Below are 57,671 nucleotides of genomic sequence, written 5' to 3'. Positions count from 1 at the left end.
GCAGCGCCGGCGCGCTTCAATGGGGCCGCCGCCTTTCAGCGGCGGAGAGAGCATCTGATGGGCGTCCGCACCATGCTCGTCCTGGTGCTTCAATGGGGCCGCCGCCTTTCAGCGGCGGAGAGCGCGGTCCACCTTTCGAACTGCGTGCCGCCCATCCAGCTTCAATGGGGCCGCCGCCTTTCAGCGGCGGAGAGGACTGCGGGCGGCGGCCCCCTCGCGTCGACAGCCGGCTTCAATGGGGCCGCCGCCTTTCAGCGGCGGAGAGGCCGACCTGGCCAAGTTGGCGGAGAAGGGGGAGCAATGCTTCAATGGGGCCGCCGCCTTTCAGCGGCGGAGAGTGAACGCGCAGGGCCGACGCGCCTCGATCGTGGACGCGCTTCAATGGGGCCGCCGCCTTTCAGCGGCGGAGAGGTCTTGCTCTCCGGGATATACGGGCAGTCGAGGTAGCGCTTCAATGGGGCCGCCGCCTTTCAGCGGCGGAGAGAGCTGAAAGAGTGGAGCTTCGTCAGGGGGCCGAAATGGCTTCAATGGGGCCGCCGCCTTTCAGCGGCGGAGAGAGCAGCTTCTCGAGCTCTTCACATCGGCTCACGTGACCGGCTTCAATGGGGCCGCCGCCTTTCAGCGGCGGAGAGCGGCGAGCTCTTGTCGGATGAGCTTCGCCGTATCCTTGCTTCAATGGGGCCGCCGCCTTTCAGCGGCGGAGAGGGCGGGCGCTTGCCGTGGCCAGGGCGCGAGAACGCGGGCTTCAATGGGGCCGCCGCCTTTCAGCGGCGGAGAGGCGAGAGCGCAGGCGCCGAGCTCGAGCCTTCAGCGGGCTTCAATGGGGCCGCCGCCTTTCAGCGGCGGAGAGTCCCATGCCGACGGGACGGGCTACAGGTGGTGTTAGCTTCAATGGGGCCGCCGCCTTTCAGCGGCGGAGAGCAGGAGGTGAGCGCGTGCCGCGGGGTCGCCATCGCGGCTTCAATGGGGCCGCCGCCTTTCAGCGGCGGAGAGGTCTATCTGGGGCTCGCGGGCTCCTTGAATCTCTACTAGCTTCAATGGGGCCGCCGCCTTTCAGCGGCGGAGAGCATCCTCAGCTCGATCCGCTCGCATCCGCTCCCGTCGCTTCAATGGGGCCGCCGCCTTTCAGCGGCGGAGAGCGGCGACATCGAGAGCGGCCGGGACATCATCATCGTGCTTCAATGGGGCCGCCGCCTTTCAGCGGCGGAGAGAACGGAGACGCGCACGCTGCGCGGCGTCGTCGTGGCGCTTCAATGGGGCCGCCGCCTTTCAGCGGCGGAGAGTCGCCGGCGCCCCAACCGCCGATAGCGGCGCGTGGTGCTTCAATGGGGCCGCCGCCTTTCAGCGGCGGAGAGGAGCTGGAGGCGCTCTACCGCGAGGAGCGTCCGGCTGGGCTTCAATGGGGCCGCCGCCTTTCAGCGGCGGAGAGAAATGGTTCCTCGGATTCGGTCTCCTCGAGTGGAGGCTTCAATGGGGCCGCCGCCTTTCAGCGGCGGAGAGGGCTTGATCGACCTTGGCGTGAGGCAGCAAGGAGCCGGCTTCAATGGGGCCGCCGCCTTTCAGCGGCGAAGAGCACGAGCGCAGCACACGAGCGCAGGCTCGACGTCATCGGGCTTCAATGAGGCCGCCGCCTTTCAGCGGCGGAGAGCCGTGCTTCGGGTGGACCTCGATGCCGTGGCACGGAGCTCGCTTCAATGGGGCCGCCGCCTTTCAGCGGCGGAGAGTTCACGGAGCAGGAGCTTTCCGAGCTCGTCGGGGTCCCGCTTCAATGGGGCCGCCGCCTTTCAGCGGCGGAGAGGTCGACAACCCAACCATAGACGATACTGCCTAGGCAGTGCTTCAATGGGGCCGCCGCCTTTCAGCGGCGGAGAGGCTCGACTGCACGCGCCGGCTCGGCCGTCAACACCTGCTTCAATGGGGCCGCCGCCTTTCAGCGGCGGAGAGGATGATGGGCGGTACGTGATGACCGCAGGCGAGATCATGCTTCAATGGGGCCGCCGCCTTTCAGCGGCGGAGAGTGGAGGCAGACGGCTGGCTCGAGTGTGACGCCTGCTGGCTTCAATGGGGCCGCCGCCTTTCAGCGGCGGAGAGGTAGGGCGGCCGGAACGAGTCGCATTGACTGGTCACGCTTCAATGGGGCCGCCGCCTTTCAGCGGCGGAGAGCGCCTGGCGGTTGCTGATGAAGGCCGGGCGAGCGTTGCTTCAATGGGGCCGCCGCCTTTCAGCGGCGGAGAGACCCTTCGCCGCCCAGGACTTCCCAGAGGGCGTTCGGCTTCAATGGGGCCGCCGCCTTTCAGCGGCGGAGAGGGCGGCGCCCGAACGGGGAGTCATGCCTGATCAGCCGCTTCAATGGGGCCGCCGCCTTTCAGCGGCGGAGAGCACGGTCGCGGCCGCCCATGGCTCCTCGGTGGTGGGGTAGCTTCAATGGGGCCGCCGCCTTTCAGCGGCGGAGAGCCGCAGACGAGGCGCTACGGGGAGGTGCTGCTCGCTGCTTCAATGGGGCCGCCGCCTTTCAGCGGCGGAGAGAGACGGCGGCCGCGCGGGCCGAGAGGAGGGCGGCTTGCTTCAATGGGGCCGCCGCCTTTCAGCGGCGGAGAGCTCGTCCACGACTACCACGAGTACCAGCCTCGCTCCGAGCTTCAATGGGGCCGCCGCCTTTCAGCGGCGGAGAGCAGGACGCTGGTAGGCTTGGCGGGCGCCTCCTCGACTCGCTTCAATGGGGCCGCCGCCTTTCAGCGGCGGAGAGCCAGGAAGCCATGGCGCTGGTATCCTCTGGCGTCTACCGGCTTCAATGGGGCCGCCGCCTTTCAGCGGCGGAGAGCTCGTTGGCGCCACGGTAGCCGAGGCCGACGAGGCCGCTTCAATGGGGCCGCCGCCTTTCAGCGGCGGAGAGATCAGGCTTCCAAGGTCATCGGCTACAAGGCCCGTCTGCTTCAATGGGGCCGCCGCCTTTCAGCGGCGGAGAGTACGGCACGCGCGGCTACCCGGGCGACCAGTTCACCGGGCTTCAATGGGGCCGCCGCCTTTCAGCGGCGGAGAGCGACGTACGCCGTTTTGCAGAGCTCGGCGCACTCGATGCTTCAATGGGACCGCCGCCTTTCAGCGGCGGAGAGCTGCGGTGACAGCGCTCCGGGTCGACGCAAAAGCACGCTGGCTTCAATGGGGCCGCCGCCTTTCAGCGGCGGAGAGAACGCCTTGTTGCCGGGCACGGTCACGAACCTGCCGTAGCTTCAATGGGGCCGCCGCCTTTCAGCGGCGGAGAGGCCGCGGGCGACGACGACGCCAGGCCGAACCTCCCCGCGCTTCAATGGGGCCGCCGCCTTTCAGCGGCGGAGAGCTCCGGCTGGCGCTTCTGCCGGCGCCCGGCGTCGTAGCTTCAATGGGGCCGCCGCCTTTCAGCGGCGGAGAGACGCGACGGCGTCATCTGGCACGGACGTGTATCCCCAGCTTCAATGGGGCCGCCGCCTTTCAGCGGCGGAGAGCTCGTCGGCGAGCCCAGGGCGGTCCGGCGTGCCCTTGCTTCAATGGGGCCGCCGCCTTTCAGCGGCGGAGAGAGCTTGAGCGCCTCGGCGCCGGAGGCGAACTCACTGTCGCTTCAATGGGGCCGCCGCCTTTCAGCGGCGGAGAGCGCGTACGCCGCGGCATGGTCGGAGATCCGCTCCTGGCTTCAATGGGGCCGCCGCCTTTCAGCGGCGGAGAGAGACGCAGACCCGGCGCCTCGTGAAGCCGCAGCCTGCGCTTCAATGGGGCCGCCGCCTTTCAGCGGCGGAGAGAGGTCGTCGCCGGTGGATGTGACCATGATGCGCGGGACGCTTCAATGGGGCCGCCGCCTTTCAGCGGCGGAGAGCTGTGAAAGTTTCGTGGTCCCGGTGGTAGACTGGGACCATGCTTCAATGGGGCCGCCGCCTTTCAGCGGCGGAGAGCTGGCGCTGCATGGAGGAGCACGTGGACAACGACACGCTTCAATGGGGCCGCCGCCTTTCAGCGGCGGAGAGCTCGCTGGACGGACGTGCGAGGGAGGTGCTCATGGCTGCTTCAATGGGGCCGCCGCCTTTCAGCGGCGGAGAGAGCCAAGGAAGCGGCGCGACGCGGCGCGAACGTGCAGCTTCAATGGGGCCGCCGCCTTTCAGCGGCGGAGAGGTCGTATGCGACGGCCATGGCGGGACCTCAGTTGTGCTTCAATGGGGCCGCCGCCTTTCAGCGGCGGAGAGCCCGGCTTCGCCGCGCGGAGCTTCGAACGTAGTGAGCTTCAATGGGGCCGCCGCCTTTCAGCGGCGGAGAGGTCGTGCGCAGCGTTCGCGCGATGGCCGCCGAGATGCTTCAATGGGGCCGCCGCCTTTCAGCGGCGGAGAGCAGGCAATCTCAGCCTACTCCAGACCAGGGCCCAGTTCATGCTTCAATGGGGCCGCCGCCTTTCAGCGGCGGAGAGGCACCTTCGCCCCGCGCCACCGCGCGAAGGAAGCGGCGCTTCAATGGGGCCGCCGCCTTTCAGCGGCGGAGAGTGGTGCGGCGGGTGGCCGAGCGCTGGGAGGACGCTGCTTCAATGGGGCCGCCGCCTTTCAGCGGCGGAGAGGTCGCTTCGTGCAAGCCGTTGTCGACAGACGCTTCGAAGGGCTTCAATGGGGCCGCCGCCTTTCAGCGGCGGAGAGGCCATGTGGCGCGGCGGGATGCGCGCGCACGTCGCGCTTCAATGGGGCCGCCGCCTTTCAGCGGCGGAGAGGTGCGCGTGACCATCGAGCCCGACGCCGCGACGCCCGAGCTTCAATGGGGCCGCCGCCTTTCAGCGGCGGAGAGCGCCGCGCCAGCCGTAGATCGCCTGCCGGTCGTCGCGCTTCAATGGGGCCGCCGCCTTTCAGCGGCGGAGAGCGCCGCGCCAGCCGTAGATCGCCTGCCGGTCGTCGCGCTTCAATGGGGCCGCCGCCTTTCAGCGGCGGAGAGCTGCGAAGGGGCCGACGCTCGCGCGTTACGTGGTCTGGCTTCAATGGGGCCGCCGCCTTTCAGCGGCGGAGAGAGGCCTCCCAGGCTTACCTAACATTTCGCGTACTTGCAAGCCGGTTTGCGAGAGGTTCCCGTTCGCCCCCCTTCACCGGCTGCCCGGGGGCCCTCCGGAGGCACCTCTCCCTCTCGAAAACCATCATCATTTCAAACACCTACCGGCGTTGCGAGCGCCTCCCGGGATTTTCGCGTCACTCCACCGCTCGCAGCGGGCCCGTCGCCTCCCTTCTACCACACCCCCGCCTCGCCGTGCTCAGCCCTTCCGTCGTCGCGCGTAGCGGTGTCTCTCCAGCCCGGCCTCGTCCGCTCACCCACCGTCGGTGCGCGTCGCGACGCGGAGCTCCGATGGCTCGGGCCCTCGACGGTGCCCCGACCGCGCTCGACCCACCGCCGCCATCTTCCCCACCATCCGCCGCTGTCGCTCACCGTGATTCCCCCCGCCGGATCCGTTCCTCACGAAACCGCGCACGCGCACGGGACCGGCGCTCCTTCCTTCTCCTTTCTCCTGCAGCTGTCACGATACCGGGGGAACCCCCACTCCCCCACCGCCCCGCTATTGCCGCGCGCTCTCATTGATGCCGCAGTACATCGCACCGAGCATGGTGCTTGATGGTGAGGGGTTCCGACCAAAGAGGCTGGCCATCAAGGAGGGTGCTCGCTCCGCGTACGCAACCCGGGAGGACGACTCGGGAGCGCCGCGGTAGACGCATTACGTTCATCCCCTCAAAATTCTCATCGCAGCCCCCTCTGAGCACGGTTGCGTCGGCTCCGAGAAACCCTTCCCATGCGGGCGCCCCCCTTCCGTCCACCGCTCGAAAATTACCACACCTCGTCGCTCCCACGCCTGCCTCACGACGGGGTAGGCCGGCCGCTGGAGCGGAGCAGCGGCGTGGTGCCGGCCACAAAATAGGCGACGAGGAGACCTGATCTTGGCGGACAGCCTCCTCGTCGTGCTCCGGTTCTTGTGCCCAGGAATCGAAGCGGCCGCAGTGTTATCCAGAGCGCCATCGACATCAAGCGCTGGCAGCAGCAGCCGCCCTCGGTCGTCGAAGCTCGGCCTGCGCGCTGCCCCGTCTGCGGCGCTGCGAGCTGCCCGCTGGGCGGCGCCATTCGGCTCCAAGGCCACGGCAGGCGTGAGCGGCAGGTCTGGGGCCCCACCAGCCCGGACCAACCCCCCGAGGTGCTCTCGGTGACCGCCCGCCGCTACCGCTGCCTCGATTGCGGCGCTGTGCTGCTCGTCGTTCCTCGCGGAGTGCTCGGCCTTCGTGTGTACAGCGCCGCCGCGATCGGCTTCGCCCTCGCGCTCTGGGGCCTGGCGCTCGCGACGGCGGCCGAGGTCCGTCGACGCGTGGGCCCGGCGAAGATCCTCGGCAACTGCGCCGTCGCCGGCTGGGCCATGCTGCGCCGGTGGGCGCGCGACGCCGCGCAGCGACGTCTGTTTGCGGATGCCCCCGACCCAGGCCCGTCCGCCTCGCTCCGAAGGAGCGCGGCCGCCGTCGCGGCATCGCTCGCGGCAAGCGCGGATCCGACGACCCGGGCGCTGCCGCTCGAGCAGCGAGCCTTCTTCGGCGCCGCGCGAGCGGCGTGATGGTCTTTGCCCCCAAGGAGACCCTTTCGTACAGCCCACCTGAGAGGATCCCTGCCGAAAACGCCGTCGATCCCGGACAAGGACCGCGCGCCAGCAAGGCGCAGAAAGGACCTGTCCGAATGGCCCTCGGCCCCGCCGACCACGCCGAGACCGTCGCGCTTTATCGCGCCACGGTCATCGGCCCTCTCATGCACCGCGTGCTCACCCACGGCCAGCTCGCCGCCGAGCTGCGCACGCTCAGCGAGCAGCGGTTTCGACCGCCGGGTGCGCACAGCACGCGCACCTACTCGGTGCCCACGCTCGAGCGCTGGCTGTATGCGTATCGCTCCGCTGGCCTCGACGGTCTGCGCCCGCAGCCACGCAGCGATCGCGGCTTCGCGCAGGAGCTGTCGGAAGAGCTGCGCACGTTGCTGCTCGACATCCGGCGCGAGCATCCCGACGCCTCGGTGCCGCTCATCCTCAAGACGCTCGTCGACGAGGGGCGACTCGAAGTGGGTAAGGTCTCCGAGCCCACCGTACGGCGACTGTACGCCGCGCACGGCCTCCGCCGTCGCGCCGCGCGCGCCGAGGGCGAGTCGAAGACGCGGCTGCGCTGGCAAGCCGAGCGGCCCGGCGCGCTCTGGCACGGCGATGTCTGCCACGTGACCGGCTGCACCGTCGGCGGCAAAGCGATGCCGCTCCGCATCCACGGGCTGCTCGACGATGCCTCTCGTTACGTCGTGGCGCTCGAGGCGCACACAACCGAGAAGGAGATCGACATGCTCGCCGTGACCGTCGACGCCCTGCGGCGCCACGGCAAGCCCGACGCGCTCTATCTCGACAACGGCTCCACCTACCGCGGCGATGTGCTCAAAACCGCCTGCGCGCGGCTCGGCATCACGCTCCTGCACGCAAAGCCGTACGACCCAGAGGCGCGTGGCAAGATGGAGCGTTTCTGGCGCACGCTGCGCGAAGGGTGCCTCAACTACCTTGGTGCCGTGGCGTCGCTCGTCGACATCAACACGACCCTCCGCGCCTTCCTCGACAGGCGTTACCACCCGACGCCGCACGCGGGCCTGCTCGGCAAGACCCCGGCGAAGATCTATGCGGCTCGCCCCGTCGCAGCCGGCGTCGTCGACGAAAAGGCGCTGCGCGTTGCGCTCACCGAGCGTACCCGACGCCGCGTCTCGGGCGACAACATCGTCTCTGTCGACGGCGTCGCCTGGCAGCTCGATCAGGGCTACCTCGCTGGTCAGCTCGTCTCCGTCGCCCGGTGCTTCGTCGCGCCCGACGAGCCGCCTTGGGTCGAGCACGAGGGCAAGCGCTTGGTGCTGCATCCGGTCGACCCGCTGCGCAACGCGCGGCGCAAGCGGCTGCCGTGCGGCAGGCCTGCGGCGGACAAACCGACACGCCCCGTGGACTTCAATCCCGCGCGGACGCTCGGCCGCTCGATGGGCTCTGGCGCCGACACGAGCGAGCGCGGAGGTGAGCCGTGAGCGAGTCCTACGTCCGCTTCTTCACCCTCTCCGCCGCCCCCTTCTCCAAGGAGATCCAGGACGGCGACCTGTGGCTGCCGCCCTCCAAGGAGCAGCTCGTCGAGGAGGTGTGCGAGGCCGTGCACGAGCACGCTCAAGTGCTGCTGGTCGGCGAGCCCGGTGCCGGCAAGACGTGCGTGCTGCGGGCAGTGCGTCATCGCCTGCCGCAGGCAGGTTTCCGGCTGACCTACTGCCACAACGCCACGCTGGGCCGCCGCGACTTCTATCGCCAGCTCTGCCATGCGCTCGGCCTCAACCCCGCTGCGACCGCGGCGGCCGTCTTCTACGCTGTCAGCGCGCACATCGAGACCCTCGGCCGCGAGCGCATCCACCCGGTTTTCCTGCTGGACGAAGCGCACCTGCTCCACCAAGACACGCTCGATCATCTCCACATCTTGTTGAACTACGAATGGGACAGCCGCGCCCTGTTGTCGCTGATCCTGGTAGGGCTCTCTGACCTCCAAGACCGGCTGGAGCTGCGCAAAAACCGCTCGCTATATTCCCGCATCGAGCGGCGTCTGTCCATTGGTGCGATGGTCCCTGACGATACCGGAGAGTACGTGCGGCTCCGGATGAGCCGTGCCGGCGCCGATCGCGACGTCTTCACTGCGGACGCTCTGACGCTGCTCCACGAGGCGGCTGGCTCGAGCCTGCGCGAGATCGACCGCATGGCTACTGCCGCGCTGCGCGAGGCAGCGCGACGGAAGAAGAAACTCGTCGAGCGTGACGTGATGGCGCGCATCGTCGGCGACCTGGGGACGGACGGCAGCTGACGCTGACCGACACGACGGGCGCCCCCTCGACGCTGGCGAAGGGACACCTCGCCGGCGCCGACGGCCACGAACGATGATGGCCATTGCGAGCCGCCCTGCGGTGCGCGTCCGCGCGATGGCCATCGCTCTCCTTGACCGCAACCGCTCACGCCCGCGATGGTCATCCAGCGGCCTGCTCGGCGGACCATCAGCCAGCCTGAGCGTCAACACCCGCCGACGCCCGCGCGGCGCGTGCGTCCTGCGGGCCGGCGTGTTCTGGCGCCAGGACCGCGGTAACCGTGGCGCCAGCCGTCGGTCGCTGCGGCGGACAGGTCATCCGTCTCCCCGAGGCGGCCTGCGCGACCGAGCTCACCCGCGTTCCCAGACCGTCCCAGTCCCCCCGGGCGAGCGCGCTCGTACCCGCACCGCGGAGATGGGTGCCCCCCATCTTTTGTGGAGGCACGTCCACCGGGAGATGGATCCCACTCGTCTTTCCTGGAGGCACGTCCAGGCGAGAGATGGATCCCACTCGTCTTTTTCTGGAGGCACGTCCACCGCGGAGACGGTTCCACTCGTCTTTTTCTGGAGGCACGTCCACCGCGGAGACGGTTCCACTCGTCTTTTCCTGGAGGCACGTCCAGGCGGGAGATGGGTCCAACCATCTCCCGCCTGGACGTGCCGGATCACCCGGACGGGTTCACAGCGTGCCGACCGCCCCGGCCGGGGGTGCCGAGACGGCTTCAAGCTTCGCGGCAGGGCCGTTCGACGGGACCTCGCGCGGTCGTCGACCCTCTCGACGTGGGGCGCCAGCAGGAGCCATCGACGCAACGCCGCTCTCGCTCTGCCACGGCACGAAGCGCCGCCGGCAGCAGCGGCGTGTCAGGCGAGGACCGAAAGCTCCTCCGCGAGCTCGGCTTCCGCCGCGCCAGCTCCTCCAGGGCCGCCGCCCCCGGCGACGCCGACGACGAGGAGACCGACGACGACGACAGCGACAGCGACGTCGCCGAGTCGCAGGCCGAGGCCGGCGCGTTCCTCACCGGCGCCCCCGTCGCGAAGGCAAAGCGCAAGAGCGCAAGGCGCGCTGAACGGCGCGGCGCTGACCCACCGCGCACGCGGCCTCTCCGCTGTCGCGCGCCCTTCCCCCCTCCATCCATCGATTCGCGCGTGCCCGGACGCGGGGCACGTGATGCCCAGCGCCAGACGCGCAGCGCCGCGCGCGCAACGCGATTGGAACACGACATCGACGCAGCACACGTAAACCCGCTGCTCCTGCTCCCCCCCAATACGCGACGCATCTCTCCCTCGCTTCACAAAATCAGCATGCCCCACGCGAAAATTGGCTTGCTGACACGTCCGACGAATCCCATCCTCGCCCCGCACCAATGCGCAGCAGATTCGACGCCTTCGGCAAGAACGTCCTGCGCGACACCCTCGATGTCGTCGGCCCCACCGAGACCCAGGTCGAGGTCATCGCGGCTTCCCAGACGATGGATATCTGGTACGTGCCCGATCCCGCCCGCGCCGCGTTGCGCGCCGAGCTCGGCCTGCTCGGCGAGCTCGCGGCAGAGGCCTGCCAGTTCGAGCTCTTCCACGACACCCCCGGCCCCGCCGAGCTGCGCGGCTGCGTTCGCAAGCAGCTCCACTGGCACCACGAGCTCGAGCGCCGCGAGGGCGGCGCCGTCCCCTTCCCGCGGCTGCGCGTCCTCAGCAGCGGCCGGCCCGCCACCGTGCTCGACGCGTTCGGCTTCGCCCCGGTGCCGGGGTGCCCCGGCCTCTACCGGGCCGCGCCGGGATGGCGGGTCGACATCGTCGCCATCGCCGAGCTGCCGCGCACCCGCGGCACGCTGCTGCTGCGCCTGCTCGGCGCCCGCGCCGTGCTCCGCGACGCCATCCGGGAGGTCGCCGCCCTGCCCAAGGACGCCTGGGAGAGGAGCATCGCCCTGCCCTGGCTGGTACGCTTGCATTTCGAGACCCCGGCCGAGCCCGCGGCACGCACGGCAGAAGATGCGGAAGAGGAGGAGATCGTGACGGAAGTTCAGCAATGGTTCGAGCAGCTCCAGCAATCGATCCGCGACGAGGCGCGAAGGGAGGCGCTCCAGGAGGGGCTCAAGGAAGGGCTCAAGGAGGGGCAGATCCAGGCGCTGGCTACGCAGTTCGAGAAGAAGCTCGGGCGGACGCTGTCCGAGGCCGAACGCCCCGTGCTGGCCGAACGCTTCGACCGCCTCGGCCTCTCCCGCCTCGACGATGTCCGGCTGGAGCTCGCCGCGGATGCCCTCGCCGCATGGCTCGCGGACCCGGCGGCTCGTTGAAGACAGCTCGCCCCCGGCTCCCCTCCTCAGGACCTTCACCTCGACGATCCTCCCGCCAGCATGGCGGCACTCCCGGCCGACGGATCAGCCCGCATTTCCCGCACCCGTCGGGTCACCGCCTGCGAGCGCCGCAGGCCAGACGCCGCAGGCTCGACCGTCCCCCTCCCCCGCCAGCGCGGCGCCTCACACCACCACGGCCACCCGCTCCGACGGGACGTACGCCCTCCCGAGCGACGCGATGGCGCTCAGCCCGCGCCCGTTCGCCGGACCGATGTCGATGGCCTCCACCTCGCCGAGCAGCACCCGCGCGAGCAGCCGCGCCTGCACCTCAAGCACCCTGCGGTAGCTGATCCGGTATCCGAACACCGGGTGCGTCACCAGCTGGTCCATCCGCCGCTCGTAGGCCTGGAGGAACTTCTTGCGCCCCGCGGGCCTCAGCGCCACCGCGCCGCCGAAGCGCTGGAAATCGTCCGGCGCCACGACCCCGTTGTTGATCGCCGCCACGACCACCGAGTCCGCCACGATCGGCCGGAACTCCTCCATCAGATCCAGCGCCAGCGCCGGCCGACCGAAGCGCGGCTGGTGATAGAAGCCGAGCAGCGGATCCAGCCCGACCGTGCCCAGCGTCGTCGCGAGATCCTTCGCGAGCAGCGCGTAGGCCAGCGACAAGAGCGCGTTCACCGGATCGCGCGGCGGCCGCCGGTTCCTCCCCTCCAGGTCGAACTCGCCCCTCGCCTCGCCCGCGCCCTTCAACATGCCGGCGAACGCCCCGAAATACACCCGGGCCGCCGTCCCCTCGATCCCGAGCAGCGACGGCAACGACGGCGCCCCGGCGGCCTTCGTACGTCACGAAGCAGGGCGGCATCCCCCGCTCCAGCAGCGCCGCCATCGCCTGCGTCTCCACCGCCGCGTCGAGATCCTCCCCGGCGAGACGCCGCAAGAGGTAGGTCTCGTCGGGCAAGCAGATCCCCACGAGCGAGCAGCCGATCCACTTCGGGCTGTCCGACGGGCGGCGGTAGAATGGCACCCCCTCTGGATATCGGAGGACGCCTTCGCGTCAGACAGAGTCAAGCATACGAATTCATCAACCCATCCCAGCTCATCCGAGAATCCTGAATCGCTCGTCGCAATGCACGCCAGGAGCGACGGCGTCCACCCGCACGACGCCTTCCGACAGAGGCGCACCGCGAGCTCCGCTGGCCGTAGGAGCCTGGCGCTCATCGGTAGGCCGCGCCACGCCTCCCGTGCCACCACGCCCCTGTCGCCCCCAGCTCGACTCCCGCCACAGCGGCCCAGGACAACCATCGTTTCGGCTACCCAAGCCGAGCCCGGCTGGGCTCGTCGCTCCGTCAGGTAAGCTCGCGCGGGGTACGCAAAATTGCGGAGTAAGGTACCACCTGCTTCCCATTCGCCGTCCCCTCTGCGATGGTAGACACCTCCGCTCCAGCCGCGCGACGCCGGCGCCATGCCGCACGAGCTCGCCCCGCCGTGCGCCCGCCTGGAGCTTTTCGCGTTTTTCGCCGACATCCAGCACGTTCCGCCCACGGAGGACCGATGCGCTCTCTCGATCTCGACACCCTCGCGAACGCCGTCGCCGGCGGCGCCGCCGCCATCCGCACGATCACGCGCCTCGATCCTGCGGGCGGCCCCGGAGACAAGGTCTTTCCGCCGACCTACGTGAAGGAGCGCAACGCGACCACGAAGTACGCGACGGAGCAGCGGCGCATCGACGGGCGCGAGGTGAGTACAGTGCTCCTCGACTCGGTCGCTTCCCAGGCAAACCGCTTGGAGGAGGCGCTGCTCGATGGATTCCGGCGCGGGGAGCTCCCCTTCCCGATCGTGCAGGTCGACTTCTCGAACGAGGAGGGCCTCGCGGACCTCGAGCAGATCACGGCGCTCCAGGCCCCGCACCGCATCGCCGACGCGCTCCTCCGCGACAGCGTGCTGGGAGGCACCCCGTTCCGCCATACGACCGTCGGCAAAGAGGTGACCGACGCGCGCCCGACCCACGCGACGGCCATGTACAAGCACTGCCCGACAGCCCTGATCTTCGGCGTGTGGGACAGCACCGGCCCGAAGGGCGGACTCGGCGCGAAGTTCCAGCGCTGCCTGGTCTCCGAGATCGTCGGGATCGACGTCGCGCCCGGCGTCAAGACGGCGAGTCGCCTCGACCCCGCCGGCATCCAGACGAAGGCCGGACCGGTGTTCAAGCACAAGGACCCCAGTCAGGACTGGACGGTCGATCCGAAGGAGGCCGAGCTAGCCAAGGGCAAGCCCGTCGAGTTTTCCCGCAGCGGCGGCGGCGACGGCAAGAAGGGCTCTCCGTCCGCCATCAATCACGGCAACATCCCGCCGAGCATCGATGCAGCCGCGGGCGGCGTCACGATGAGCCACGCCGTGCAGACCACCGTGCTCTCGCTCGGCGCCCTCCGCCGCCTGCGCTTCCAGACCACCTGCTCGGGCGAGCGCCTCCCTGCCGAGCAGCGCGACACAGCCGAGGCTGCGGCGCGCACCGCCCTCGCCGCGCTGGCCCTCGCCGCCGTCGTCTACCAGCGCGACCAGGGTTACGACCTCCGCTCACGCTCGACCCTCGTCGCGAGAGAGCCCCTCGTCTTCGAGCTCGTGGGCCGGGACGGCGGCGAGCCGGAGCGCTTCTCGCTCTCCCGGAGCGAGGCCGCTGCCCTGCTCAAGGGCGCCGAGCAGAACGCGCGGCGGCTCGGCCTCGGCTGGGATCCGAAGCCCGTCACGCTCACGCCGGCGCCGAAGCTCGCCGGCCTCATCCGGAAGAGCCGCGAGCTGGCGGCGAGCGGCGAGGCCGAGGACGAGGGCTGATGCTCGCGATCGAGGTCGCCCTGCTGACCGGCCGCTACGTCGCGACCGCCGTCGACGACCGCGGTCGTGCCGAGTGGCCACCTCACCCGGCACGACTGTTCTCGGCCCTCGTCGCGGCGTACTTCGAGGCGCTCGACCGGCCCGACGAAGAGCGCGCCGCGCTGGAGTGGCTGGAGCAGCAAGGCCCGCCCGAGATCACCGCGCCCGAGGCCGCGGCGCGGGAGGTCGTGACGGTGTTCGTGCCCGTGAACGACACGAGCGTGGTCGGCTCGCTCGACGACGAGGCGCTCGCCGTGCGCGAGGCGCGCGCAGCGCTCGACGCCGCGCGGCCGAAGGGAGGCAAGCCGCTCGCCGCGGCCGAGAAGGCGCTCGCCAAGGCCGAAGCGCGCTTCAACGAGGCCGTGCGCAAGGCGATCGCCCCCGTCCCGACCGGCAAGGAGGGGAAGGACGGACCGGCCAAGGCGGCGTCGATCCTGCCCGAGCGAAGGACGCGCCAGCCGCGCACCTTCCCGTCGAGCGCGCCGGCCGAGATGGGGTCAGCAGCGCCGCATATCGTCTTCGCGTGGCCGAGCGCGGCGCCCTCGCCCGAGCTGCGCACGACGCTCGACGCGCTCGCCGCCCGTGTGACGCGGCTCGGACACTCCTCATCGCTCGTCAGCGTCCGCGTGCGCGACGATCGCCCCGAACCAACCTGGATCCCGGACGACGCCGGCCGGGGGCGTGCCGGGGACGAGGCGGTGCTCCGCGTCGTGGGCCCGGGCCAGCTCACGGCCCTCTGCACGGCCTTCGAGCTCCAGGCCGACACACCCGGACGGGTCCTGCCTGCGTCGTTCCAGCGCTACGTCAGGCCTCGCGCCGCCGGTGAGGCGAGCGCGCCGGCGCCACGCTTCAGCGACGAGTGGATCGTCCTGCGCCGGGTCGCCGGCCTGCGCCTCCCGTCGGTTCGTGGCCTCGACGTCGCCCGGACGGTGCGCAAGGCCATGATGGCAGCGCACGGCCCAGGCGCGCCCGAGATCCTCTCGGGGCACCACGCCTCGGGCGGACCGAGCGAGCGCCCCCACCTCGCCTACGTCCCGTTGCCGTTCGTCGGCAGCGAGCACGCCGACGGCGCGATCCTGGGCGTCGCGCTGATCCTGCCGCGGGACGCGACGCGCGACGAGCGGCTCGCCGTCTACCGCGCGCTGGATGCCTGGGAACAGCAAAGACGCGATGGCGACGAGGAGCCGCCGCGGCTCCCCGTCCACCTTGGGAGGGCGGGTGAGCTCATCCTCGAGCGGCTGGAAGAGCAGGCGTTCCAATCGACGCTGCGGCCAGCGACGTGGTGCGCCGAGGCCACATCGTGGGCCAGCGCCACGCCGGTCGCGCTCGACCGCAACCCGGGCGATCTCGGCGCGCGCGATCCGCAGAAGGAGGCCGCTGCCTACGCGGAGGCCGAGGCGACCGTCGCCATGGCGTGCGAGCGGATCGGCCTCCCGCGCCCGGCGCGCGTGACGGTCGCGCCGGCGGCGCCCCTCGCCGGCGCCGAAAAGGTCCGGCATTTTCCGCCGTTCCAGGCGGGCACACCTCCCCTGCAGCGGGTGCTTGTGCACGCGACCCTCTCGTTCGACGCGCCGGTGCGGGGGCCGATCCTGCTCGGCGCTGGGCGTTACTTCGGCCTCGGCCTCTTCCGGCCGCGAAGGGAAAATGGCTGAGCTCTCGCCCGACGACTTCGCCGCTTATTTCGAGGCGATCCACAGCGCGACGCCGGATCTGGGTGACCGCGTGACACCGTTTCCGTGGCAGGAGAGGCTGCTCGCCGAGGTCGCGCGCGATGGGGGCTGGCCGGCGCTGCTCGATCTGCCCACGGGCACGGGCAAGACGGCGGCGATCGACGTCGCGCTCTTCCACCTCGCGCTCGATGCCGCGTTGCCGCCAGCGCAGCGCAAGGCCCCCCGGCGCATCGTGATGGTCGTGGATCGGCGGACTGTCGTCGACCAGGCGTTCGAGCGCGCAACGAAGATCGCCGGAGCCCTGACCTCTGCACGGGACGGCATCCTTCGCACGGTGGCCGACCGGCTCCGCGGGCTCGCCGGCCTCCGTGAGAACGAGGCGCCGCTCGCGCTGGCGCAGCTCCGCGGCGGCATGCCACGCGACGACGCGTGGGCGCGAAGGCCCGATCAGCCGCTCGTGGCCGTCTCGACCGTGGATCAGGTCGGCTCGCGGCTGCTCTTCCGCGGCTACGGCGTGAGCGACGCCATGCGCCCGATCCACGCGGGGCTGCTCGGCAACGACGCGCTCTTGCTGCTCGACGAGGTGCACCTGTCGCAACCGTTCCGCGATACGCTGGTCGCGCTGCGCCGGTACCGCACGTGGGCGAGTCACCAGCTGCCTGACCGGTGGCAGGTCGTGGAGATGTCGGCCACGCCGGGCAGCACGTCGGCGGCATCAAACGGCCACCGCGTCTTCGGGCTGAACGATGACGATCACCGCGACGAGCGGCTCGCGAGGCGGCTCCGGGCGAAGAAGCCGGTCACGCTCGGCGAAGTGAAGGTGAGCGGCGGGGAGGACGCGAGGCGAGCGGCGATCGCCGAGGCATGCGCCGACCACGCGCTGCGCTTCGTCACGCCAGGGCGCGCCGTCGGTGTCATCGTCAACCGCGTCGCCACAGCGCGCGAGGCGGCCGCGGCCATTCGAAAGCGGGTCGGCGACAGCGCTGATATCTTCCTCGTCACGGGCCGCATGCGTCCGCTCGATCGGGACGACCTCGATGCCACGATTGGCCCGCTCGTCCGCTCGGGCCGAGTACGCGACACGACCGCGCGCCCGGTGGTCATCGTCGCAACGCAGTGCATCGAGGCGGGCGCCGACTTCGATCTCGATGCGATCGTGACAGAGTGCGCCTCGCTCGACGCGCTCCGGCAGCGCTTCGGCCGCGTGAACCGGATTGGCATCATCGAGGACGCGCTTGGCGTGGTCCTCATGCGCTCGGACGCGCTCGCCAAGGATCACGTCGACCCGATCTATGGCAAGGCGCTCACCGAGACATGGAAGTGGCTCGGGGAGTCGGCGCGCGATTTCGGCATCCAGTCGCTGGATACCGCGCTGCCCAAGGGCGAGAGGCTCACCGAGATGCACACGCAGAAAGGGCGGGCGCCGGTGATGCTCCCCGCGCACCTCGACGCGTGGGTGCAGACGAGGCCGAGCCCGGCGATCGATCCCGATGTCGCTCTCTGGCTCCACGGGATCGAGCAGGAGCAGGCGCCCGAGGTGCAGGTCGTCTGGCGCGCCGATGTGACGGAAGCCCTGCTCGCGCAGGCGGCAGGAGACGAAACGGCGCGCGAGGCTCTGTTGAAGCGTGTGGAGGCGTGTGCGCCGGTCGGGATCGAGGCGATTTCGGTACCGATTTATGCGGTTCGCGCGTGGCTCCAGGGCGGCGCGGCGCCCGACCTCGCCGATGTCGAAGGGCGCGCGCTGAGGGAGGAGCACCACGCAAAACCGCGGAGCGGGCGGCTCGCACTCCTCTGGAAGGGCGACGAGAGCCGGGTGGTCGAGCCCAGCGAGCTCCGCGCAGGCGGCACGCTCGTCGTCCCGAGCGCCTATGGAGGCCTCGCCGGAGGCACCTGGGATCCATCGTCCCAGGTGCCGGTCTCGGACCTGGGCGATCGCGCCCGATGGCAACAAACAGGACGCCCGACGCTTCGGCTGCACCCGGAGGTCATGCGCCGGCACACCGGCGTCACGGATCCTGCGTGGCCGGAGGCTCCCGTCCCGGTCGTGGACGAGAGGTCGGACGCCGAGGACCGGGCGGCCATGGATGCGTGGCTCTCGGAGATGAGCGCGGCGACGACCGCAGCACCATGGCTCGGTCAGGTGCTCAAGGCGCTCGCCGTGAAGGGCAAGAGGCGCCCCGCCCTCGTGCGGCTCGACGGCCTGGAGCTGGCGGGTGAGGACGGAGAACCGCAGGTCGAGGCGGGCTATTTCGCGCTCGTCGGTCGCTTCCGCGCGCGTGACGAGGGGGCGGGCGACGTGACGACGGAGGACGACGGCGCATCGTACACGGGCGTCGAGGTGACGCTTCGCGAGCACCTGGGAGGCGTCGCTTCCTGGGCCAGGCGGTTCGCCGAGCAGTGCGGGCTCCCGCCCGATGTCGCGCGCGCCGTCGAGCTGGCAGCACGCTGGCACGACGCCGGGAAGGTCGATCCGCGATTCCAGCGGATGCTCCACGGGGGCAGCGAGCTCCGGGCGGCGGTGGCGCCCGAGCCGCTCGCCAAGAGCGCGCTCGTCGCCGCGGATCGCGCCGCGCGGGCCCACGCATTCAAGCGGTCCGGCTATCCGACGGGAGCCCGTCACGAGCTCGCGTCCGTTGCGCTCCTTCAAGGCTGCGCACGGCTGTTCGATGGTGATGTCGATCGCGACCTGGTCCTGCACCTCACGGCCTCGCACCACGGCTGGTGTCGGCCGTTCGCGCCGGTCGTCGCCGATGACGAGCCCGTCGAGCTCACCCTGGACGTGGAGGGCGCGCCCGTGCGCGTCTCGAGTGATCACGGCCTGGCGCGGCTCGATTCGGGCATCGCCGAGCGGTTCTGGCGGCTCGTGCAGCGCTACGGCTGGTTCGGCCTGGCGTGGCTCGAAGCGATCCTGCGCCTCGCGGATCACCGGCGGAGCGAGGAAGAGCAGCGCGGCGAGGTCGGGGCGAGGGGCGAGAAATGACAGAGCTCTTGCTGACAGGGCTTGATGGCAAGAACCCGCTGTCATTCCTGGCCGCGCTCGGGGTGCTCAACGCGCTCGCCGACCGGACGAAGGACGGAACACCGGAGCCAAGGCTCGTCTGGCGCGCCGGCGGCACATACCAGCCGGCGATCGTGGGCGGTCCGGATCGCGGCGCGTTGCTCGATGTGCTGGTACAGGACCTGGAGAGCTTCCGAGGGGAGCCCGCGATCGAGCGGCTGCGTTATCGCAAGGACGGCGACGGGGCCGAGGCGCACGATCTCAAGCCCCCTCCGGGCTACTTCGCGCATTACCTCAACCGTCTGGTGAGCGACGATCTGCGGCGGAGCCTCGCCTTCGCTGCTGCATTCGCGACGGACGTGGCGGTGGACAACAACGGCAACACGAAGCCGACTGCGCTCCACTTCAGTGCCGGGAACCAAGCGTTCCTGGCCATGGTGAGCGCGCTCATCCAGGGCGTACACATTGATGATCTTGAAGAGGCGCTGTTCGGGCCGTGGCGCTACGAGCGGCCGCTCCCAGTGCTTCAATGGGATAACACCTCGACGCGCGACTACGCGCTTCGCGCGAGCGCCCCAGCGTCAGACAAGAAGCTCGGCGTGCCGGGTGCGGACTGGCTCGCTTTCCGGGGTCTGCCGTTCATCCGCGTGGTCCCCGTCGGCGACCGCATCGTGACGACCTGCTGCAACGGCGAGTGGAAGACGGGCGCCTTTCGATGGCCGATCTGGACCGTTCCGCTCCCGCGCTCGGTCATCGGCTCCGTCCTGACGTCGCCGGAGGTCTTCGAGGTCGATCCGCACGTCCTGCGCGCCCGCGGCATCGCCATCGTGTTCGAGTCCGCGATCCGCCGGAGCGATCAGGGCGGCTACGGGAGCTTCGCGCCGGCACGCATGGCACGTCCGGCGCGGGGGGACTGATCCGAGGATCTCTCCTTCATCCCCTCCCCACCCCGCCGTATCCTGCTCGCAGGAGGCTCCATGCCGACCGCGACGCGCCCCCAGAACGCCACGCTCACGGGCACGCTGCCGCTCGACCGCCCCACGGCGGAGCGGCCGCACCGGCTCTACGTGGCCACCTCGAACCACTGCAACCGCTCCTGCCCGTGGTGCTGCACCTGCTCGTCGCCCCGGGGGCAGACCTTCCTCGCCCTCGACCGCTACCGCGCGAGCTTCCCGGCCGAGGGCCCCTTCGAGGTGCAGCTCGAGGGCGGCGAGCCCACGATCCACCCGCACTTCGACGAGATGGTCCGCCTCGCCCGCGCCGAGCCCCGCTGCGCGCGCGTCGTCGTCGTGACCAACGGCGTCGAGATCCCGCGCGATCCGGCCGGCCTCGACGCCTGGCTCCAGCAGCTCGGCGAGCCCGCCACGATCAAGCTCTCGGTGAACCACCACCTCCTCGAGCACGACGGCGGCCTGCTCGCCCTCGCGCGCGCCCTGCGCGAGCGGCTCTCGGCGCTCGGCGGCGATCGCCAGCTCGTCCTGAACGTCCGGCTGCGCAAGACTGAGCCCGACGGCGACGCATGGGTCGTCGAGGCGGTGCGCGACGCGGGGCTCCTCGAGCTCGCCAACGTGTTCCACCTCCAGCGCTATGGCTTCGCGCAGAAGCGCGACGACTGGGACGAGCCTTTCCTCGTCGGGACCCACTTCACGATGCTCAACCCGGACGGCAGCGCCTTCGGCCCCGACCTCGTGGCGCGCTCCGACGCGATGAGGAGGCTGCCGTGAGCGCCCGCCCCTTCCGCGAGGAATGGCGCCGCCTGAAGAGCCGCGCCTTCGATCTCAAGGGCAACAGCACCGCCGGCGACACCGTGCGCTTCGACCTGTGGGGCCAGCCGATCGAGGTCTATCGCAACGCGAACTTCTCCATCTACAGCCGTCAGGCCTGCAACGCGAAATGCCACTTCTGCGTCGAGGAGCTCAGGCCCGCGTCGCGCGGGCGCAGCCTGTCGGTGCAGAAGACCGTCGAGGACGACGACGGGCGCTATTTCGACGCCATGGCGGCGTCCCTGGAAGCGCTCCGGCCGCTCGATCCGACGATCTCGGTGACCGGCGGGGAGCCGAGCCACGATCCGCGATTGCCCCGTATCCTCGCGCTCGGACAGGCCCACCGGGGCCGCAAGCGGACGCTCACCACGAACGGCTCGGGGCTGCTCCAGCAGCGCGAAGGAAAGCGGGTGATCGACTGGATCGTCGACACCGGCATCCAGCACCTCAACATCAGCCGCGCCCACCCCGATCACGAAAGGAACGCACGGCTGATGGTGATGAAGGACGGCCTCCGCGCCGACGAGCTGCGCAGCGTCGTGGCGGCGGCGACGGCGGGCGGCACCCGGGTGCGCCTCTCCTGCGTGCTCCTCGACGGGCAGATCGACGCGGTCGAGCCCATCGTCGATTACCTGCGCTTCGCCCGGTCGCTCGGCGTGGACAACGTGATCTTCCGGCAGCTGATGAAGACCGACCCGGCCGCCGTGGTCGAGAACCACGTCGTCAAATACAGCGATCGCGCCCGCGTCCGCCTCGAGCCGCTCCTCGACGCGCTGAGCGCCGACGCGCGGTTCTCGTTCGAGCGGCAGATCGTGGGTTATTACTACTATGTCGAGGTGTTCCGCTTCGAGGACATGGATGTCGTCTTCGAGGAGGCCGACCTCGCCCAGCTCGAGGAGACGAAGCGCTCGGGCCCGGGCATCGTCCACGAGCTCATCTTCCACCCCAATGCGAGGCTCGCCTCGACCTGGCAACCCTGGGACGGCGTCCTCGGCCCTCCCCCTTCGATGCGCGCCTCGCTGACCACGTCATGACACCGCTCATCGCTCCCCTTCCTTACATCGGCCGGAACCTTCTCTTCCTCGAGGAGGTCCTGGACGAGCTCGAAGAGCGCGGCGCCCCTCCCCCTCTCCTGTTCCGCGCGAGCGAGGCGGACAAGCTGGCTCGCCTCCTCGAGCACGGCACCGACCGCGCAGGATACCCGGGAGAGAGGGCCTGGACCGACGGCCCGGATCAAGGGCGGCCGATCCGGCACGAAGACGTGATCTTCGCGACGACCGAAGGCGAGATCCGGAGAGGGGAGCGGGAGCCCGAGCGGTCCACGTCGCTCAAGAAATTCGCCGTGATCGAGCGGCCTCTGTTCGTCGCGCACGACGCGTGCTGCTTCGCCAAGCTGTGCGACAGGCAGTACGAGTACCGCGATCCGGCGCAGAAGCGAGCGGCGCTGCTCGCGCTGTTCCCTGTGACCCGGATCGCCCCGATCCAGGGCTGGTTCTCCGAGGAGGACGGCCTCGCCTACCGGGCGCTCGTGCGCCCCCTCCGGGGCGGCGCGATGGTCGAGGTGGGCTCGTGGAAGGGGCTCTCCACGGCATACGTCGGGCGCCTCGCCGCGAAGCATGGAGTCGCGCTCCATTGCGTCGACACCTGGGCAGGATCGAGCGACAAGTACGCCGACAGGTACCGCGCCATGCTCGCCGCGGAGGACGTGCCCGGCGCGTTCAGGGCGAACATGGCGGCGCTCGGGATCCGGCCAGACGTGCTCCGGATGGCGTCCACGGACGCGGCGGCGCGCTTCGCCGACGCCAGCCTGGATCTCGTGTTCCTCGACGGATCGCACGACCGCGCGGCCGTGCTCGCCGATCTCGAGGCGTGGTGGCCCAGGCTCAAGCCGGGCGCCGTCCTGGCCGGCCATGACCACAACGAGGATCACCCGGGCGTCCTGGAGGCCGTCGCTCACTTCATGTCCCGCGCCGGGCGGGCGATCGAGCGCGGCGCAGGCTCGGTGTGGTGGGCGCGGCGGTAGGTGGGCTGGTGATGAACAAACCGCTCTTCGTGGCGACAGGGGCCTATTCGTGCGGCAAGACAACGACGCTCCGTCACCTCGCGTCCACGCGGGGCTACCGCGTGCACGGCGAGGCGCACCGGCGCGTGCTCGACGAGCTCGGCGCGCGCACCCACGGCCACGCGCCGGACGCGCCGTTTCACCCGATCGACGCGCCGGAGCACCTCTGTCCGATGTGCCGAAAGCGGGAGTTCGCCGCGCTCGTGCTGGAGGCCCAGAAGACGATCGAGGCGGCCGCGCGGGAAGGAGACTGGCTGGAGCGCGGGTACCTCGATCCCGTCGAGTACTACCTGCGCACGAGCGGAGAGGCGGAGTACCCCTGGCCGGAAGGTGAGCCCGCGTTCGAGCGTTATGCGCTGGTGTTCCTGTTCGCCGTGATGCCGGAGCTCCAGGAGCCGCGCTGGGGCAAGAGCAGAGAGGCGCGCGCGGCCGAGGCGGAGCGGATCAACCAGCGGCTCGGCGCGCTCTACCGCGCTGCGGGCTTCGAGGTGATCGACGTCGGCCCCGGCACGGTGGAGGAGCGAGCCGAGCTCCTGGCGAGCCGCGCGCGGCTCATCGAGCGTGCTATCCTGCGCGCGAGCCCATGGTAGCCGCCGCGCACATGCCGCTTCCGTCCTCGACCGCTCCTGCGGGGGAGCAGCGGTTCGTGATCCACGGCGTCCCCTGGCAGACCTACGTGAGGCTGCGGGACGAGCTCGACACCCCTGGCCTGCGGATGACCTTCTGCGAGGGAACGCTGGAGCTGATGAGCCCGTCAACCGAACACGAAGTGGCGAAGACGACCATCGCCCGCCTCATCGAGCTCTTCGCGCTGGAGCGGGACGTGCCTCTCTACGGCTACGGCTCGACAACGTTCCGGCGCGAGGCCAAGTCACGCGGCCTCGAGCCCGACGAGTGTTATTGCGTCGGCGGCACGCTGAAGGAATTCCCAGATATCGCGATCGAGGTGGTGTTGACGAGCGGCGGGCTCGACAAACTGCCTGTGTACAGCGGGCTCGGCGTCCGCGAGGTCTGGTTCTGGGAGCGCGACGCGTTCCACATCCATGCGTTGCGAGGCGAGCAGTACGAGCCGATCGCGGCCAGCGAGCTCATTCCGGATCTGGATCTCGCCGCGCTCGCGCGCTTCGTGCGCTGGCCGGATCAACACGAGGCGGTCAAGGCGTTCCGCAGCTGGCTGCGAAGCGGAGGCTGAGGCCGCCCCGCCGTCAGCCCACGGCCATGCCCGGCGCGCCAGGGTGCATGGCGCGGCGGCGCGGGGCCCTCACCCCTCCGCGAACTCCTGGGTGAGCCGCACGTCCTTGAGCTCCGCGCCGAGCAGCTCGATCGCGGCCGTGACGAGCGGGTGGTCGGCCACGGCGCGCTTGGCGGCCTCGATGCGGGCCTTGCGCTCGGCGGTCTCGACCTGGGCGAGCGACGGGCCGGCGCTGCCGCGGGAGATCGTCTCGAAGACAAGCTCGGCGGGGGCGCCGAAGTGGGCGCCGAGGACGCGGGCGAGCAGGTCGCGGGACGCCGGCTCGGTGGCCTGGCCGGACAGGAACGAGTTCGCCTCGTAGCCGAGCGCGACGCGGGTCGGCGTGAGCTCCAGCACCGCCGCGTGCTCGAGGACGGAGGCGAGCGCTGGCCGCTGCACCCTGACCGCGGCGATCACCGCGCGCCAGGTGGCGAGGTCCTCGGCGCTCATCGCAGGCGGCGGCGGCGCGCTCGACGCCGGCGCCGGGCTCTGCGCCGAGGGCGGCGCGCTCGACGCCGGCGCCGGGCCCTGCGCCGAGGGCGGCGCGCTCGACCTCGGCGCCGAGCCGGGCGCCACGAACTGCGGCGCGCTCTGCGGAACGGAGTACAGCGCGCCGCGCGGCGACGGTGGCGGAGCGCTGTCGGCGCGGTACGCGGGCGCGACCGCGCCGCTCGCGTACGGCGGCGCCTTCGCGAAGGCCGGCGCGGCGCCGCCGCTCGCGAAGCTGGTCGCGGCGCCGTGCACGCCCGGCGCGCCGTTCACGAAGGGGACGACGTTGGCAGCCGACGCGCCGCTCGCCGCGACACCGCCGGTCGCCGCCATGCCGCCGTGCGCTCTCGCCACCCCGCTCCCGCCCGGCGCGCCATAGACGGCCGCCGCGCCGTTCACCGCCGCGCCGTTCGCAGCCGCGCCAGTCGGTCTCCCAGCCCCGCCCGCGCCCGCCGCGCCGCTCGCGAAGGCGACGCCGTTCGCCGGTGCGCCGGCGGCGGCCGCGCCGTTCGCTCTCGCCACGCCGCTCGCCGCCGGCGCGCCAGGGAACGCCGCCGCGTCGTTCGCTCTCGCCGCGCCGGCAGCCGCCGCGCCGGAGGCGTGCGCGTCCTCGGGCGCAGCCTCGGCCGATGCCGCCCCGCGCCGGGGCGCAGCCGCTCCGCCGGACGGCGCGCCGGGCCGCTGCGGCCCGCGCTCCGGCGCGCCGCCGCCGCCTCCGCCACCCCCGCCGCCTCCGCCGTTCAGGCGCCGCTCGAGATCGCCGAGGCGGCGCAGCAGCTCGTCGATCGGCAGGAGCGGCGGCCTCCGGGCGAGCCGGACGAGCGCCATCTCGAACGAGGCGCGCGGCTGGCCGCTCCGGGCGATGTCGTCGAACGCGCGCGAGAAGCCCTGGTGCAGCCGCGTGAGATCGTCCGCGTCCGCCCGCGCCGCGAGCGCGCGCGTGTCGGCGACCTCCTCGTCCGCGAGATCCAGGAGCGGCGCCGGATCCTCGCAGACCTTGGCCACCACGAGATCGCGCAGGTGCGCGAGGAAATCGCGGGCCACGTGGGGCAGATCGTACCCCTCCTGCGCGAGCTCGCCGACGATGCGCACACACGCCGCAGGGTCGCCGTCCACGAGCGCCCCCGCCAGCCGGTGCAGCACCACGCGATCGGCGACGCCGAGCACCTTCGCCACCCCCTCGGCCGTGATGCGATCGCCGCTCGTCCCCACCCACGCGATCACCTGGTCGAGCAGGCTCATCGCGTCGCGCATGCTCCCCGCCGCCTCCCGCGCGAGCGCGCTGAGCGCCGGGTCGTCGGCGGGGATCTTCTCCTGATCGAGCACCCAGCGGAGCCGCGCCGCGATCGCCTGCGCCCCGATGAGCTTGAAGTCGTAGCGCTGGCACCGGCTCAGGATGGTGACCGGGACCTTGTGCACCTCCGTCGTCGCGAAGATGAACTTCACGTGCGGCGGCGGCTCCTCGAGCGTCTTCAAGAACGCGTTCCACGCCGCGTTCGAGAGCATGTGGACCTCGTCCACGATGAAGATCTTGAACCGGTCGCGCGCCGGCCGGTACGGCAGGCTCTCCTGGAGCTTGCGCACCTCGTCGACGCCGTTGTAGCTCGCGCCGTCGATCTCCTGGACGTCGACGTCCGCGCCGACCGTGATCTCGGCGCACGGCGCGCACGTCTGGCAGGGCGTCGCCGTCGGCCCGTGCACGCAGTTCAGCGCCTTCGCGAGGATGCGGGCGCTCGTCGTCTTGCCGACCCCGCGGACGCCCGTGAAGAGGAACGCGTGGGCGACGCGATCCCGCGCGATGGCGTTGGCGAGCGTCGTGGAGACGTGCTCCTGTCCGACGAGATCCTCGAAGGACTGCGGGCGCCATTTCCGCGCGAGGACGACGTAGCTCATACGCTGCTCGACTAGCACCTTCTCGCGGGCGCGTCGCCGCGGCTGTGGCCGGTACGGAAGTCGCCCTGCATTCCGGAGAGTTTGCCAGAATTGCCGCACAAAATGCACCCCGCCCCGCGCCAGGGGCGGAAGCGGCCGGAATCGGCCAGAATCGACCGGAACCGCGCCGCCGCACGCGCCAGGGAGCCCCTGGAGAGCGCGCCAACGAGCCCCGCGAAGAGACGGAGGAGCCCGCTCGCGGCGGGCGGCCCCGGAGGGCGATGCCCGTGGTGCCGCTCGCTGCGTCGAACGGCCGCGCGTCCCGCGCCCCACCTCGTCCTCGTCCTCGTCCCCTCCCCCGTCCCCCTCCCCTTCACGGTTGCGGCGCGGCGCGGTTCACGGCATAGACGCCGATCTGAATATGCAATTTCGCGGCGGAATGAACGAGCTGGTTCGCCAGGCGGCGCGCATGCAGCGCAAGATCGACCAGGTGAAGGGCGAGCTGAAGGACCGCGAGGTGAGCGCGACCGCCGCCGGCGACAAGGTCACCGTCGTTGTCTCCTGCGAGGGCAAGGTGCGCCGGATCGAGGTCGACCCCGCCTTCCTCGCGAGCGAGGGCCTGGAGATGGCGCTCGACGCCATCGTGGCCGCATCGAACTCGGCGCTCGAGGCGGCCGACAAGCTCGTCGAGACCGAGATCACCAAGGTGACCGGCGGCGTCAAGCTCCCCGGCATGCACACTTGACGGCGTTGCGTTCCCCGTCGTCGCTCCCCGGCTCCTCGAAGGTCCCGAACGGCGACCGGGGCGCGCCCGCGGCCGGCTTCCGGAGCGCGCCGGGCGGCCTGCCCGGCCGGCTGTCGCGGGTCGCCCAGCTGCTCGCCCGCCTGCCGGGCGTCGGCGAGAAGACGGCGCAGCGCTTCGCCCTCTACCTCGTGACCGCCGGCGAGGACACCGCGCGCGACCTGGGGGGCGAGCTCGTCGAGCTCTGCGATCACATCAGGCCGTGCATCCGGTGCGGCCACATCGCCGAGCTCGACGACGGCGGCCGGGCGCTCTGCGCCATCTGCCTGGATACGCGGCGCGACGGCGCGCTCCTGTGCGTCGTCGCGCGCGTCCAGGACCTCCTGGCGATCGAGCGGAGCGGGGCGATGCGCGGGCGGTACTTCGTGCTCGGCCGGCTCCTCTCGCCGCTCGAGGGGGTCGGCGCCGAGGAGCTGCCACTCGAGGCGCTCCGGGCGCGCGTGCGCGATCCCGAGCAGCCGGTGAGGGAGGTGCTGGTCGCCACCCCGCCCTCCGTCGACGGAGAGGCGACCGCGCTCCTGCTCGCGCGGGAGCTCGGCGCGATGGGGATCCAGGTCACGCGGATCGCCAGCGGCGTGCCGCACGGGGGAGATCTGGAGTTCGCCGACCAGGTGACGCTGGGGCGAGCCATCGAAGGCCGGAAGAGCTTCGGCTAGCAGGAAACGCGAGAATCGGCCCCAGCCAACGAAAACGAGGGCCGGGGCGGGCGGGCGTTCTTCACGCCGAAGCGCTCACGAGTTCAGAGGTCGACATGTCCAGAATCGCCATCACATCCGATCGGGCCCCGCGCGCCATCGGCCCCTACTCGCAGGCCGTCAAGGCCGGAGATCTCGTGTTCTGCAGCGGCCAGATCCCGATCGATCCAGCGACGGGCGAGCTCGTCGCCGGGGGGATCGAGGAGCAGACGGCCCGGGTGATCAAGAACCTGACCGAGGTGCTGTCCGCGGCCGGCGCGAGCTGGAGCGACGTGGTGAAGACCACGATCTACCTGACGGACCTCGCGGATTTCACCATCGTCAACCAGGTGTACGGAGCAGCCGTCGGCGGCGTGCTGCCCGCACGGGCGACGGTGCAGGTGGCGGCGCTGCCCAAGGGCGCCGCCGTCGAGATCGAAGCTGTTGCCCATCTTTCGCGATAATCGGGGAGCCGCGGCCGCGGTCCCCATCTCCACTATGTCCCCGGGAGCCTCGACATGAGCACAAAGAACGAGAGCGAGAGCACGGAGCGGACCGCCAGCGCAGTGTCCGAATCTGCGCGCGAGGGCGCCTCCGATGCAGAGAGCGGAGACAAGCCGCGCGCGCGGAGGGTCGTCCGCTCGGCGAGCACGTCCGTCGGCGCGAGCGGCGCGAGCGGCGTGAAGCGGACCGACGAGCCCGCCGAGGGCGCGCCGGCGCAGGCCGCAGGCGAGGCGCCGCGTCCCTCGTCGAAGGCCGCCGCAAAGGAACCGCAGGGCTCGCTGCTGGACGTCATCGCGCCCCGCAAGCGGCCGGCGCTCGCGGACGCGCCGCCGACGACCGAGGACGCCGCGCCGCCGCCGGCCGCCGCGCCGCGGGTGGTGCGCGACTACCGCGCGCCCAGGCCCGAGCGGCCCGCCGCGGCCTCCGGCGGGCCGAGGCCCGACCGCGGGCCCAGGCCCGATCGCGGCCCGCGCCCCGACCGTGGACCCAGGCCCGACCGCGGGCCGCGCCCCGACCGCGGGCCCAGGCCCGACCGTGGACCCAGGCCCGAGCAGGGCGCTGGTGCTGGAGCGGCGCAGGTAGCAGGCGCGGAGCAGGGCGCGAGGCCCGACCGCGGGCCGCGCCCCGACCGCCCCTGGTCCGACCGCGGACCCAGGCCCGGTGGGCCCAGGCCCGACCGTGGACCCAGGCCCGACCGCGGGCCGCGCCCCGAGCGCGGGCCGAGGCCCGACCGCGGCTTCTCGGCGCGGCCGGCAGGAGAAGGCGGGCGGCCGCAGGGCCCCGGGGGCGCCGAAGGACGAGCGCCCGCCGCGGCGAAGCAGCAGCAGAGCGACCGGATGGTGACCGTTGTCGGCCAGGGCGCGACAGCGACGGTCGTGACGGGCAAGAGCGCCCGGCAGCCGCAGGGCCCGGCCAAGCCGGCGCACCTCCTCTTCGCGCTGCCGGCCGCCAAGGCGAAGCCGGTCGCGACAGCGGACAAGCCGGCGCTCACGGCGCGCGAGGCGCTCGGCGCGCGCACCGCGAAGGCCCAGCAGGCCGCGGCCACGGCGAAGAGCAAGGCCGAGAGCGGCGCCCGCCCGGAAGGCAGCAGCCCGGGCGCCGGGGCGGCGAAGGTCGACTTCGACGCCGAGGTGCTCGCGGCGGGCTGGGATCGGGCGCTCGAGGCGCTGAAGGCGGCGGGCGACGCCGCGCCGGCGCTCGTCGACGCCTGGCTCGGCGCGTCCAACGCGGAGGCGATCGCGGCCGCCGCCGAGTCGGAGGACGCCTCCGGCGCGGCGCGCAAGGCGGCGCGGCGCGCGCTCAACGTGCTCAAGTCGCGCGGGGCGGCGATCCCGACGCGCCCGCGCGTTGTGCGGCTCGCGGAGGAGCGCGCCGAGGTGGTCGAGGCGACGCTCATCCCGCCCGACTCGAGCGGGACCGAGGCCATCGCGATCACGAGCCGCGACACGAGCGGCCGCTACCGGATCGCCGAGGTGATCGTGCGCGACTCGGTCGGCGTGCTGCACGCCGGCGCGGGGTGGCTCAGCGGCTCGCAGATCAAGGAGGGCCGCGTGCGCGCGTACGAGAACCTGGGCACGGCGCCCGTACCGGTCTCCCTGGAGTGGGCGCGCCACCGGATCGCGGCCGCGAAGCGGCAGAACGCGGTGTCGGGGCAGGTCGTGCCGCTCGGGTTCGAGGGGTGTCGCGATCTCATCGAGCCCGCGCCGGACGCCGAGCCGAGGCACCCGGTGGCGGACCTCGAAGAGAGCCTGACGGACGAGCAGGTGACCGCGCAGATCGCTGGCTCCGCCGCGCTGCACGACGAGCCCGAGTTCCGGCACTGGCTGCCCTCGCGGCCGGCGCTCGACGAGCTCCTGCAGAAGGTCGGCCAGCGGCTCGGGGCCGCCGGGATGCGCGATCCCGGGCTGGTGAACACGGCCCTGCGGGAGGAGATCGACCTCGCGACCGACCGCTTCTTCTCGCCCGAGGTGCGCGGGCAGCTCGCGACGCGGATGCGGAGCAGCGCCGTGTCGCTGCGGGCGCGCAGGGGCGACGCGGCGGCCACCACCGCCCTCGCCGTCGCGCGCGCCATCAAGGACGCCGGGCTGATCACCTCGCCGCCGCGGGAGATCCCCTTCCTGGCGGCCTTCTTCCAGAAGGCGCTCGGCGTGCTGGCGCAGCAGGGCGGCGGGCAGCTGCGGATCCCGGTCCCGGCCGGCGCCGTCCCGCCCGCGAGGGACGCCGCGGCGGGCGGCGAGGAGCCCGCCGAGGGCTCCAGCCCCGAGGCCCAGCCGTCCACCGGCGGCTGATCGGGAGCGCCGGCCTCGCCGGCGCGCCGGCGACGCGAAGCCGGTGACACAGAAGCCGAGAGGCGAGCCCGGGGCGACCCGGCGCTCGCCTCTCGGCTTTTGTCCTGGCGGAGCTACTTCACCGCGATGGTGATGTCGCCGTTCTCGGTGAACAGCTCGAGCAGGCCGCCGTCGCCGTCCCCCATCGTGTACGACGTCGCGCTGCCCTCGCCGGCGGTGGCCCACGTCGAGGGGATGCCCTGCTCCACGACGTCGCCGTGGAGCGTGTGCGCGGTCATCGTCCCGTCCACCCCGGCCGGCACCGAGAGCTCGATCGCGCCGTTGCCGGAGCTGATCGCGCCATCGGAGCTGCTCCACGCGTCGAGGTCGACGAAGACATGGCCGTTGTCGGTGGACACGTCGATCGCGCCGCGCGCGCCGACAACGTCGATGCTGCCGTTGTCGCTCACCACGGTGGTGCCGCGGGACGGGGCGCCGTCCAGGTTGATCTCGACGCCGCCGTTGTCCTGCTCGACGCGGAGCCCGCCGTCGAACGCGGCGGGCAGGATGACCTGGATGTCGGCGCCCAGCCCTCCCCACCCGCCCGAGACGCGCCGCGTCGAGATCACGACATCACCGTCGGTGATCGCGGCGAGCTTGAGGTCGTTCTCGATCTCCTCCACCGCGACCTCCCGCTCGTCCTTCTTGCGCATCGTGAACGGGGAGAAGGTGACCTCGACCTCGCTCACGCCCCCGGTGACGACCTCGACCTCCCCGTTCTCGCTCACGATGCGGACGCTCTGGGTCGGTAGGTACTCGACCCGAGCGCGCTCCTTGGTGCCCTCGTAACGCACGAGGGTCTCGGCGGTGATGGAGTTGTCGTCGATGCTCAGGGCACACCCGGCCGTCGCTGCAGCGGACACGGAGCACACCAGGAAGCAGGCGATTCGAAGCGAGCGATTCATCATGGATTCCTCTCGGGCAGAGTGTACGGCGGGCGAAGTGCGAGCCCCATCCGACCCGCGCAGGGAACGTGCCGGCCAGTTCCTTGGACGCGCGCTCCGAGCGACACGTCATGGATCGCAAGATTTCGACGCTGTCGAGCCGGGGCGCAGCGGGCTCAGGGCGTCTCCCACGGGAGGGGCATCGCACCAGCACCCACCCTCCTGCGGAAAGCCGCGTGCAGCGCTCGGGTCTTCGGGCCGGGGACACCCGCGCCGATCGTGTGGGCGTCCACGCGAACGACCGGGACAATCTCCCGGAGGCTCGAGGTGATGAACGCCTCCTCGGCGGCGAGGAGCCGGGCCATCGTGACCGGCTCGCAGCACACCGGCATGCCGAGCTCGCCCGCGACGTGCATCACGTGGGCCCGGGTGATGCCGACGAGGATCCCCGCCTCCTTGGGCGGCGTGATCAGCAGGTGCCCCGGGTCCTCCGCGCCCTCGTGCGACGCGGGCCGCCGCTCGACAAGGAAGACGTTGGACGTCGTGCCCTCCACGACATGACCTGACGGGTCGAGGATCAGCGCCTCGTGCGCCCCCGCGGCCCGCGCCTCGCGCAGGGCGAGCAGGCTCTCGAGGTAGTTCGAGACCTTGGCGCCGGGCGCCGCGTCGCCGGCCCGCTGGGTGCGGATCGTGACGACCGCGATCCCCGCGCGGTAGAGCCCGCCCGGCAGCGGCTTCAGCGGCTCGACGAGGATGACGCGGAGGGGCGCGCCCGCGAGCGAGGGATCGAGCCCGAGCGGACCGCTGCCGCGCGTCAGCATCACGCGGATGGTGCTCTCGAGCGGCGCGGCCGAGCCCGCGGCGGACGCCGAGCCCTGAGCGCCCGCCGTGGCCCCGGCGCTCCCGGCCGCCGTCGCTGCCCGGAGCAGCGCGACGACCTCGCGGCCGAGCTCGTCGCGCGGGATCGGCAGGGCGATCGCGATCCGCTCGGCCGAGCGCTCCAGGCGGGCGAGGTGCTCTTCCAGAGCGAACGGCTCGCCGCCGTAGGTGCGGATGGTCTCGAAGACGCTATCGCCGTAGAGGAAGCCGCGGTCGTAGACCGAGACCCTGGCCTCCTCCGGCCGGTGGATGACACCATCGATGCTGACTAGCCGCGTCACGCGGCGAGATTACGTCACTTCTTGAGCTGCGCCAGGAGCTCCTTCGCCGGGGCGAAGTCGCGCTCGTTGTCGAGCGCGCGCTCGAGCATCTGGATCGCCTTCTTGTCGTCGTTCTGACGGTGGCTGATCACGCCGAGGTAATAGAAGACCTCGCCCTTGCTGATCGGCGCGCCCTCGTCGAGCTTCTGGAGGAGCAGGGCGCGGAAGGTCTTCTGCGCGCGATCGATGTGCGCCGCCTTCGCCGCGTCGTCGCCCGACTCCGACAGATCGAGCGCCAGCACGCCGAGGTCGCGGAGGATGGCGATCGAGCCCGGGTCGATCTTGAAGGCGATGTCGAGCTCGGCGAGCGCCCGCTCCCGCTGCCCCTCGGCCAGGTAGGCCTTGGCGAGGCGGTGGTGGATCGCGGCGAGATCCTTCGAGCGGCGGCCGCCGTAGGACTCGACGATCTGCTGGAGCGCCTCGGCGGCCTTCTGGCCGCGGCCCGAGGCGCTGTACGCGTCGCACAGCGCGAGCAGGAGCTCGCGGTCGCCCGGCACGAGCTCGGTGGCCTTGACCAGGAGGTCCGCCGCGCGGCCGGGATCGTCCCGCTTCGCCAGGTGGATGCCGGCCGCCTTGCGGTAGAGCGCCACCTTCTCGGCCGGCTGCGCGGCCGCCTCGGCGTCGCCGGTGATGAGATCGGCGAGCTCGGTGAAGGCCTGCTGCTTCTCGTAGAGGGCGAGGAGCTGCTTCCTGATCTCCTGCGCCGACCCGTCCGCCGCGAGCCCCCGCTCGAGCACGCGCCGGACCGCCCCCTCGTCGCCGAGGGACCGGTGCAGATCCGCGAGCCGGAGCGCCGTGGCCACCGCCTCCGCGCCGAGGGCGTCCTCGAGGATCACCTCAAGCCGCTGCGCCGCCTCGGCCTTCTCCCCGCGCTGCTCGTGCAGGCGCGCCAGCGCGAGGAGCGCGCCGTGGTGGCGCGGCTCGCGCTCGAGGACCGCGCGGTAGGTCTCGATCGCCCGCGCCGTGTCGTTCAGCCGCGCCTCGTAGACCTCGCCGAGGCGGACGCTGTACGAGAGCTCCGCCGCGACGTCGCCGCGGTCCTTCGCGCGCTCGATCTGCGTGACGAACAGGTCCGACAGCTCCTGATCGCGGCCGGTCTTCTCGAGCAGCTGCGCGAGCAGGACCGTCGCCTTCTCGTTGTCGGGCTGCTCGTCGAGGACCGCGCGCAGGTGCTCGGTCGCCTCGCTCACCGCGTCGAGCCGCGAGAGGCAGATCTCCGCGCTCTCGAGGCGCAGCGCCGAGCGGGCCTCGGGCGACTCGGCCAGGTCGGTGAGCCGCTCGAGCAGCGCGAGCAGCTCCTTGTGCTTGCCGGCCTTCGCGTAGAGCTCGCGCAGCGCCGTCGCGGCGCGCTCGTCGCCCGGATCCGCCTCGAAGAGCGTCTCGTAGAGCTCGATCGCCGCCGCGTCGTCGCCGAGCCGCTCGCGCGCGACCGCCGCGGCGGCGTGCCGCGCGTCGCGGATGCGCTCGGCCTCGGCGTAGAGCTCGGACTGGCGCACGAGCAGCCGGAAGACCTCCTTGTGGTCGCCCGCCTCCTCCCGCACCTTCGTGAGCTCGGCGAGCGCCCAGGTGTCGCCCTCGTCCGCGGCGATCATCTCGCGCAGGATCGCCTCGACGAGCTCGCGGTCGCCCAGCGCGCGCTCCGCCAGCTCCTTCGCCTCGCGGCGCAGCTCGCCCGCGCTCCCCTCCATGCCGTCGAGGGCGGCGATCCGGCGCAGCGTGCCGATGAGGTCGCGCTCGCGCCCCGGCGCCCGCTGCAGCTCCTCGATCGACCGCAGGATGTGCTCGCTCGTGGGATCGTGCGTGAGCGCCGCCTCGTACGCCGCCTCGGCGGCCTTGGCGTCGCCCACCTTGTTCTTCTGCCACTCGGCGATGCGCATCCAGAGGTCGCGCGCCGTGTCGCCGTCGAGCTCGGTCCCGGCCCGCACCGCCTGCTCCAGGGCGGAGGCGGCGCTCGCCCAGCCGCCCGTCAGCGGGGCCAGGCGCTCGATCTCGCCGAGCACGTCCGGGTCCGACGGGTCGTCGGCGAGCGCCTTCTCGAGGGTCTCCAGCGCCGCCCTCGGGTCGTTCGAGCGCACCTCGAGCACCTTCGCCAGGTCGAGGCGCATGCGGATCCGCTCCGCGCCGCCCGGCGCGAAGCGGATGCGCTTCTCGTAGAGGCGCGCCAGCGCGGCGTTGTCGCCCCGCGTCCGGTAGACGCCCTCGAGCGCCTCGGCCGCCTCGTCGAAGAGCGCCGGGTCCTCGGTGAGCGCCTCGAGCGCGCCGCTCGCCCGCTCGTGATCGACCGCGCGATCGAGCGCCTGCCGCAGGGTGTTCAGGCCCTGGGGCTTGTCGCTGAACGACCCGATCTGGATCACCGCGAGCCGGTAGAAGAGATCCGCCTGATCGCGATCGCCGGGCGTGACCGCGACGCGGCGCTCGAGCACGTCCGCGAGCGCCCGCTCGTCGCCGAGGCGGCCGTAGAGCCGGTCGAGCGCCTCGAGGAGCTCGGGCGTGTCGCCGGCGTGCTCGACGGCCTTCGCGTAGGCCTGGGCGCTGCGCCGGTCGTCGCCGAGCTTCTCCTCGGCGATGCGGCCGATCCGCAGGAACAGGTCCTTCGCGATCGTCGCGTCGAACGTCGCCGCGGCCCGCTGCGCGAGCGCGTCGCAGTAGCGGCCGAAGCCGTCCGTGCGCTCCGCGAGCCGCTCGATCTCGCCGTGCAGCGACGCGTCGTCCGGCGCGTCCTCCAGCGCCCGGAGCAGCGCCTGCTCCGCCTCGAGCGGGCGCCCGAGCTGCACGTCCTGCACGAGGGCGATCGCCCGGAGGGTCGCGGCCCGGTCGGTCGGCTCGGTCTGCGCGCGCAGGCGCAGCTCGAGCGCGGCCGCGAGCTCCTCGTGGCGGCCGGCCGCGCGCAGGACGGGCTCGAGCACCTCGGCGGCGTCGAGCCGCAGCTCCTCCCGGCCCTCGCCGATGGCGCGGACCGCCTGGATCGCGTGGTCGTTCACCGCGTCCTCGTCGAGGACGAGCCGGTACTGCTCGATCGCGTCGCTCGGGCTCTCCAGCTCCCCCGCGTAGAGGTCGCCGATCGCCGTCCGCAGCTTGATGCGCGCGTCCCTGTCCGCGGCCGCGCTCGCCTGGAGCATCAGGTTCGACAGGAGCTCGTCCCACATCCGCTCGGCCCGGTAGAGCCGCTCCAGCGAGGACAGCACCGCCGGATCGCCCTGCTTCGCCTCGAGCGCCGCGTTGAGCGCCGCGATCGCGTCGCGCGGGCTCGAGAGATCCCGCTCGTAGCGCTCGGCGGCGCGCACGTTGAGGTCGTAGCGCAGCTCCTCCTCGTCGGGGCCCGCGAGCTCGACGCGCCGGCCGTAGAGCTCGACGAGGCGGCTCGCGGCGCCGCGCGGCTCGTGCAGCTCGATGAGGGCGTCGATCGTCATCGCGCTCTCGGGATCGAGCTCGAGCGCCCGCTCGTACGCCTGGATGGCGCCCTCGGTGTCCTCGAGCATCTCGAGCTTGGTCTCGGCGATGCGCCGGCAGATCGAGGCGTTCTCCTCGTCCGACGCCATCTCGCTCTTCTTCTCGAGGACGGAGATGAGCGTGTCCCAGTCGCTGAGCAGCACGGCCAGCGTGTCCATCTGCTCGAGCGGCTCGGCATCGCTCGGGTCGAGCGCGGACAGCCGCGCGTAGGCGCGGAGCGCCCGGCGCGGGTCGTCGATGCGCGTGTCGTAGACCTTGGCCAGCGACGAGAGCAGCTCGCGCTTCGTGAGCTCGTCCGACGTGGTGCTCACGCCCTGCTCGAGGCTCTCCGCGAGCTCCTCCCAGGCGCCGAGCTGCTCGGCGAGCCGCTCGAGCTCGCCGCGCGTCTCGCCGTCGTCCGGATCGAGCCCGAACGCCGCCCGGATCGCGTCGAAGGCGCGCAGCTCGTCGTTGCCGCGCGTCTCCCAGAGCTTCGCCGTCTCCCGGAGCACCGCGACCTTCTCGCGCGCGTCCGAGGCGAGGCCGAACCGCTCGTCGTTGAGCCGGACGAGCTGCCGCCAGTCGTCCGCCCCCTCGTAGAGCGGGCCGAGGATCTCGACGACCCGCGCCTTGTGCTCCGGATCCTGGATGAGCGCCTCGAGCGCCCGGATCGCCTCGGCGTGCGAGGGCACCTCGCCGACGATCGCCTCGAGCTGATCGATCGCGCCCGAGGTGTCCTCGAGCCGCGTGCGCAGGAGCTCCGCGAGCGCGAGCCGGTAGGGCGCCGCCCGCTCGCCGTTCGGGGCCGCCTCGGCCCGGCGCAGGTAGAGATCGGCGAGGTCGCGCGGCCGGTCGAGCTCGCGGTAGAGCTCCGTCAGCGCGTCGAGCGCCCGGGCGTCGTCCTCGTCGACGTCGAGCGCCGCGCGGTACGTCTCGATCGCGAGCGCGGGCTCGCGGAGCTCCGTCCGCTCCAGGCGCGCGATCGTGTGGAGTGCGTCGAGCCGGTCCTCGTCCTTCCGGTAGTCGAGCGCCGCGCGGTAGAGCTGGATGCGCTCGGCGTGGCGCCCTTCCTTGACGAGCAGCCCGTCGATCGCGTCGAACAGCTCGCGCGAGTCCGGCTCGAACTCGTGCGCGCGCCGGTACCACCGCAGCGCGTCGGCCACGTCGCCGAGCTGGGCGTAGAGCTCGCCGGTGCGCCGGCTGAGCTTCGCGCTCGACGCGTCGTCCGAGGTGAGCTCCCCGAGCTCCGCCGCGTAGATCTCCGCGAGCCGCCGCTCCGCGCTCGCCACCTTCGCGAGCCGCTCGAGCTCCGCCCAGACCCCCTCGTCGGTGAGGTCCTCGTGGAGGAGCTTCGCCACCGTCTCGAGCGCCGCGCGGTAATCCTCGAGCTGCTCCTCGTGCAGCGTCGCGAGCCGCTGCAGCAGATCGCGGCGCTCGACCGGGTCCTGGCTCGCGGCGAGGCGTGCGTCGAGCGCGATCTTCACCCGGTTCCAGTCCGCCCGGCGCAGGTACACCGGCTCGAGCATCTCGCCGGCGCGCGCCCTGTGCTCCGCCTCGGCCGAGCCCTCGAGGATCGCCTCGAGCAGCGAGACCGCGCCCTCGTGCGCCGGATCGATGAGCAGCGCCTCGGAGAGCTCGTCGAACGCGCGCTGCAGGTCCTCGGTGTGCCGGTGCGCGACGAGCGCGATCTTGACGTGCAGCTCGGCGAGGTCGCCGGCGCGCACGTCGAGCTGCCGCTCGTAGAGCCGGATGAGGTCCTGGAAGCGCCCCGCCTCGCGGTAGAGGCCGTCCAGCGCCGCGATCGCGTCCGGGTGGAGCGCGATGTCGAGGATCGTCTCGTAGGTCGCGATCGCGCCGGCCTGGTCCCCGAGCGGGCCCCGCTCGAGCTCGGCGATCCGGAAGAGCAGCCCCGTCTTCTCCTCGTCGGTCTCGGCGTTCTCGACCCGGAGCTTCAGGATCTCGAGCAGCCGCCCGGCGTCGCGCGCCTCGCCGTAGAGCTCCTCCAGCGCGATCATCGCGCGCCGGTCGTCCCCGCGGGCCTCGAGCGCCTTCTTGTACTGCTCGACCGCGAGCTCGCGGTCGTCGAGCTTGTGCCGCGCGAGCTCGCCGACCCGCAGCCGCACGTTCTGCTGCACGTCGCCGTCGAGGATGTCCGGCGCGATGCGCTGGAACAGCTCGCACACCTCGGACCAGCGCCCGGTGGCCTCGCCGAGCCGCTCGACCGTGGCGATCCAGGTCGTCACCTCGGGCTCACCCGCCGCCTCCCGCACGCCGCGGAGCGCGTAGCCGAACGCCCGCGACGTGTCGCCGAGCGGCCCCTCCGCGGTGCGGAGCGACTTCTGCAGGGTGGCGAGCCGCTCGCTCGGGAGATCCGAGGTCTCGACCTTGATCTCCAGGACCCGGAGCAGGCGCTCGGCGTCGCCGTCCGCCTCGTAGAGCGGCTCGAGCGTCTCGGCCGCGTCGCGCCGCGCGTCCTCCCGCTCGAGCATCGCCTCGAGCGCCGCGCGGCAGCGCGCGTTCGACGGGTCGAGCGAGAGCGCCTGGCGGTACGCCTCGAGCGCCCCCGTCGCGTCGGCCTGGTGCAGCCGCCGCACGTCGCCGAGCCGCGCCAAGAGGTCGAGCCGGGCGGGCGTCTCCACCGCGAGGGACAGGTCCACCTCCAGCGTCTCGGCGAGGTCGACCCAGCGCTCGTCGAGCTCGTAGAGCTCCTCGAGGGCCGCGAGCGTCGGGCGCTCGGGGCCGAACTCGTCGAGCACAGCGCGCCACGCGTTGATCGCCTCGGGCACGTCGGCGAGCTTCTGCGCGAGCGTCTCGGCCGCCTTCGTCATCGCGCGCCGCCGCTCCTCCGGCTCCGTCGTCGACTGCTCCCGCGCCCGGAGCACGGAGACGAGCTCCCGCCACTGCGACGTCCGCTCGTAGAGCCGCTCGAGCGCCGCGAGCGCCGCCACGTCGGCGCCGTCGTCGCCGAGCCGCGCCTGCCAGGCCTCGATCGCCTTGGCCGGGTCGTCCAGCACCGTCTCGTGCAGCGTCCCGATGCGCTCGTAGAGCGAGCGCCGCGTCTCGACGTTCTCCTCGAGGCGCACCTCGATCGCGAGCACGCCCGCGAGCGCCTGGTGCTGCTCCTTCGCCGCGTAGATGCGGCCGAGCGCCTGCGCCGCCGGGATCACCAGCGTCGGATCGGTCGGATCGATGGCGAGCACGCGCCGGTAGACCTTCTCGGCCCGGTCCGCGTCGCCGAGGAGGTCCTCGCAGATCCTCGCGACTTCCATCAGGATTTCGCCGCGGATGGTCGCCGTCCCGCACGCGTCGGCGGCCGCCGTGAGCACCTCGGCGACCTGCTCGTGCTCGCCGAGGCGCCGGCCGATCTCGATGAGCCGCTCGCGCGCCGCGAGGTCCTCCGGCTCGAGCGGCAGGAGCTCCGACAGGCTGGCGAACGCGCCCGCGTCGTCCCTGAGCCGCTCGTCCTGGAGCACGCTGACCCGGCGGAGCAGCTCGCGCCGCTCCGACTCGGTCTCGGCGCCCTGGCGCCGGATCTCGAGGACCCGCACGAGCTGCCGGATCTCGTCCCGCGCCTCGTACACCGCCTCGAGCACGCGCGCCGCCCGGAGCCGGAGCGCCCCGATGTCGAGCAGCCGCTCGACGAGCTCGCGCGCCTTCGGGTCGTTCTGGCGGATCCGCAGCACGTCCTCGAGGTGCCCGAGCGACCCCTCGGGCTCGTGCAGCCGGTCGAGGTAGATGCTGCCGAGCGACAGCTTGATCTCGACGCTCTCGGCCTCGGTCGCCGTCTTCAGGCGCTGCTCGAGGAGCGCCGCGAGGTCGCGGAAGCGGCCCTCGCGCTCGTAGAGCTTCTCCAGCGAGTCGAGCGCCGCCGTGTAGAACGGATCGAGCTCGAGGATGCGCTCGTAGTAGCCGATCGCCTTGGCGGCGTCGCCGATGATCTCCTCGGCGATGAGCGCCACCTCGTTGAGCAGCTCGATGCGCTCGCTCTGGTCCGTCGTGCCCTTCGCGGCGCGGTCGTAGAGCTCCTCGAGCTCGCCCCACCGCTCGGCCGCCGTCAGGATCTGCTTCAGCCGCTCGAACGCGCGGTGGTTGTTCGGGTCGAGGCTCAGCACCCGCTCCAGGTAGGGCTTCGCGCCCTCCGGGTCGCCGAGCTGCTCGTCGTGGAGGCTCGCCGCGCGCTCGCAGAGCTCGACCTCCACGGAGCTGCCGAGCACCTTGTCGCCCTCGGTGCGGCCCGCGACGAGGTGCACGCGGTACGCCTCCGCGAGGTCGGTCGGGCGGCCGGCGCGCCGCGACAGCTCGGCGGCGCGATCCCAGAGCTCGATGTCGTCCGAGAACTCGTGCAGCGCCCGGAGGAGCGCGTCGAACGCCGTCCCGGCCGCGTGCAGCTTCGCCTCCTCGACGCTCGCGAGCGTGAGGTAGAGCTCCCGCCGCCGCGCCGGATCCCGCTCCGACTCGAGGATGACCCGGAGCGCCATGGCCTCGCGCCGGTGGTTGCCCGTCTCGGCGTACTCGACGGCGAGCACCTTGGCCGCGCGCACGCGCGTCTCCGGGCGCTCGACGAGCCGCGAGAGGACGGTGATCGCGTCCGGGTCGTGCGCCGTCAGATCGAGCGCGCGCACCGCCGCCTCGAACGCGTCCGCCGGCCGATCCAGCCGGTCCAGGTAGAGCGTCGCGAGCTCGATCTCGCGGCGCGCCCGCTCGTCGCCCTCGCTGACGTCGCGGTGCGTGGCCACGATCACGGACGCCGCCTCGTACTCGCCCGCGGCGTTCAGGAGGCGCGAGAGCACCCGCAGCGCGTTGATGCGCCCGGGCGTCAGCGCGATGACCTTGCGCAGGAGCTCGATCGCCTTCGCGGGGTCGCCGAAGACCTCCTCCTCGAGCGTCGCCCACTCCTCGAGGATCTCGGCGCGATCCTCGCCCCCGACCTGGCTCGCCCTGAGCTCGAACAGCCACCGCAGATCGGCCTGCCGCTCGTTCGCCCGGAGGAGCGCGTCGAGCGCCCGCACCGTGTCGTCGTCGGACGGGTCATCCTCGACGAGGCCGCGGTAGACGGTCACCGCCTCGTCGAGCTTGCCCATCTCGCGCGCGTACACCTCGGCGAGCTTCAGCCGCAGCGTGCGCTGCACGTCGGTCTCGAGGTCCTCCGCCGTCCGCAGCCGGCCCTCGACCGCCTCGACGAACGGCCCCCACGAGCCCGCCGCCCGCGACCAGGCCTCGAGCAGGTCGAGCCCCTCGTCGTCCGGCTGAAGCTCGTAGGCGCGGCGCGCGTAGCCGAGCGCGCTCGGCTTGTCCGAGAGCGGCCCGCCCGTCACCGCCGCGAGCTTGCGCAGCATGCCGACCTGCGCCTCGGCGTCGTCCGTCGCGTCGAGGAGGATCTCGTAGAGCGCCGGCAGCCGGGCCCACTTCTCCTCCTCCTCGTAGATCGGCACGAGCGCGGCCGCGGCGCGCGCGTCCTTCGGCGAGACGCTGAGCACGCGCTCGTACGAGCGCGCCGCGCGCTCGGGCGCCTTGAGCTGCTCCTCGAAGATCCGGGCCGCGCGGAAGGAGATGTCGAGCTTCGTTGCCGGGTCGGTCGCCTTGTCCGCCGCGCCCGAGAGGAAGTCGACGAGGCCCTCCCAGTCGTTCTGCGAGGCGTAGAGCTCCTCGAGCCCGTCCCAGTCGCCCGCGGTGAAGTACGCGTCGCGCAGGACGCGGAGCGCGCGCGCGTGCCCCGGCGAGAGCGTGAGCACGCGCCGCCACGTCCGCGCCGCCTGGGCCGGATCCTTGAGGCGCTCGGCGTACACGGCCCCGAGCTTCTGCAGCGAGACGAGCCGCGCCGCGTCGTCGGCCGCGAGGTCGACGCGGCGCTCGAGCACCTCGGCGACCGTGGCGAAGTCCTTCTCGCGCTCGGCCTGCTTCTCCAGCGCGTCGAGCACCCCGGGGGCGCTCGGGTCGAGCTCGAGGATCCGCTTCTGCAGCGCGATCGCGTCCGCGCCGCGGTCGAGCCGCTCGGCGGCGAGCTTGGCCATCTCGCCGAGGAGCTCGATCTTCGCGGCGCCCTCGGCGCCCTCGAGCTTGCGCTCGTAGAGCGAGAAGAGCTGCGGCCAGGCGCGCCGCTTCAGGTACAGCTCGCGGAGCTTCTGCTGCGCCTCCTCGTCGATCGGCTCGACCGTGAGCAGCGCCTCGTACGCCGCGATGGCGTTCTGGACGTTGGAGAACTGGTCGAACCAGCGCCGCGCGACCGCGCGGTAGAGCCCCGCCTTCTCGGCGGGGCTCTCGGTCAGCTCGGCGAGGCGCTGCTGGTACGAGAGCAGGTCGCGCCAGCGCCCGAGCGACTCGTAGATGCGGGTCAGCTCCCGCACGGCGTCGACGTCCTTGTCGTCGAGCTGGACGATCTGGGTGAGGACCGTGACGAGGGCCGCGTCGTTCTTGGCGCGATCGCGGTAGATCCCGGCGATCTCGCGGAGCACCGCGACCCTGCCCGCGACGTCGTCGGCGGGCGTGCGCTCCAGGTCCTGCCGGTGGAGCTCGACGAGGGCGTTGTACCCCTCGGTCTGCAGGTAGAGGCGCTTCAGGGCGTCGCGCGCCTGGCGGTTCTCCGGGTCGGTCCGGAGCACGGACTTGTACTGCTCGATCGCCTTGGCGGCGTTCTCCTGCGACTCGGCGAGCCGCGCGAGCTCCGTGGCGATGGCGCGCCTCTCGGGGCCGTCGGGCACGGCGCGCTGCGCGTCCGTGAGGATCGTCGTGAGCCGCGGCTTGTCGCCGCGCTGCTCGAGCACCTCGCGGTAGAAGTTGAGCATCCCGGCGTGCGCCGGGTCGGCGCGGCGCACGCGGTCGAAATAGGGCTCGGCCGCCTGGGGCTGGCCGCGCATGCGCCAGTGGACCATGGCGATCTGCACGAGCATGCCGAGCTCCTCGCCGGGCTTCACGCCGCCGCTGCGGAGCTGGTCCTCGTAGAGGGCGACGAGGCGATCCCAGTCGCCCGCGGCGGAGTAGGCCTCGGTCAGGAACGAGAGCGCCTCGGGCTGGCCGGGCGAGAGGTCGAGCAGCTCCTCGTACGCCGCGACCGCGCGGGCCGGGTCGCTCAGGCGGGCCTTGACGGTGCGCGCCGCGCGGACGGCCGCCGCGATGCGGTCCTCCTTGAGCTGGGCCTCGCCCTTGACGAGCGACAGGACGCGGACGACGGCGTCCCAGTCCCCCGCGGAGGAGAAGGCGATCTCGGCGAGGTTGGCCGCGCGGAGGTTCTTCGGGTCGAGCAGCAGGGCGAGCTCGATGAGCTCGGCCACCCTGGCGCCGAGCTCGGCGCGGCCGTAGCGGTAGCCGATGTCGGCCGCGCTCGTGTAGAGCGCGCTCTTGAAGGCGCCGTCGGTCGCGCCCTCGGCCTCGGCCACGTACCGGTCCACGAGGTCGCGCCACCGCTCGCGCTTCGAGGCGTCGGTCTCGAGCGCCTCGGCCGCGGCGTCGTCGTCGGGGCGCAGCTCGAGCAGCCGCTTGTACGCGGCCGCCGCGCGATCGACGTCGATGAGCTCCTCGTGGTAGACGCGGGCGAGCTCGGCCTGCATCGCGGGCTCGACGGCGCTGCCTGCGGCGAGGGCGATCTCCAGCTCGAGGAGGCGGGCCACGGCCTGCCATTCCTTCCGCTGCTCGTGCCGCCCGCGCGCCGCGCCGAGCAGGCGCTCGACGTCCCCGGGGCCCGCGCCGTTGTTCGGAGCAGTCACGGCCTCCGCGAGCTCGTTCCAGGCTGCCTCGTTCTCGGGCTCATCCTGCAGACGCCCAAGGGCCATCCGAATCGTCTCAACGCTCATCGTCTCTCCGCGGACCTCGCGAATTCGGTCCGGTCCGTTCACGGGCCGGGCGAAGATAGCCGGGCGGACGACACGGTTTCAAGGTTCCTCGCCCCTGCGGGCCTGGAAGGTCGGCCGGAGCTTTCGCGCGCTTCTGCTCCTGTGGCGCGGGGACGTCCGAGCGGGCGGCCCGTCGGGCCGTCAGGCCGCGGCGAGGGCGGTTCACCGCGCTCGCGGCTTCGGCTATCAACCGCGGGCATGGAAGCTACGACGATCAAGCGCTTCGGGGTGATCGGCGCGGGCCAGATGGGGCGAGGCATCGCCCAGGTCGCCGCGGCCGCGGGCCTCGAGGTGGTCCTGTGCGACGTCTCGAGGGCGCTGGCGGAGTCGGGCAAGGCCCAGATCGCCGCCATTCTCGCGAAGCAGGTGGAGAAGGGCAAGCTGGCCGCGGAGGCGCGGGAGGCGCTCCTCGACCGCGTCGCGGTGGCCGACGGGATGGCGGGCCTCGGCGGGGTCGACCTGGCCGTGGAGGCGGTGACCGAGAGCTTCGACGTGAAGAGCGGGATCTTCAAGCTCGCCGACGCGGCGCTGCCGAAGGGGGCGATCCTGGCGTCGAACACGTCGTCGATCTCGATCACGCGGCTGGCGGCGGTGACCGGGCGGCCTGAGCTGGTCATCGGGATGCACTTCATGAACCCGGTGCCGCTGATGAAGCTCGTCGAGCTCGTCCGTGGGGTCCAGACGTCGGACGCGACGTACGAGGCCGTCCGGGCGCTCTCGGTTGGGCTCGGCAAGACGGTGATCACCTCGAAGGACCAGCCCGGGTTCATCGTGAACCGGATGCTGATCCCCTTCCTCAACGAGGCGTGCTTCGCGCTCCAGGAGGGGCTGTCCACGCCGGAGGACATCGACGCGGGGGCGCGGCTCGGGCTGAACCACCCGATGGGGCCGCTCGAGCTCGCGGACCTGATCGGGCTCGACACGGTGCTGTCGATCGCGGAGGTGCTGCACCGGGAGTTCGGGGACTCGAAGTACCGGGCGGCCACGTTGCTCAGGAACCTGGTGGCTGCGGGGTGGTACGGGAAGAAGAGCGGGCGGGGGTTCTACGTGTACGACGAGAAGGGGCAGAAGAGCGGGCGGGCGGTGTAGAGGAGGCTTCTACGGAGCCAGGGAGGGAGGGGGCGCCGCGCGGGGGGCCGGCGGGGGCCCCTCCCACGAACTCGCGCCTTTTGGGGGGCAATGGCCGGCTGAACGGCGGGAGCGGTCCGGGAGGGCGTCGCACGGAGCGGGCCGGCGCTCGGATTCGTGGGGCCCTACCCCGCCGGCCCCCCGCGCGGCACCCCCTCCCTCCCTGGCTCTCTCCAGGGGGGAGGATGACGGGGGAGCGACGGCGGGATACGCGCGAGGCGAACACGGGTGTGCGGGTCGGAGGACGGGCGGTCTGCCCGACTCACTGCGATCGCACGCGGGCTCGTGGCAGGGCCGTCATGTCGCGCGCATCCGCAGTCAAGCGGTGAGTTCGGATCATCGAGCGACGGGCCGTGTCCCGGAACAGGCGCGTGACATGCTCTGGAAATCGCTCGGTTGGAAATCGCTCGCTCGTCGGCTCGGCAACGGCCTCGACACGGCGGGATCGGACGGACACGGAATGACGCCCTCCCTGGCCCGCGGCAGGCGCTTCCCCCCGGCCCGGGGCGCTGCTAACCACGATCCATGACCGCTCAAGAACAGCAGCCGGGGGCCCGCGGGACGCTCCAGTTCGTCGCCGTCGAGCGCGAGGGTCACGTCGCCACCGTGACCATCCAGCGGCCCGACAAACTCAACGCGCTGAACCCCGCCGTGCTCGGCGAGCTCACCGCGGCCTTCCGCGACCTCCTCGCGCCCGCCGACGGCAACGAGGTCCGCGCGGCGGTGCTGACCGGCGCCGGCAAGGCGTTCGTCGCCGGCGCCGACATCGCCGAGATGGCGGCCATGAACAGCATCGCCGCGAAGCGGTTCGCCGACGCAGGCCACCGGCTCGCAGAGCTCATCGAGACTGCCCCCTTCCCCGTGATCGCCGCCGTCAACGGCTTCGCGCTGGGCGGCGGCTGCGAGCTCGCCCTCGCATGCGACTTCATCTACGCCGCCGAAGGCGCCAAGCTCGGCCAGCCCGAGGTGAACCTGGGCGTCATCCCAGGGTTCGGCGGGACCCAGCGGCTGCTGCGACGGGTCGGGCCAGGACGCGCGCGCGAGCTCGTCTATTCAGGAGACATGATCACCGCCCAGCAGGCGCTCTCGATCGGGCTCGTCAACGCCGTCTTCCCAGCAGCCGATCTGCTCGCGCGCGCCCGCGAGACCGCCCTCAAGATCGCCTCGCGCGGACCGCTCGCCGTCGCCGCCGCCAAGCGCGTCCTCCTGCGCGGCGAGAGCCTCGACCTCGCCGCCGCCAACGAGCTGGAAGCCCAGGCATTCGCCGCGCTCTTCGGCAGCGAAGATCAACAGCTCGGAATGAAAGCGTTCCTGGCGAAATCGCAGGCAACGTTCACGGGCAAGTAAAGGCTCGCGAGGCGCGAGGCGCGTACCACGCGCTCGACGGCAAAAAAATACCGCGCATCACGCTGGAGGGGGGGCCCAGAATGACCGCGGCAGGGAAACCGCGCCGGAGTCTTGAACGTCCGCCACGGTGCAGAAGAAAGACCGCATGCGCTCCGGGCTGGGGGGTCCGCGCCGGCGCGCATGCGGTAGTCAGATTGTGGCATCCGCAAGCGCGTTGTCGATAACAAAGTGCAACGCGTGCACGCCGAGCGAGCAGAACGCTCCACGCGCGAAGGCGGCCAGGCGGGCGCGCGACCCACACACACCCGATCTGCGGGAATTCACGTTCGAGCCGGGCATACCCATCCACCAGAGACAGCGCCCAGCGCTGCGTTCGTCTCGCATTCCGAGGCGAGCGAACACGAAATCCCTGCTCTCTTCAATAAGAGAGGCCACGAGGCAGCAGGCCGTGCACCGGACACCTGCTCCCGAGTAAAGAGCCAGGACGAACAAAGCACACTGCGGAAGGAACGCGCCGGCGCCGATATTCAAGCGCACGAGAGCCCCTCGTACAGACCCAGACCGAGACGGGGGCTGCGCCCGCGCGGCGACAAAGTAAACAGGTTTTATCTAAGGGGGACATAATTCAAGACGTGTCGATCGACGACCCTTCGCGTGATGCGTCTGGGTCAATTTCTCGGCCTCGGCCATCACACATGACAGGGCCTCGATCGCTCGTCGGCGCGCATGCCCGCTCGATCGGGGGCGCCGACGGGCGCGCGGCGCCCCTCGGCAGCGATGGCCTCGTGCGCCTCGGCAGCGCCCCCGAGGGCGGGCGCCCCCGAGGGCGGGGTGCCCACCAGCGCAGGCGTCACCGCCGCGCCGACGCCGCGCCCGCCGAGCACCTCGTCCGCGATCGGGGCGCGACGTCCTTGACGCCGGGCACGAAACGGGATTACCGAGCACCGGCCTGACAATCCATTCCTCGGGTGCCCTCCGGGGCATAACAGGGAAGCCGGTGCAAAACCGGCGCGGTCCCGCCACCGTGAGTGGGGAGCTGCCTCCGAAGACCACTGGGCCCCATTGGAAGAGGCCTGGGAAGGTGGACGCAGCGCTGGGAGCTCGATCAGCTCCCTGAACCCATGAGCCGGGAGACCTACCCGAGCCTCCCACGAGGTGCAGCTTGCGCACGTCTTCGTGGCGTTCGGGTGCGGACTTCACCCGGAGCGCCAAAATCGGTCTTCACGGCCGCGCGTTGTCGATCGCCATCGTGTTCATGGGGACGCTCCTCGCGCCCCGCCCCGCGGCCGCGATGCACCTCGCGGAGGGCGTCCTGCCGCTCGGCTGGTGCGCCGTCTGGAACGCGCTCGCCCTGCCCTTCGTCGCGATCGCCCTCCACCTGCTCCGGCGCCGCACCCAGCAGGACGTCTTCTACAAGCCGTTCGTCGGCCTCGTCGCGGCCGCCGTCTTCGCGATCTCGTGCATGCCCGTGCCGGTGCCGACCGCCGGGACCTGCTCCCACCCGTGCGGCACGGGGCTCGCGGCGGTGCTCATCGGCCCCTGGATGACCGTGCTCGTCACCGTGGTGGCGCTCCTTATCCAGGCCCTCTTCCTCGCGCACGGCGGCCTCACCACGCTCGGCGCCGACGTCGCGTCGATGGGCATCGCGGGCGCCTTCACGGGATATTTCGCCTTCCACCTCGCGCGGCGCTGCGGCGCGAACCTCTGGGTCGCGGGGTTCCTGGCGGGCGTGACCTCGGACTGGGCAACCTACGCCACCACGGCGCTCGCGCTCGCGCTCGGGCTCTCGGGTGATGGGTCGGTGACGTCCATGTTCACGGGCGTCGCCCTCGCCTTCGTCCCCACCCAGCTCCCGCTCGGCCTGCTCGAGGGCGTCATGACCGCGGGGGCGCTCGCCTTCCTGCGCGCCCGGCGGCCCGACATCCTGGACCGGCTCCAAGTCGTCCGGCTCGCCCCGGGGGCGTCGTGACGCGGCGGCTCGGACAGCGCCCGGCCCCAGCGCCGCTCGGGCGGCGCGCGCGCGTCGCGTGCGAGCGCGCGCTCCAGCTCGCCGCCTCCCTCTGGCTCGCCGCCTGCGGCAACGCGTCCTGGGACGGCGTCGACGAGGCCGTTGTGCGCCGCGTCGCGGAGGACGCAGGACGCCACGACACGGGGCCGCTGTTCGCGGGCCTCGAGGGCGACCTCCTGCTGTTCGCGTTCCTCTGGGCCGGGCTCCTCGCCGGCTTCGCCCTCGGCTATTTCTCGCGCGTGCTCTTCGTCGAGCGCGCGGGCGCGCCCGCGGGCAAGGCCGGCGGCGAAGGCCTCCGTGCGGACTGACCCGCCCGCGCGGCTCCGCGACGTGGACGCCCGGCTCCGCCTCGGGGCCGCCGTGGCCGCGTGCTGCGTCGCCGCGGGCGCGCGCTCGCCCGTCACGCCGGCCGCGCTGCTCGTCCTCGCGTGCGCGGCCCTCCGCCTCCAGGGCACGCCGGCGCGCGCCGTCGTCCGCGCCGCCGCGCCCGCCGCGTGGATCGGAGCGGTCGCGGCGGCGCTCGCGCTCGCGCTCACGCCGGGGGCGCCGCTCCTCCCCGGCGCCACGTTCCCTGCCGACGCGATCACGGCCGAGGGGGCCCACCGCGCCGTGGCCATCGGCGCGCGCGTCCTCGCGGCGGCCGCGGTGCTCCGGTGGCTCGCCGGCGCCGCCGCGCCCGCCGAGATCGAGGCGGCGCTCGCCGGGCTCGGCGTCCCCGCGGCCCTCGTCGAGCTGCTCGCGCTGGCGCGGCGCTTCGCCGGCGTGCTCCAGCGCGCGGCCGACAGCGCGTGGAGCGCCGCCGCGCTCCGCGGCGGGTTCACCCGCCCCGGCGCCGCCGCGCGCTCGGCCGGCGCCGTCGCGGGCGTCGTGGCGCTCCGGACGCTGGAGCGCTCCGAGAGCGCCGCGCTCGCGATGCAGCTCCGCGGCTACCAGGGGAAGCTCCCCGTCGCCGACCGGAGGACGAGCGCGCCCGCCGCGAACGTCGCGTTCGCCGCCGCCGCCCTCGCGGCCCTCGGGCTCAGCGTCGCCGCGGGAGAGGCCGGATGATCGCGCTGCGCGCCCCCCGGCTCGGCTACCGGCGCGGCGAGCCCGTGCTGCGCGACGTGCGCCTCGACGTCGCCGAGGGCGAGTCCGTCGCGGTGCTCGGCGGCAACGGCGCCGGCAAAACAGCGCTGCTCAGGACGCTCGTCGGGCTCCTCCCCGCGCCCGGCGGCGGCGTCGAGATCGCGGGCCGCCGCGTGGGCTCGCCCTCGGACGCCGTCGCCGCGGGCGCCGCGCTCGTGCTCCAGGACCCGGACGACCAGCTGCTCGGCGCGACGCTCCTCGACGACGTCCTGTTCGGCCCGCGAAACCTCGGCCTGCCCGCGCCCGAGGCGCGCCGCCGCGCCGAGGCGGCGCTCGCCGCCGTGCAGATCGCCCACCTCGCCGATCGGGCCATCGAGGCGCTGAGCTTCGGCGAGCGCAAGCGCGCGTGCATCGCCGGGATGCTGGCGATGCAGCCGCGGGTGCTGCTGCTCGACGAGCCGACCGCGGGGCTCGACCCGGAAGGCGAGCTCGCCCTGTGCCAGACGCTGCGCGCGCTCTCCGAGCAGCAGGGAACCACGCTGGTCACCGCGACGCACGCGGTGGATCTCGTGCCGCTCTTCGCCTCGCGCGCGGTCTTGCTGGGCGACGGCGAGGTCCTCACGGATGGGCCGCCGCGGGAGGTGTTCGCGCGGGGGGAGCTCCTCGCGCGGGCGCGCGTGCGGCGGCCGTGGGTCGCCGAGCTCTGGACCCGGATGAGCCCCGCGCCGCCGCGGGGCGGCGCCGGCCTCCCGCTCACCCTGGAGGAGGCGCTCGCGTGCATGACGACGGTCTCCTGCTGATCGGCCACGGCAGCCGCGACGCCGCGTCGAACGCCGAGTTCGAGGCGATCGTGGCCGATTACGCCGCGGCGCGGCCCGGGATCGCCGTGCAGCACGGCTACATCGAGCTCGCGACGCCGCACCTCGCCGACGCGCTCGCGGCGCTCGCGGCGCGGGCGTCCCGCGTGGCGGTCGTGCCGCTCTTCCTGTTCGCGGCGGGGCACGTGAAGAACGACATCCCGCTCGCGCTCGAGCGGGCCCGGGCCGCGCACCCGGGCGTGCGGTTCTCGGCGGCGCGGCCGCTCGGCGTGCACCCGGCGCTCGCGCAGATCGCGTTCGAGCGCGCCGCGACAGCGCTGCCGGACGACCCGGCCGCGCGGGCCCGGTCGGCGCTCGTCGTCGTGGGGCGCGGGTCGAGCGACCCGGACGCGAACGGCGATTTCTGCAAGACGGCGCGCCTCATCGGCGAGGGCCGCGGGCTCCAGCTCGTCGAGCCGACCTTCATCGGCGTCACCCGGCCCTCGGTCGAGGAGACGCTCGAGCGGGTCGCGCGGCACCGGCCGGAGCGCGTCGTGGTGGTCCCCTACTTCCTCTTCGCCGGGCGGCTCATGACGAAGCTCGCCGAGCAGGTCGACCGCTTCTCGTCGACGTACCCGTGGATCCGGGCGTCGCTCGCGCCGCACCTCGGCCGGTCGAGCGCGCTCGAGGGCCTGATCGACGAGCGCGCGCGCCAGGCCTTTGCCGGCGAGGCGCCGCTCCCCTGCGACACGTGCATGTACCGCACCGCGCTGCCGGGGCTCGCCCGGGAGGTCGGCGGGCTCAAGGCGATGCTCTACAGCGTGCGCCACACGCTCACGCACACGCAGGCGTCGAACCACCCGCACGCCCACCGCTCGCTGCGCAAGCACGTGCTCGTCTGCGGCAACGCCGACTGCGTCGACCGCGGCAGCCTGGCGCTGCTCGAGTCGGTGCGCCGCCTCGTGAAGCAGGCCGGCCAGCAGCAGCAGATCCGCGTGACGAGGACGTCGTGCATGGGGCGCTGCGGCGAGGGGCCGACGGTCGCCGTCTACCCCGACGGGGTCTGGTACCGCGGCGTCCGCGAGGAGGACGCGAAGGACCTCGTCGAGGAGCACCTGCTCGGCGACCGGCTTGTGGCCCGGCTCGTCGACGACATCATGCAGTGAGGCGCGGCGCCGGGCGCCGCCCTCGAGCGTGAATCGCCGACGCGCGGAGCCTCCCCCGCAGCCCGCGCGCCACCTCGGCCGTCGTGGTCCCTGCCCACGCCCCGCGCCAGGACCGCCCGAGTTGACTTATATGTCCAGTTCAGTCATATGAGTTCTGTGCCCGTCCGCCGCCCCGACAGACCCCGCGACCCTGCGCGGCGCACCAGGATCCTCGACGCCGCCAAGCGCCACTTCGTCGAGCGCGGCTTCAAGGGAACCAACCTCGACGCCGTCGCCGCCGAGGCCGGCTGCGCAAAGGGCGCCCTCTACCTCGAGTTCGCCGACAAAGAGTCCCTCCTGCGCGAGGTGGTAGAGCAAGCGTTCGCCACGATCCGCGCGCGCTTCGCCGCCGAGGTGCTCGGCCTGGAATCCCCGCTCGATCGGCTCGTCGGGACCCTTCGCTTCGCTTACCGACAGCAGGCGGCCGAGCCGCTCTTCGGCAAGCTCCTCCGCGAGGATCCCGACCTCCGCGCGCTCCGCCTGCTCGACGACGCCGCGAGCGCCGCCGCCGCGAAGGCGCAGATCGCCCAGATCAACGGCTGGGTCGACGAGGGCATCGCGCGCGGCGAGATCCGGCCCGACGTCGATCGCGACGCGATCCCCTTCGTCCTCGGCGTGCTGCGCTTCGCGCCCCAGCACATCGGGCTGATCACGTCGTTCTGCGCCTTCGCCGGCGAGCGCACGCTCGACGCGATCGCGGACATCTTTCGCGCCGGCCTGGCCGCGCGTCCAGCGGCGACCCCCACGGAGACGACCTCCACGACGGCGATCCCCACGGAGCAGCGCGCGACCGCGTCGCGCGCAAGGAGCAAGCGATGAACCAGGCGATCGAGGTGAACGCGCTCGGCAAGCGCTTCGCGAAGGTCACGGCCGTCGACGGCGTGAGCTTCAGCGTCGCGGCAGGCGAGATCTTCGGCTTCATGGGGCACAACGGCGCCGGCAAGACCACGACGCTGCGCATGCTCCTCGGCCTGACCCGGCCCACCGCGGGCACCGCGCGCGTGCTCGGGCGCGACGTCGTCCACGAGACGCTCGAGGTCCGGCGGAACGCGGGTTACCTGCCCGCGTCGTACTCGCTGCCCCCCGACATGACGGCGCGCGGCTTCCTCCACTACATCGCCGCGATGTTCGCGCTGCCCGGCGACGTCGCGGCCGCGCGCGCCGGCGCCCTCCTGCGCCGCTTCGGGCTCGAGCGCGAGGCGGACCGCCCCCTGCGCGGCTTCTCCACCGGCATGGCCCAGAAGGTCGGCATCGCCCAGGCGCTGATCAACGAGCCTGCGGTGCTCCTGCTCGACGAGCCGACCTCGGGGCTCGATCCCCTCGGCCGCCACGAGCTCCTCGAGGTGCTCCGCGCGCTCGCGCGCGAGCGCGGCGTCACCATCGTGTTCTCGTCGCACATCCTCTCCGACGTCGAGGCCCTCTGCCGGCGCGTCGCGGTGATGCACCGCTCGCGCCTCGTCGCCTGCGACGAGGTCGAGCGCCTCAAGGACGCGCACGGGGCGCGCACCATGGACGACCTCTACCTCGCGCTCGTGCGCAGGGAGGCGGCGTGATCCGCCTCCTCTGGCTCGACTACCTCACGACGCTCCGCGAGCGAAAGACCTGGCTCTGCGTCGCGATGCTCGTCTACGCGCTGGTCGCGATCCCCGTCGTGCTCGCGCGCCCGCCCGATCACGTGCGCGCCGCGATCGCCGCGTGGTTCGGCGACGCCGCGCCGTTCCAGGTCTTCATGTACGTGTGGATCGACCTGACGATGAACAAGGTGATCGCGTTCATCCCCGTGGTGCTCGCCAGCGGCGTCGTGCTCCGCGAGCGCGACACCGGCGTGCTGCCGCTCCTCGCCAGCAAGCCGCTCTCGATCCCCCGCTACTTCGTGCTCCGCGCGCTCAGCGCGTGCGCGGTGATGGTGACCCTGCACGTCGCGACCCAGCTCGCCGGCGCCGCCTACTTCAATGCGCGTGTCCCCGGCTTCCGCCCCGGCCCCTTCCTCGGCGCGATGTCGCTCCACGCCTTCGCGGCGCTCTTCGCGACCGCGCTCTGCGCCGCGATCGCCGCGTGGGTGAGGCACCGCGGCGCCTCGGCGCTGATCGGGTTCGCCACGCTCGGGGGCCTCGTGGGCCTCTCGCTCATCGGCTTCTATCAGCCCGCCTGGCGGAGCCTCTCCCTCGCCAACCCGATCGCCCTCGGCGCGCTCGGCCTCGGGAGCCTCGACCACCTCGGCCCCGCCGTGCTCGGCCCCCCGATGCTCGCGCTCGCCGCGCTCACCGCCCTCACCATCGCGGTCGGCGCCGCGGGCGTCCGGAGGATGGAAGCATGACCTCGACGACCGCCCCCGCCGCGGGCTCGCTCCGCGGCTACTTCGCGCTCGAGGCGCGCCGCGCCCCGCGCCGCACCTCGCTCGTCGCGTCGGCCGCCGGCGTGCTCGTGGTGCTCGGCAGCCACGCGCTGATCGTGCGCCTGCCGGCGCAGGTCATCCGCTTCCTCGAGCAGGCCTTCGCGATCGAGGGGATGGCCGCCGTGCTCCTCATCAACGATCTCCTCGCCACCTACTTCGTCGCGTACTTCGTCGCCCTGGCGGGCCTCGTCGACGCGACGGTCACGGCGCGAGAGGAGCATCGCCTCGAGCTCCTGCTCGCCAAGCCGATCCGCGCCCGCGTCTTCCTCGCCGCGCGCACGGCGCCGTCGCTGCTCGCCGGGGCCGGGGCGGGCGTGGTGGTCGCGGCCGCTACGGCGCTCGCCGTCGCGCCGCACATCGGCGCGAGCGACATGATCAGCGCGGCGGGCGCGCTCGGGGCCGGCCTCTTCCTCGTCGCGCTCTCGATGGCGCTGCTCTCGGCGCTCCTGCCGCTCCTCGTGCGGATGCGAGACGGCTTCCACGCGCTCCTGGTCGCGTCGGGCGCGTGGATCGCGCCGCTGATGCCCACGGCGGCGTTCATCTACCGGCCCGACGCGTTCGAGGCGCACGCGGGGCTCAGGGAGGCGGCGGTGCTCGCGTCGCTGCTCTGGAGCGACGCGACCTCGGCCTGGCTCGGCCCGGTCGCGCTGGCGATCGCCGTCCCGCTCGCCGCGGTCTCCATCGCCGCCTCGGGCGTGCTCCTCGAGCGCACCGACGCGCTCTGAGCCCGGCGTGCGCCGCGGGGTCGGGCGCGCCTCGCTCGCTCTCACGCGGCGGCGCGCGCGTCTCTTCTCCCCCCGCCTTCGCCTTTCCGCCCTCTCTCCTAGCTGGTAGGAGGGCCCGATAGAAGGGAACCGATATGGCATGTCACGAGATCGCCGCGCTCCGCCTTGGGCTCATGAACATCCTGGGCATCGATGATCCCGCCGAGCGCACGCACGAGCTCGCCGAGCTCGGCGCCGCGGCCGCCGAGCCCGGGCCGGTCTCGGCGATGCTGCGCGCCGGGGACCTGAAGAACCTCTCGCGCCTCTTCGAGGGGTCGCTCGTGGAGCTCCAGGAGAAGGTCGCGAAGACCCCCGCCGGCGACCCGAAGCTGCCTTACCTGCGCTCGCTCCTCATCCTCACGAAGCAGGTCGAGCTCGATCTGCGCGCCCAGGTCGACGGGCTCGGCCGGCTCTACCGGGAGCTCGAGGAGATGCACGACTTCGTGCACGAGATCTACCCGGCGGAGTGAAGCGCCCGCCGCTCACCGGAGCGACCATGGGCGCGTGATTGCGACCGCGCGAACGCAGGAGTGACGTCATGGCAACACAAGGCAACCCGAAGATCAGGATCGCCCACGCAACGCCGCTCGGCGACGCCGCCCGGCTGCTCCGGCTCGAGCGCGTCGACGGCGCGGAGATCGGCTTCGCCGGCGGGCAGTACGTGATCATCAACACCGGCGTCACCCTGCCCGGCGGCAGGCTCGCGAAGCGCGCCTACTCGCTGCTCTCCAGCGACGCCGAGCAGCGCGCTGTCGAGATCGCGGTGAAGCGCGTCGGGGCCGGGCCGGGCTCGAACGTGCTCAACGACATCGCGGTCGGCGCCGAGCTCGAGTGGAGCGGCCCCTGGGGCAAGCTGCGGCTCGCGGCGGGCTTCTCCGGCCGCGCGCTCGTGATCGCCACCGACACCGGCATCACCGCCGCCCTCGGGATCGCCCGGAGCGCGGCCGCCGCCGGCGCGGCGCAGCTCGACCTGCTCTGGCTCGTCGAGCCGGGCGAGACCTTCGCCTCCGAGCCGTTCGTCCGCGAGCGCCTCCCCGCCGCCGTCCGCCTCGCGGTCGCCCGCGATCTCCCCCCGATCGGCCACCCCGAGCGGCCGGCGCGCGCGTGCGCCCTCGTGGAGCGAGAGCTCGCGGCAGGGCCCCACGACGCCGTGCTCTGCGCGGGCGACGGCGCGGTCCTCTACCCGCTCCGCGACCTGCTCGCCTCGCTCGGCGCGCCGGAGGGGAGCGTGCTCCTGGAGAGCTTCTTCAACAACCCTGCGAAGAAGTCCTTGTAATCGTTCGGGATCTTGCGAGGGGTGGCGGGGACACCGGGCCCCAGCCCCGTGGCTGCCCGTTTCGGTTGAACCGGCTGCCCCCATGGGCCAAATGGCCGCCATGGCTGCCTTCCGACACGTCCGCGGCGCGCGCGCTCTCTCTCCGTTTCGTACCGACAAGCGCCTGACCGAGCTGAAGCAGCGGGTGCCCGAGGTGGTCGGGCTGGGGAGCCGCTGGATCTACTTCGTGCACTCGCGGGCCTCGCTCGACGAGCGCGGCGAGCACGTGCTGTCGCGTCTCCTGGACGACGACGCGCTGGCGCACGGCGGGGGCGGGACGGGCGAGGACGAAGGTCAGCTCGTGCTGGTGGTGCCGCGCTTCGGCACGCTCTCGCCCTGGAGCTCGAAGGCGACCGACATCGCCTGGGCGGCGGGGCTCGCGGCGGTGCAGCGGATCGAGCGGGGCATCGCCTACCACGTGCGGGCGTCGCGGCCGCTGACCGGCGAGGAGCTGACGCGCGCGGCGGAGGCGCTGCACGATCGGATGACCGAGTCGGTGGCCTTCGATCTGGCGGCCGGGCAGGCGCTCTTTCGCGACGAAAAGCCGCGTCCCCTCGCCCGCGTGCCGCTGTCGTGCGAGGGGCGGCTCTCGCTGACGCGCGCCAACAAGGAGCTCGGCCTGGCCCTGGCCGAGGACGAGATCGACTACCTGCTGGCCGCGTTCACGGAGCTGGGGCGGGATCCGAGCGACGTCGAGCTGATGATGTTCGCGCAGGCCAACAGCGAGCACTGCCGGCACAAGATCTTCAAGGCCGACTGGGTGATCGACGGCGAGGCGCAGGGGCTCTCGCTGTTCAAGATGATCCAGAACACCTTCGCGGTGACGCCGCACCACGTCCTGTCGGCGTACAGCGACAACGCGGCGGTCATGGAAGGGCTCGACGCCGAGCGCTTCTTTCCACAGCCGGGGGCCGGCGCGCTGTACGAGGCGCGGCGCGAGCCGGCGCACGTGCTGATGAAGGTGGAGACCCACAACCATCCCACGGCCATCTCGCCGCATCCCGGCGCTTCGACGGGCAGCGGCGGCGAGATCCGTGACGAGGGCGCCACGGGGCGAGGCGCGAAGCCGAAGGCCGGGCTCACCGGTTTTTCGGTGTCGAACCTGCGCATTCCCGGCTTCGAGCAGCCGTGGGAAGCCGAGCCGATCGGCAAGCCCGATCGCATCGTCTCGGCGCTCGACATCATGATCGACGGGCCGCTCGGCGGCGCCGCCTTCAACAACGAGTTCGGGCGCCCTGCCCTGGCCGGCTACTTCCGGACCTTCGAGCAGAAGGTGCCGGGCGACGGCAGCTCGGCCTCCAGCGTGCGCGGCTATCACAAGCCCATCATGCTGGCGGGCGGGCTCGGCAATGTGCGGCCCGAGCTGGCGCTGAAGAAGACCTTCCCGGCCGGGGCGCCCATCGTCGTGCTCGGCGGGCCGGCCATGTTGATCGGCCTGGGCGGCGGCGCGGCGTCGTCGATGGCCTCGGGCTCGTCGTCCGCCGATCTGGATTTCGCCTCGGTGCAGCGGGACAACCCGGAGATGCAGCGGCGCTGCCAGGAGGTCATCGATCGCTGCAACGCCCTGGGCGCCGGTTCGCCCATCCTCAGCATCCACGACGTGGGCGCGGGCGGCCTGTCGAACGCCTTGCCCGAGCTGGTGCACGACGCGGGCGTGGGAGGGCGCTTCGAGCTGCGCCGGGTGCCCTCGGTCGAGCCCGGCATGTCGCCGCTCGAGATCTGGTGCAACGAGGCGCAGGAGCGCTACGTGCTGGCGCTGGACGGCTCGCGCCTTGCGATCTTCGAGGAGATCTGCCGGCGCGAGCGCTGCCCCTACGCCGTGGTCGGCCACGCGACGGCGCAGAAAGATCTGGAGCTCGACGACGCCGAGCTCCACGACCAGCCGATC

The 57,671-nt window shown here is 72.4% G+C and carries 36 protein-coding genes, 1 pseudogene, 1 CRISPR repeat array and 1 riboswitch (2 of these 39 cut by a window edge); of the genes and pseudogenes, 31 read left to right on the top strand and 6 right to left on the bottom strand.

What is annotated here, in order from left to right; genetic code table 11:
• Nucleotides 1-5,011: direct repeats of the CRISPR family, unit length 36 nt; unit sequence GCTTCAATGGGGCCGCCGCCTTTCAGCGGCGGAGAG (it extends 2,766 nt beyond the left edge of the window).
• 1,173 nt (nt 5,012-6,184) lie between these two features.
• From WMF22_RS01505 to WMF22_RS01490, 4 genes are all read left to right on the top strand, one after another.
• Nucleotides 6,185-6,583 carry a hypothetical protein gene (locus WMF22_RS01505; protein ID WP_438034613.1) on the top strand — a complete coding sequence of 133 codons (399 nt, stop codon included), beginning with the start codon at nt 6,185-6,187 and terminating at the stop codon, nt 6,581-6,583.
• A gap of 119 nt (nt 6,584-6,702) precedes the next feature.
• Nucleotides 6,703-8,058, top strand: coding sequence for a DDE-type integrase/transposase/recombinase (locus tag WMF22_RS01500; protein ID WP_438034612.1), 1,356 nt, complete (start codon nt 6,703-6,705; stop codon nt 8,056-8,058).
• Nucleotides 8,055-8,870 (top strand): ExeA family protein, encoded by an 816-nt coding sequence (locus tag WMF22_RS01495; protein WP_012238190.1) that lies wholly within the window; start codon nt 8,055-8,057, stop codon nt 8,868-8,870. The genes WMF22_RS01500 and WMF22_RS01495 overlap by 4 nt, the downstream gene beginning before the upstream one ends.
• Before the next feature lie 1,361 nt (nt 8,871-10,231).
• Entirely contained in the window at nt 10,232-11,158 is a 927-nt protein-coding gene (locus tag WMF22_RS01490; RefSeq protein WP_438034611.1) for a hypothetical protein, read from the top strand.
• A 285-nt stretch (nt 11,159-11,443) separates the two neighbouring features.
• Here WMF22_RS01490 and cas1 read toward each other — a convergent pair.
• A pseudogene (cas1, locus tag WMF22_RS01485) lies at nt 11,444-11,998 on the bottom strand (CRISPR-associated endonuclease Cas1); the annotation flags it as partial.
• A gap of 714 nt (nt 11,999-12,712) precedes the next feature.
• Here cas1 and cas7g point away from each other — a divergent pair.
• Genes cas7g through WMF22_RS01440 form a run of 9 tightly spaced genes read left to right on the top strand, consistent with a single transcriptional unit; the run spans nt 12,713 to nt 23,714 of the window.
• Nucleotides 12,713-13,990 (top strand): type I-G CRISPR-associated RAMP protein Csb1/Cas7g, encoded by a 1,278-nt coding sequence (gene cas7g, locus WMF22_RS01480; RefSeq protein ID WP_438034610.1) that lies wholly within the window; start codon nt 12,713-12,715, stop codon nt 13,988-13,990.
• Nucleotides 13,990-15,681 carry a type I-G CRISPR-associated protein Csb2 gene (gene csb2, locus WMF22_RS01475; RefSeq protein WP_438034609.1) on the top strand — a complete coding sequence of 564 codons (1,692 nt, stop codon included), beginning with the start codon at nt 13,990-13,992 and terminating at the stop codon, nt 15,679-15,681. Before cas7g ends, csb2 begins: the two co-directional genes overlap by 1 nt.
• On the top strand, nt 15,674-18,679 hold the full coding sequence (gene cas3g, locus WMF22_RS01470) for a type I-G CRISPR-associated helicase/endonuclease Cas3g (protein WP_438034608.1): 3,006 nt from the start codon (nt 15,674-15,676) through the stop codon (nt 18,677-18,679). The genes csb2 and cas3g overlap by 8 nt, the downstream gene beginning before the upstream one ends.
• A complete protein-coding gene (locus WMF22_RS01465) occupies nt 18,676-19,614 on the top strand; it encodes a type I-G CRISPR-associated protein, Cas3-extension family (protein WP_438034607.1) in 939 nt (312 codons plus the stop codon). Before cas3g ends, WMF22_RS01465 begins: the two co-directional genes overlap by 4 nt.
• 60 nt (nt 19,615-19,674) lie before the next feature.
• The gene (locus WMF22_RS01460) at nt 19,675-20,421 is read left to right on the top strand and encodes a radical SAM protein (RefSeq protein ID WP_438034606.1); all 747 of its coding nucleotides are present in this window, start codon (nt 19,675-19,677) and stop codon (nt 20,419-20,421) included.
• The gene (locus tag WMF22_RS01455) at nt 20,418-21,494 is read left to right on the top strand and encodes a radical SAM protein (protein WP_438034605.1); all 1,077 of its coding nucleotides are present in this window, start codon (nt 20,418-20,420) and stop codon (nt 21,492-21,494) included. The genes WMF22_RS01460 and WMF22_RS01455 overlap by 4 nt, the downstream gene beginning before the upstream one ends.
• Complete coding sequence (locus tag WMF22_RS01450; protein ID WP_438034604.1) at nt 21,491-22,483, top strand: class I SAM-dependent methyltransferase; 993 nt, start codon at nt 21,491-21,493, stop codon at nt 22,481-22,483. Before WMF22_RS01455 ends, WMF22_RS01450 begins: the two co-directional genes overlap by 4 nt.
• An 11-nt stretch (nt 22,484-22,494) precedes the next feature.
• The gene (locus WMF22_RS01445) at nt 22,495-23,112 is read left to right on the top strand and encodes an AAA family ATPase (RefSeq protein WP_438034603.1); all 618 of its coding nucleotides are present in this window, start codon (nt 22,495-22,497) and stop codon (nt 23,110-23,112) included.
• Nucleotides 23,106-23,714: a Uma2 family endonuclease gene (locus WMF22_RS01440; RefSeq protein WP_437297330.1), complete on the top strand. Its 609-nt coding sequence runs from the start codon at nt 23,106-23,108 to the stop codon at nt 23,712-23,714. Before WMF22_RS01445 ends, WMF22_RS01440 begins: the two co-directional genes overlap by 7 nt.
• A gap of 69 nt (nt 23,715-23,783) precedes the next feature.
• Here the strand turns inward: WMF22_RS01440 and dnaX are convergent, their stop codons facing one another.
• On the bottom strand, nt 23,784-26,135 hold the full coding sequence (gene dnaX, locus WMF22_RS01435; RefSeq protein ID WP_438034602.1) for a DNA polymerase III subunit gamma/tau: 2,352 nt from the start codon (nt 26,133-26,135) through the stop codon (nt 23,784-23,786).
• Nucleotides 26,136-26,535: 400 nt separating this feature from the next.
• On the opposite strand from dnaX, the gene WMF22_RS01430 reads away from it, so the two are divergent.
• The 4 genes from WMF22_RS01430 to WMF22_RS01415 all read left to right on the top strand — a co-directional run bounded on the left by WMF22_RS01430 (nt 26,536) and on the right by WMF22_RS01415 (nt 30,382).
• Nucleotides 26,536-26,859, top strand: a complete 324-nt coding sequence (locus tag WMF22_RS01430; RefSeq protein WP_437301517.1) for a YbaB/EbfC family nucleoid-associated protein — start codon at nt 26,536-26,538, stop codon at nt 26,857-26,859.
• Entirely contained in the window at nt 26,856-27,572 is a 717-nt protein-coding gene (recR, locus tag WMF22_RS01425; protein ID WP_438034601.1) for a recombination mediator RecR, read from the top strand. Before WMF22_RS01430 ends, recR begins: the two co-directional genes overlap by 4 nt.
• A 95-nt stretch (nt 27,573-27,667) precedes the next feature.
• Nucleotides 27,668-28,054 (top strand): RidA family protein, encoded by a 387-nt coding sequence (locus tag WMF22_RS01420; protein WP_012232891.1) that lies wholly within the window; start codon nt 27,668-27,670, stop codon nt 28,052-28,054.
• Between the two features lie 54 nt (nt 28,055-28,108).
• Nucleotides 28,109-30,382, top strand: coding sequence for a hypothetical protein (locus tag WMF22_RS01415; RefSeq protein WP_438034600.1), 2,274 nt, complete (start codon nt 28,109-28,111; stop codon nt 30,380-30,382).
• Between the two features lie 113 nt (nt 30,383-30,495).
• Here WMF22_RS01415 and WMF22_RS01410 read toward each other — a convergent pair whose 3' ends face one another.
• From WMF22_RS01410 to WMF22_RS01400, 3 genes are all read right to left on the bottom strand, one after another.
• Nucleotides 30,496-31,329 carry a hypothetical protein gene (locus tag WMF22_RS01410; protein WP_438034599.1) on the bottom strand — a complete coding sequence of 278 codons (834 nt, stop codon included), beginning with the start codon at nt 31,327-31,329 and terminating at the stop codon, nt 30,496-30,498.
• Between the two features lie 152 nt (nt 31,330-31,481).
• Nucleotides 31,482-32,465 carry an aminotransferase class IV gene (locus WMF22_RS01405; RefSeq protein WP_438034598.1) on the bottom strand — a complete coding sequence of 328 codons (984 nt, stop codon included), beginning with the start codon at nt 32,463-32,465 and terminating at the stop codon, nt 31,482-31,484.
• Nucleotides 32,466-32,479: 14 nt separating this feature from the next.
• The gene (locus tag WMF22_RS01400) at nt 32,480-43,699 is read right to left on the bottom strand and encodes a tetratricopeptide repeat protein (RefSeq protein ID WP_438034597.1); all 11,220 of its coding nucleotides are present in this window, start codon (nt 43,697-43,699) and stop codon (nt 32,480-32,482) included.
• Nucleotides 43,700-43,957: 258 nt separating this feature from the next.
• Between WMF22_RS01400 and WMF22_RS01395 the strand changes: the two genes are divergently transcribed.
• Nucleotides 43,958-44,848: a 3-hydroxyacyl-CoA dehydrogenase family protein gene (locus tag WMF22_RS01395; RefSeq protein WP_438034596.1), complete on the top strand. Its 891-nt coding sequence runs from the start codon at nt 43,958-43,960 to the stop codon at nt 44,846-44,848.
• Nucleotides 44,849-45,412: 564 nt separating this feature from the next.
• Complete coding sequence (locus WMF22_RS01390) at nt 45,413-46,234, top strand: enoyl-CoA hydratase/isomerase family protein (RefSeq protein ID WP_438034595.1); 822 nt, start codon at nt 45,413-45,415, stop codon at nt 46,232-46,234.
• A 689-nt stretch (nt 46,235-46,923) separates the two neighbouring features.
• On the opposite strand, the gene WMF22_RS01385 is transcribed toward WMF22_RS01390, so the two are convergent.
• Nucleotides 46,924-47,118 carry a hypothetical protein gene (locus tag WMF22_RS01385; RefSeq protein WP_438034594.1) on the bottom strand — a complete coding sequence of 65 codons (195 nt, stop codon included), beginning with the start codon at nt 47,116-47,118 and terminating at the stop codon, nt 46,924-46,926.
• Nucleotides 47,119-47,183: 65 nt separating this feature from the next.
• A riboswitch (cobalamin riboswitch) is annotated at nt 47,184-47,391 on the top strand.
• Between the two features lie 98 nt (nt 47,392-47,489).
• Between WMF22_RS01385 and WMF22_RS01380 the strand changes: the two genes are divergently transcribed.
• From WMF22_RS01380 to purL, 12 genes are all read left to right on the top strand, one after another.
• Nucleotides 47,490-48,203 (top strand): energy-coupling factor ABC transporter permease, encoded by a 714-nt coding sequence (locus WMF22_RS01380; RefSeq protein WP_438037226.1) that lies wholly within the window; start codon nt 47,490-47,492, stop codon nt 48,201-48,203.
• The gene (locus tag WMF22_RS01375) at nt 48,200-48,550 is read left to right on the top strand and encodes a hypothetical protein (RefSeq protein ID WP_438034593.1); all 351 of its coding nucleotides are present in this window, start codon (nt 48,200-48,202) and stop codon (nt 48,548-48,550) included. Before WMF22_RS01380 ends, WMF22_RS01375 begins: the two co-directional genes overlap by 4 nt.
• The gene (locus tag WMF22_RS01370; RefSeq protein ID WP_438034592.1) at nt 48,540-49,289 is read left to right on the top strand and encodes a CbiQ family ECF transporter T component; all 750 of its coding nucleotides are present in this window, start codon (nt 48,540-48,542) and stop codon (nt 49,287-49,289) included. Before WMF22_RS01375 ends, WMF22_RS01370 begins: the two co-directional genes overlap by 11 nt.
• Entirely contained in the window at nt 49,286-50,107 is an 822-nt protein-coding gene (locus WMF22_RS01365; protein ID WP_438034591.1) for an energy-coupling factor ABC transporter ATP-binding protein, read from the top strand. Before WMF22_RS01370 ends, WMF22_RS01365 begins: the two co-directional genes overlap by 4 nt.
• Nucleotides 50,083-51,270, top strand: coding sequence for a CbiX/SirB N-terminal domain-containing protein (locus WMF22_RS01360; protein WP_437297318.1), 1,188 nt, complete (start codon nt 50,083-50,085; stop codon nt 51,268-51,270). The genes WMF22_RS01365 and WMF22_RS01360 overlap by 25 nt, the downstream gene beginning before the upstream one ends.
• A 147-nt stretch (nt 51,271-51,417) precedes the next feature.
• A complete protein-coding gene (locus tag WMF22_RS01355) occupies nt 51,418-52,128 on the top strand; it encodes a TetR family transcriptional regulator (protein ID WP_438034590.1) in 711 nt (236 codons plus the stop codon).
• Nucleotides 52,125-52,862 carry an ABC transporter ATP-binding protein gene (locus tag WMF22_RS01350; protein ID WP_437297316.1) on the top strand — a complete coding sequence of 246 codons (738 nt, stop codon included), beginning with the start codon at nt 52,125-52,127 and terminating at the stop codon, nt 52,860-52,862. The genes WMF22_RS01355 and WMF22_RS01350 overlap by 4 nt, the downstream gene beginning before the upstream one ends.
• Entirely contained in the window at nt 52,859-53,626 is a 768-nt protein-coding gene (locus WMF22_RS01345; protein ID WP_437297315.1) for a hypothetical protein, read from the top strand. The genes WMF22_RS01350 and WMF22_RS01345 overlap by 4 nt, the downstream gene beginning before the upstream one ends.
• Nucleotides 53,623-54,429 (top strand): hypothetical protein, encoded by an 807-nt coding sequence (locus tag WMF22_RS01340; protein WP_438034589.1) that lies wholly within the window; start codon nt 53,623-53,625, stop codon nt 54,427-54,429. The genes WMF22_RS01345 and WMF22_RS01340 overlap by 4 nt, the downstream gene beginning before the upstream one ends.
• Before the next feature lie 134 nt (nt 54,430-54,563).
• Nucleotides 54,564-54,938, top strand: coding sequence for a DUF3209 family protein (locus WMF22_RS01335; RefSeq protein ID WP_012232878.1), 375 nt, complete (start codon nt 54,564-54,566; stop codon nt 54,936-54,938).
• A 68-nt stretch (nt 54,939-55,006) separates the two neighbouring features.
• Nucleotides 55,007-55,744, top strand: a complete 738-nt coding sequence (locus tag WMF22_RS01330) for an FAD-dependent oxidoreductase (RefSeq protein WP_438034588.1) — start codon at nt 55,007-55,009, stop codon at nt 55,742-55,744.
• 100 nt (nt 55,745-55,844) lie between these two features.
• A protein-coding gene (gene purL / locus WMF22_RS01325; RefSeq protein ID WP_438034587.1) for a phosphoribosylformylglycinamidine synthase crosses the window boundary here: on the top strand, nt 55,845-57,671 show its 5' portion. Its footprint extends 2,103 nt past the window's final position; the window shows 1,827 of its 3,930 coding nt (coding positions 1-1,827); it begins with the start codon at nt 55,845-55,847; its stop codon lies off the right edge, out of view.

Source organism: Sorangium sp. So ce204 (assembly GCF_051526795.1).
Lineage (GTDB): Bacteria > Myxococcota_A > Polyangia > Polyangiales > Polyangiaceae > Sorangium > Sorangium cellulosum_B.
Note: the sequence above shows the minus strand (reverse complement) of the source record. Positions and strands in the feature narration are given on the sequence as shown.

Bases quoted from the DNA above. Each gene is read 5' to 3' on its own strand.
- WMF22_RS01500 (WP_438034612.1), top strand. From the start codon at position 6,703: ATGGCCCTCGGCCCCGCCGACCACGCCGAGACCGTCGCGCTTTATCGC.
- WMF22_RS01490 (WP_438034611.1), top strand. From the start codon at position 10,232: ATGCGCAGCAGATTCGACGCCTTCGGCAAGAACGTCCTGCGCGACACC.
- cas7g (WP_438034610.1), top strand. From the start codon at position 12,713: ATGCGCTCTCTCGATCTCGACACCCTCGCGAACGCCGTCGCCGGCGGC.
- csb2 (WP_438034609.1), top strand. From the start codon at position 13,990: ATGCTCGCGATCGAGGTCGCCCTGCTGACCGGCCGCTACGTCGCGACC.
- cas3g (WP_438034608.1), top strand. From the start codon at position 15,674: ATGGCTGAGCTCTCGCCCGACGACTTCGCCGCTTATTTCGAGGCGATC.
- WMF22_RS01465 (WP_438034607.1), top strand. From the start codon at position 18,676: ATGACAGAGCTCTTGCTGACAGGGCTTGATGGCAAGAACCCGCTGTCA.
- WMF22_RS01460 (WP_438034606.1), top strand. From the start codon at position 19,675: ATGCCGACCGCGACGCGCCCCCAGAACGCCACGCTCACGGGCACGCTG.
- WMF22_RS01450 (WP_438034604.1), top strand. From the start codon at position 21,491: ATGACACCGCTCATCGCTCCCCTTCCTTACATCGGCCGGAACCTTCTC.
- WMF22_RS01445 (WP_438034603.1), top strand. From the start codon at position 22,495: ATGAACAAACCGCTCTTCGTGGCGACAGGGGCCTATTCGTGCGGCAAG.
- WMF22_RS01440 (WP_437297330.1), top strand. From the start codon at position 23,106: ATGGTAGCCGCCGCGCACATGCCGCTTCCGTCCTCGACCGCTCCTGCG.
- dnaX (WP_438034602.1), bottom strand. From the start codon at position 26,135: ATGAGCTACGTCGTCCTCGCGCGGAAATGGCGCCCGCAGTCCTTCGAG.
- WMF22_RS01430 (WP_437301517.1), top strand. From the start codon at position 26,536: ATGCAATTTCGCGGCGGAATGAACGAGCTGGTTCGCCAGGCGGCGCGC.
- WMF22_RS01420 (WP_012232891.1), top strand. From the start codon at position 27,668: ATGTCCAGAATCGCCATCACATCCGATCGGGCCCCGCGCGCCATCGGC.
- WMF22_RS01415 (WP_438034600.1), top strand. From the start codon at position 28,109: ATGAGCACAAAGAACGAGAGCGAGAGCACGGAGCGGACCGCCAGCGCA.
- WMF22_RS01410 (WP_438034599.1), bottom strand. From the start codon at position 31,329: ATGATGAATCGCTCGCTTCGAATCGCCTGCTTCCTGGTGTGCTCCGTG.
- WMF22_RS01400 (WP_438034597.1), bottom strand. From the start codon at position 43,699: ATGGCCCTTGGGCGTCTGCAGGATGAGCCCGAGAACGAGGCAGCCTGG.
- WMF22_RS01395 (WP_438034596.1), top strand. From the start codon at position 43,958: ATGGAAGCTACGACGATCAAGCGCTTCGGGGTGATCGGCGCGGGCCAG.
- WMF22_RS01390 (WP_438034595.1), top strand. From the start codon at position 45,413: ATGACCGCTCAAGAACAGCAGCCGGGGGCCCGCGGGACGCTCCAGTTC.
- WMF22_RS01380 (WP_438037226.1), top strand. From the start codon at position 47,490: ATGGGGACGCTCCTCGCGCCCCGCCCCGCGGCCGCGATGCACCTCGCG.
- WMF22_RS01365 (WP_438034591.1), top strand. From the start codon at position 49,286: ATGATCGCGCTGCGCGCCCCCCGGCTCGGCTACCGGCGCGGCGAGCCC.
- WMF22_RS01355 (WP_438034590.1), top strand. From the start codon at position 51,418: ATGAGTTCTGTGCCCGTCCGCCGCCCCGACAGACCCCGCGACCCTGCG.
- WMF22_RS01350 (WP_437297316.1), top strand. From the start codon at position 52,125: ATGAACCAGGCGATCGAGGTGAACGCGCTCGGCAAGCGCTTCGCGAAG.
- WMF22_RS01340 (WP_438034589.1), top strand. From the start codon at position 53,623: ATGACCTCGACGACCGCCCCCGCCGCGGGCTCGCTCCGCGGCTACTTC.
- WMF22_RS01335 (WP_012232878.1), top strand. From the start codon at position 54,564: ATGGCATGTCACGAGATCGCCGCGCTCCGCCTTGGGCTCATGAACATC.
- WMF22_RS01330 (WP_438034588.1), top strand. From the start codon at position 55,007: ATGGCAACACAAGGCAACCCGAAGATCAGGATCGCCCACGCAACGCCG.